Annotated in this window: 60 protein-coding genes and 1 pseudogene (2 of these 61 running past the window's edge); 32 read left to right on the forward strand and 29 right to left on the reverse strand. The window is 69.6% G+C overall.

The window, feature by feature from the left end:
- On the forward strand, window positions 1-1,055 hold the 3' portion of the coding sequence (locus ABZX12_RS24180; RefSeq protein WP_355696496.1) for a hypothetical protein. It extends 298 nt beyond the left edge of the window; the window shows 1,055 of its 1,353 coding nt (coding positions 299-1,353); its start codon lies off the left edge, out of view; the stop codon is at window positions 1,053-1,055.
- Here the strand turns inward: ABZX12_RS24180 and ABZX12_RS24185 are convergent, their stop codons facing one another.
- Window positions 1,056-1,538 (reverse strand): SCP2 sterol-binding domain-containing protein, encoded by a 483-nt coding sequence (locus ABZX12_RS24185; protein WP_355696498.1) that lies wholly within the window; start codon window positions 1,536-1,538, stop codon window positions 1,056-1,058.
- Between the two features lie 230 nt (window positions 1,539-1,768).
- Here ABZX12_RS24185 and ABZX12_RS24190 point away from each other — a divergent pair, with 230 nt between their 5' ends.
- The 3 genes from ABZX12_RS24190 (at window position 1,769) to ABZX12_RS24200 (ending at window position 5,958) form a co-directional block, all read left to right on the forward strand.
- Complete coding sequence (locus tag ABZX12_RS24190; RefSeq protein ID WP_355696500.1) at window positions 1,769-2,395, forward strand: TetR/AcrR family transcriptional regulator; 627 nt, start codon at window positions 1,769-1,771, stop codon at window positions 2,393-2,395.
- 129 nt (window positions 2,396-2,524) lie between these two features.
- The gene (locus ABZX12_RS24195; protein WP_355696502.1) at window positions 2,525-5,152 is read left to right on the forward strand and encodes a phosphoenolpyruvate carboxylase; all 2,628 of its coding nucleotides are present in this window, start codon (window positions 2,525-2,527) and stop codon (window positions 5,150-5,152) included.
- Window positions 5,152-5,958: a biotin--[acetyl-CoA-carboxylase] ligase gene (locus ABZX12_RS24200; RefSeq protein ID WP_355696504.1), complete on the forward strand. Its 807-nt coding sequence runs from the start codon at window positions 5,152-5,154 to the stop codon at window positions 5,956-5,958. Before ABZX12_RS24195 ends, ABZX12_RS24200 begins: the two co-directional genes overlap by 1 nt.
- A 22-nt stretch (window positions 5,959-5,980) precedes the next feature.
- On the opposite strand, the gene ABZX12_RS24205 is transcribed toward ABZX12_RS24200, so the two are convergent.
- The 3 genes from ABZX12_RS24205 to ABZX12_RS24215 form a co-directional block, all read right to left on the reverse strand.
- The gene (locus ABZX12_RS24205; protein ID WP_355696506.1) at window positions 5,981-6,514 is read right to left on the reverse strand and encodes an MOSC domain-containing protein; all 534 of its coding nucleotides are present in this window, start codon (window positions 6,512-6,514) and stop codon (window positions 5,981-5,983) included.
- Complete coding sequence (locus ABZX12_RS24210) at window positions 6,511-7,413, reverse strand: helix-turn-helix transcriptional regulator (protein WP_355696508.1); 903 nt, start codon at window positions 7,411-7,413, stop codon at window positions 6,511-6,513. Before ABZX12_RS24210 ends, ABZX12_RS24205 begins: the two co-directional genes overlap by 4 nt.
- 165 nt (window positions 7,414-7,578) lie before the next feature.
- Window positions 7,579-8,973, reverse strand: coding sequence for an OFA family MFS transporter (locus ABZX12_RS24215; RefSeq protein WP_355696510.1), 1,395 nt, complete (start codon window positions 8,971-8,973; stop codon window positions 7,579-7,581).
- 165 nt (window positions 8,974-9,138) lie between these two features.
- Between ABZX12_RS24215 and ABZX12_RS24220 the strand changes: the two genes are divergently transcribed.
- Window positions 9,139-9,756 carry a PH domain-containing protein gene (locus tag ABZX12_RS24220; RefSeq protein WP_355696512.1) on the forward strand — a complete coding sequence of 206 codons (618 nt, stop codon included), beginning with the start codon at window positions 9,139-9,141 and terminating at the stop codon, window positions 9,754-9,756.
- On the opposite strand, the gene ABZX12_RS24225 is transcribed toward ABZX12_RS24220, so the two are convergent.
- Window positions 9,753-10,964 (reverse strand): GNAT family N-acetyltransferase, encoded by a 1,212-nt coding sequence (locus ABZX12_RS24225; RefSeq protein WP_355696514.1) that lies wholly within the window; start codon window positions 10,962-10,964, stop codon window positions 9,753-9,755. The genes ABZX12_RS24220 and ABZX12_RS24225 overlap by 4 nt on opposite strands.
- 76 nt (window positions 10,965-11,040) lie before the next feature.
- Here ABZX12_RS24225 and ABZX12_RS24230 point away from each other — a divergent pair, with 76 nt between their 5' ends.
- Complete coding sequence (locus ABZX12_RS24230) at window positions 11,041-11,976, forward strand: hypothetical protein (protein WP_355696515.1); 936 nt, start codon at window positions 11,041-11,043, stop codon at window positions 11,974-11,976.
- A gap of 1 nt (window position 11,977) precedes the next feature.
- On the opposite strand, the gene ABZX12_RS24235 is transcribed toward ABZX12_RS24230, so the two are convergent.
- On the reverse strand, window positions 11,978-12,538 hold the full coding sequence (locus ABZX12_RS24235; protein WP_355696517.1) for a GtrA family protein: 561 nt from the start codon (window positions 12,536-12,538) through the stop codon (window positions 11,978-11,980).
- Window positions 12,539-12,692: 154 nt separating this feature from the next.
- Between ABZX12_RS24235 and ABZX12_RS24240 the strand changes: the two genes are divergently transcribed.
- The 3 genes from ABZX12_RS24240 to ABZX12_RS24250 all read left to right on the forward strand — a co-directional run bounded on the left by ABZX12_RS24240 (window position 12,693) and on the right by ABZX12_RS24250 (window position 15,684).
- Window positions 12,693-13,865, forward strand: a complete 1,173-nt coding sequence (locus ABZX12_RS24240; protein WP_355696519.1) for a 5-(carboxyamino)imidazole ribonucleotide synthase — start codon at window positions 12,693-12,695, stop codon at window positions 13,863-13,865.
- 12 nt (window positions 13,866-13,877) lie between these two features.
- Window positions 13,878-14,387, forward strand: coding sequence for a 5-(carboxyamino)imidazole ribonucleotide mutase (purE, locus tag ABZX12_RS24245; protein WP_355696521.1), 510 nt, complete (start codon window positions 13,878-13,880; stop codon window positions 14,385-14,387).
- Window positions 14,388-14,463: 76 nt separating this feature from the next.
- Window positions 14,464-15,684 carry an MFS transporter gene (locus ABZX12_RS24250; protein WP_355696523.1) on the forward strand — a complete coding sequence of 407 codons (1,221 nt, stop codon included), beginning with the start codon at window positions 14,464-14,466 and terminating at the stop codon, window positions 15,682-15,684.
- Window positions 15,685-15,687: 3 nt separating this feature from the next.
- Here the strand turns inward: ABZX12_RS24250 and ABZX12_RS24255 are convergent, their stop codons facing one another.
- The gene (locus tag ABZX12_RS24255) at window positions 15,688-17,025 is read right to left on the reverse strand and encodes a UDP-glucose/GDP-mannose dehydrogenase family protein (RefSeq protein ID WP_355696525.1); all 1,338 of its coding nucleotides are present in this window, start codon (window positions 17,023-17,025) and stop codon (window positions 15,688-15,690) included.
- A gap of 124 nt (window positions 17,026-17,149) precedes the next feature.
- On the opposite strand from ABZX12_RS24255, the gene ABZX12_RS24260 reads away from it, so the two are divergent.
- A complete protein-coding gene (locus ABZX12_RS24260) occupies window positions 17,150-18,313 on the forward strand; it encodes an acyl-CoA dehydrogenase family protein (protein WP_355696527.1) in 1,164 nt (387 codons plus the stop codon).
- On the opposite strand, the gene ABZX12_RS24265 is transcribed toward ABZX12_RS24260, so the two are convergent.
- Window positions 18,306-19,496 (reverse strand): FAD-dependent monooxygenase, encoded by a 1,191-nt coding sequence (locus ABZX12_RS24265; RefSeq protein ID WP_355696528.1) that lies wholly within the window; start codon window positions 19,494-19,496, stop codon window positions 18,306-18,308. The genes ABZX12_RS24260 and ABZX12_RS24265 overlap by 8 nt on opposite strands.
- 133 nt (window positions 19,497-19,629) lie before the next feature.
- A complete protein-coding gene (locus tag ABZX12_RS24270; protein WP_355696530.1) occupies window positions 19,630-20,580 on the reverse strand; it encodes an NADP-dependent oxidoreductase in 951 nt (316 codons plus the stop codon).
- A 110-nt stretch (window positions 20,581-20,690) separates the two neighbouring features.
- Here ABZX12_RS24270 and ABZX12_RS24275 point away from each other — a divergent pair, with 110 nt between their 5' ends.
- Window positions 20,691-21,224, forward strand: a complete 534-nt coding sequence (locus tag ABZX12_RS24275) for a MarR family transcriptional regulator (RefSeq protein ID WP_355696532.1) — start codon at window positions 20,691-20,693, stop codon at window positions 21,222-21,224.
- 200 nt (window positions 21,225-21,424) lie between these two features.
- Here ABZX12_RS24275 and ABZX12_RS24280 read toward each other — a convergent pair whose 3' ends face one another.
- Window positions 21,425-21,991, reverse strand: a complete 567-nt coding sequence (locus ABZX12_RS24280) for a TetR family transcriptional regulator (protein WP_355696534.1) — start codon at window positions 21,989-21,991, stop codon at window positions 21,425-21,427.
- A gap of 73 nt (window positions 21,992-22,064) precedes the next feature.
- Here ABZX12_RS24280 and ABZX12_RS24285 point away from each other — a divergent pair, with 73 nt between their 5' ends.
- Complete coding sequence (locus ABZX12_RS24285) at window positions 22,065-22,514, forward strand: pyridoxamine 5'-phosphate oxidase family protein (protein ID WP_355696536.1); 450 nt, start codon at window positions 22,065-22,067, stop codon at window positions 22,512-22,514.
- A gap of 252 nt (window positions 22,515-22,766) precedes the next feature.
- Here ABZX12_RS24285 and ABZX12_RS24290 read toward each other — a convergent pair whose 3' ends face one another.
- From ABZX12_RS24290 to ABZX12_RS24325, 8 genes are all read right to left on the reverse strand, one after another.
- A complete protein-coding gene (locus tag ABZX12_RS24290; RefSeq protein WP_355696537.1) occupies window positions 22,767-23,204 on the reverse strand; it encodes an SMI1/KNR4 family protein in 438 nt (145 codons plus the stop codon).
- Window positions 23,201-23,479 (reverse strand): hypothetical protein, encoded by a 279-nt coding sequence (locus ABZX12_RS24295; protein WP_355696539.1) that lies wholly within the window; start codon window positions 23,477-23,479, stop codon window positions 23,201-23,203. The genes ABZX12_RS24290 and ABZX12_RS24295 overlap by 4 nt, the downstream gene beginning before the upstream one ends.
- 16 nt (window positions 23,480-23,495) lie before the next feature.
- Complete coding sequence (locus ABZX12_RS24300; RefSeq protein ID WP_355696541.1) at window positions 23,496-23,948, reverse strand: hypothetical protein; 453 nt, start codon at window positions 23,946-23,948, stop codon at window positions 23,496-23,498.
- Window positions 23,949-24,072: 124 nt separating this feature from the next.
- The gene (locus ABZX12_RS24305; RefSeq protein ID WP_355696543.1) at window positions 24,073-24,735 is read right to left on the reverse strand and encodes a hypothetical protein; all 663 of its coding nucleotides are present in this window, start codon (window positions 24,733-24,735) and stop codon (window positions 24,073-24,075) included.
- 90 nt (window positions 24,736-24,825) lie between these two features.
- On the reverse strand, window positions 24,826-25,458 hold the full coding sequence (locus ABZX12_RS24310; RefSeq protein WP_355696545.1) for a hypothetical protein: 633 nt from the start codon (window positions 25,456-25,458) through the stop codon (window positions 24,826-24,828).
- 122 nt (window positions 25,459-25,580) lie between these two features.
- Window positions 25,581-26,252: a DsbA family protein gene (locus ABZX12_RS24315; protein ID WP_355696547.1), complete on the reverse strand. Its 672-nt coding sequence runs from the start codon at window positions 26,250-26,252 to the stop codon at window positions 25,581-25,583.
- The gene (locus ABZX12_RS24320) at window positions 26,249-26,728 is read right to left on the reverse strand and encodes a pyridoxamine 5'-phosphate oxidase (RefSeq protein ID WP_355696549.1); all 480 of its coding nucleotides are present in this window, start codon (window positions 26,726-26,728) and stop codon (window positions 26,249-26,251) included. The genes ABZX12_RS24315 and ABZX12_RS24320 overlap by 4 nt, the downstream gene beginning before the upstream one ends.
- Before the next feature lie 32 nt (window positions 26,729-26,760).
- The gene (locus tag ABZX12_RS24325; protein WP_355696551.1) at window positions 26,761-27,555 is read right to left on the reverse strand and encodes a phytanoyl-CoA dioxygenase family protein; all 795 of its coding nucleotides are present in this window, start codon (window positions 27,553-27,555) and stop codon (window positions 26,761-26,763) included.
- 71 nt (window positions 27,556-27,626) lie between these two features.
- On the opposite strand from ABZX12_RS24325, the gene ABZX12_RS24330 reads away from it, so the two are divergent.
- A complete protein-coding gene (locus ABZX12_RS24330; protein ID WP_355696553.1) occupies window positions 27,627-28,457 on the forward strand; it encodes an AraC family transcriptional regulator in 831 nt (276 codons plus the stop codon).
- On the opposite strand, the gene ABZX12_RS24335 is transcribed toward ABZX12_RS24330, so the two are convergent.
- Genes ABZX12_RS24335 through ABZX12_RS24345 form a run of 3 tightly spaced genes read right to left on the reverse strand, consistent with a single transcriptional unit; the run spans window position 28,435 to window position 30,652 of the window.
- Window positions 28,435-28,827, reverse strand: a complete 393-nt coding sequence (locus ABZX12_RS24335; protein ID WP_355696555.1) for an MAPEG family protein — start codon at window positions 28,825-28,827, stop codon at window positions 28,435-28,437. The genes ABZX12_RS24330 and ABZX12_RS24335 overlap by 23 nt on opposite strands.
- Window positions 28,824-29,783, reverse strand: a complete 960-nt coding sequence (locus tag ABZX12_RS24340; protein WP_355696557.1) for a hypothetical protein — start codon at window positions 29,781-29,783, stop codon at window positions 28,824-28,826. Before ABZX12_RS24340 ends, ABZX12_RS24335 begins: the two co-directional genes overlap by 4 nt.
- Window positions 29,780-30,652: a glutamate-cysteine ligase family protein gene (locus tag ABZX12_RS24345; protein ID WP_355696559.1), complete on the reverse strand. Its 873-nt coding sequence runs from the start codon at window positions 30,650-30,652 to the stop codon at window positions 29,780-29,782. Before ABZX12_RS24345 ends, ABZX12_RS24340 begins: the two co-directional genes overlap by 4 nt.
- A 58-nt stretch (window positions 30,653-30,710) precedes the next feature.
- Here ABZX12_RS24345 and ABZX12_RS24350 point away from each other — a divergent pair, with 58 nt between their 5' ends.
- Window positions 30,711-31,211 carry a MarR family winged helix-turn-helix transcriptional regulator gene (locus ABZX12_RS24350; protein ID WP_355696560.1) on the forward strand — a complete coding sequence of 167 codons (501 nt, stop codon included), beginning with the start codon at window positions 30,711-30,713 and terminating at the stop codon, window positions 31,209-31,211.
- Here the strand turns inward: ABZX12_RS24350 and ABZX12_RS24355 are convergent.
- The gene (locus ABZX12_RS24355) at window positions 31,175-31,756 is read right to left on the reverse strand and encodes a winged helix-turn-helix domain-containing protein (RefSeq protein ID WP_355696562.1); all 582 of its coding nucleotides are present in this window, start codon (window positions 31,754-31,756) and stop codon (window positions 31,175-31,177) included. The genes ABZX12_RS24350 and ABZX12_RS24355 overlap by 37 nt on opposite strands.
- 25 nt (window positions 31,757-31,781) lie before the next feature.
- Here ABZX12_RS24355 and ABZX12_RS24360 point away from each other — a divergent pair, with 25 nt between their 5' ends.
- The gene (locus ABZX12_RS24360) at window positions 31,782-32,381 is read left to right on the forward strand and encodes a dienelactone hydrolase family protein (RefSeq protein ID WP_355696564.1); all 600 of its coding nucleotides are present in this window, start codon (window positions 31,782-31,784) and stop codon (window positions 32,379-32,381) included.
- Window positions 32,382-32,539: 158 nt separating this feature from the next.
- Here ABZX12_RS24360 and ABZX12_RS24365 read toward each other — a convergent pair whose 3' ends face one another.
- Window positions 32,540-33,316: a nucleoside-diphosphate sugar epimerase gene (locus ABZX12_RS24365; protein WP_355696566.1), complete on the reverse strand. Its 777-nt coding sequence runs from the start codon at window positions 33,314-33,316 to the stop codon at window positions 32,540-32,542.
- Window positions 33,317-33,369: 53 nt separating this feature from the next.
- Here ABZX12_RS24365 and ABZX12_RS24370 point away from each other — a divergent pair, with 53 nt between their 5' ends.
- Complete coding sequence (locus tag ABZX12_RS24370) at window positions 33,370-33,717, forward strand: extradiol dioxygenase (RefSeq protein WP_355696567.1); 348 nt, start codon at window positions 33,370-33,372, stop codon at window positions 33,715-33,717.
- Window positions 33,707-34,831: an epoxide hydrolase family protein gene (locus ABZX12_RS24375; protein ID WP_355696569.1), complete on the forward strand. Its 1,125-nt coding sequence runs from the start codon at window positions 33,707-33,709 to the stop codon at window positions 34,829-34,831. The genes ABZX12_RS24370 and ABZX12_RS24375 overlap by 11 nt, the downstream gene beginning before the upstream one ends.
- A gap of 78 nt (window positions 34,832-34,909) precedes the next feature.
- Here the strand turns inward: ABZX12_RS24375 and ABZX12_RS24380 are convergent.
- Window positions 34,910-35,233: pseudogene (locus ABZX12_RS24380) on the reverse strand (GNAT family N-acetyltransferase); the annotation flags it as partial.
- A gap of 127 nt (window positions 35,234-35,360) precedes the next feature.
- Between ABZX12_RS24380 and ABZX12_RS24385 the strand changes: the two are divergent.
- Complete coding sequence (locus ABZX12_RS24385; RefSeq protein ID WP_355696570.1) at window positions 35,361-35,852, forward strand: helix-turn-helix domain-containing protein; 492 nt, start codon at window positions 35,361-35,363, stop codon at window positions 35,850-35,852.
- Between the two features lie 161 nt (window positions 35,853-36,013).
- On the opposite strand, the gene ABZX12_RS24390 is transcribed toward ABZX12_RS24385, so the two are convergent.
- Window positions 36,014-36,892, reverse strand: coding sequence for a helix-turn-helix transcriptional regulator (locus tag ABZX12_RS24390; protein ID WP_355696572.1), 879 nt, complete (start codon window positions 36,890-36,892; stop codon window positions 36,014-36,016).
- Window positions 36,893-37,048: 156 nt separating this feature from the next.
- Here ABZX12_RS24390 and ABZX12_RS24395 point away from each other — a divergent pair, with 156 nt between their 5' ends.
- Entirely contained in the window at window positions 37,049-37,879 is an 831-nt protein-coding gene (locus ABZX12_RS24395; RefSeq protein WP_355696574.1) for an SAM-dependent methyltransferase, read from the forward strand.
- A gap of 52 nt (window positions 37,880-37,931) precedes the next feature.
- Here the strand turns inward: ABZX12_RS24395 and ABZX12_RS24400 are convergent, their stop codons facing one another.
- Together ABZX12_RS24400 and ABZX12_RS24405 are read right to left on the reverse strand one after the other, a co-directional pair.
- Window positions 37,932-39,011, reverse strand: a complete 1,080-nt coding sequence (locus ABZX12_RS24400; protein ID WP_355696575.1) for a ricin-type beta-trefoil lectin domain protein — start codon at window positions 39,009-39,011, stop codon at window positions 37,932-37,934.
- A gap of 106 nt (window positions 39,012-39,117) precedes the next feature.
- Window positions 39,118-39,672 (reverse strand): XRE family transcriptional regulator, encoded by a 555-nt coding sequence (locus ABZX12_RS24405; protein ID WP_355696576.1) that lies wholly within the window; start codon window positions 39,670-39,672, stop codon window positions 39,118-39,120.
- 66 nt (window positions 39,673-39,738) lie between these two features.
- Between ABZX12_RS24405 and ABZX12_RS24410 the strand changes: the two genes are divergently transcribed.
- The 7 genes from ABZX12_RS24410 to ABZX12_RS24440 all read left to right on the forward strand — a co-directional run bounded on the left by ABZX12_RS24410 (window position 39,739) and on the right by ABZX12_RS24440 (window position 44,926).
- Complete coding sequence (locus ABZX12_RS24410) at window positions 39,739-40,425, forward strand: AzlC family ABC transporter permease (RefSeq protein WP_355696578.1); 687 nt, start codon at window positions 39,739-39,741, stop codon at window positions 40,423-40,425.
- Entirely contained in the window at window positions 40,422-40,745 is a 324-nt protein-coding gene (locus ABZX12_RS24415; protein WP_355696580.1) for an AzlD domain-containing protein, read from the forward strand. The genes ABZX12_RS24410 and ABZX12_RS24415 overlap by 4 nt, the downstream gene beginning before the upstream one ends.
- A gap of 58 nt (window positions 40,746-40,803) precedes the next feature.
- Window positions 40,804-41,487, forward strand: a complete 684-nt coding sequence (locus tag ABZX12_RS24420) for a hypothetical protein (protein WP_355696581.1) — start codon at window positions 40,804-40,806, stop codon at window positions 41,485-41,487.
- A 5-nt stretch (window positions 41,488-41,492) separates the two neighbouring features.
- Window positions 41,493-42,194: a tyrosine-protein phosphatase gene (locus ABZX12_RS24425; RefSeq protein WP_355696583.1), complete on the forward strand. Its 702-nt coding sequence runs from the start codon at window positions 41,493-41,495 to the stop codon at window positions 42,192-42,194.
- A 42-nt stretch (window positions 42,195-42,236) separates the two neighbouring features.
- Window positions 42,237-43,136 (forward strand): ABC transporter permease, encoded by a 900-nt coding sequence (locus ABZX12_RS24430; RefSeq protein ID WP_355696584.1) that lies wholly within the window; start codon window positions 42,237-42,239, stop codon window positions 43,134-43,136.
- The gene (locus ABZX12_RS24435; protein ID WP_355696586.1) at window positions 43,123-43,893 is read left to right on the forward strand and encodes an ABC transporter ATP-binding protein; all 771 of its coding nucleotides are present in this window, start codon (window positions 43,123-43,125) and stop codon (window positions 43,891-43,893) included. Before ABZX12_RS24430 ends, ABZX12_RS24435 begins: the two co-directional genes overlap by 14 nt.
- An 85-nt stretch (window positions 43,894-43,978) precedes the next feature.
- Window positions 43,979-44,926, forward strand: coding sequence for a type IV toxin-antitoxin system AbiEi family antitoxin domain-containing protein (locus ABZX12_RS24440; protein ID WP_355696588.1), 948 nt, complete (start codon window positions 43,979-43,981; stop codon window positions 44,924-44,926).
- Between the two features lie 86 nt (window positions 44,927-45,012).
- On the opposite strand, the gene ABZX12_RS24445 is transcribed toward ABZX12_RS24440, so the two are convergent.
- On the reverse strand, window positions 45,013-46,011 hold the full coding sequence (locus tag ABZX12_RS24445) for a glycosyltransferase family 2 protein (protein ID WP_355697185.1): 999 nt from the start codon (window positions 46,009-46,011) through the stop codon (window positions 45,013-45,015).
- Between the two features lie 12 nt (window positions 46,012-46,023).
- Entirely contained in the window at window positions 46,024-47,511 is a 1,488-nt protein-coding gene (locus ABZX12_RS24450; protein ID WP_355696590.1) for an LCP family protein, read from the reverse strand.
- Between the two features lie 260 nt (window positions 47,512-47,771).
- Here ABZX12_RS24450 and ABZX12_RS24455 point away from each other — a divergent pair, with 260 nt between their 5' ends.
- The 6 genes from ABZX12_RS24455 to ABZX12_RS24480 all read left to right on the forward strand — a co-directional run.
- Complete coding sequence (locus ABZX12_RS24455) at window positions 47,772-48,605, forward strand: serine protease (protein ID WP_355696592.1); 834 nt, start codon at window positions 47,772-47,774, stop codon at window positions 48,603-48,605.
- Window positions 48,606-48,761: 156 nt separating this feature from the next.
- On the forward strand, window positions 48,762-50,777 hold the full coding sequence (locus ABZX12_RS24460; RefSeq protein ID WP_355696594.1) for a spermidine synthase: 2,016 nt from the start codon (window positions 48,762-48,764) through the stop codon (window positions 50,775-50,777).
- On the forward strand, window positions 50,770-51,402 hold the full coding sequence (locus ABZX12_RS24465; RefSeq protein WP_355696596.1) for a class I SAM-dependent methyltransferase: 633 nt from the start codon (window positions 50,770-50,772) through the stop codon (window positions 51,400-51,402). Before ABZX12_RS24460 ends, ABZX12_RS24465 begins: the two co-directional genes overlap by 8 nt.
- Window positions 51,403-51,464: 62 nt before the next feature.
- Window positions 51,465-52,418, forward strand: a complete 954-nt coding sequence (gene galE, locus ABZX12_RS24470; protein WP_355696598.1) for a UDP-glucose 4-epimerase GalE — start codon at window positions 51,465-51,467, stop codon at window positions 52,416-52,418.
- Window positions 52,419-52,504: 86 nt separating this feature from the next.
- Window positions 52,505-52,924, forward strand: a complete 420-nt coding sequence (locus ABZX12_RS24475) for a cyclic nucleotide-binding domain-containing protein (protein WP_355696600.1) — start codon at window positions 52,505-52,507, stop codon at window positions 52,922-52,924.
- A 31-nt stretch (window positions 52,925-52,955) separates the two neighbouring features.
- A protein-coding gene (locus ABZX12_RS24480) for an adenylate/guanylate cyclase domain-containing protein (RefSeq protein ID WP_355696602.1) crosses the window boundary here: on the forward strand, window positions 52,956-53,978 show its 5' end (the start). 2,190 nt of this gene lie beyond the right edge of the window; only the first 1,023 of its 3,213 coding nucleotides appear in the window; it begins with the start codon at window positions 52,956-52,958; its stop codon lies beyond the right edge, outside the window.

Genomic DNA, 53,978 nt, shown 5'->3' on the forward strand with positions numbered 1-53,978 from the left:
ACGCCAGGGCGCGGGACCGGCTGGCCGCCGCCGTCAGCCGTGCGTACGCCGCCAACGCGACACCGCGGCTGGTCGCGGACCTGTTCACGGACGGACGGCCGGACGACCTCGGGCGGTTCGCGCTGCCGCAGCTCGAAGGGGACGTCGCGGCGGCCCGGGCGATGGCGATCGCGATCGGCGCCCGGACCGCGACCCGGGAGGAGGACGTCCTGCGGAAACTCGTTGCCGAGGGCCACGGCGGGGCGGCGTACGCGGCCGCGGGAATGCTGCTGGACGACCGGCTCGACTACCAGCGGCTGCCGGCTGAGCAGCAGCCGGGGATCCGCCGGCACCTTGCCCGGAGCATCGAAGCCGGCTTCGCCACCCGGGACATCAGGGAGGCCAAGCAGCGGGAGTTCACCGAGGAGCTGGAGAACCGGCGCGAGGACGTCACGGGCGGCGCGGAGACGATCGACGACGCCAGCAAGATGGCCACCGAGGAACTCGGCAAGCTGAACGGGTTCCTGGCGGACATCGACTACTGGCAGCGCTCCGTTGAACCGCAGCTCGACGAGGTCCGCGGGATCGTCGCCGAGCACCTCGTGTCCCGGGTGGAGCACCATGCCGGGATCCAGACCGATCTCAGTGCCGCCCAGGTGACGTCACCCGCTGCGGCGACGACCGCCGCGGCGCAGACGATGGTGACGGCCTCGTCCATCCCGGCCGCGAGCCGTCCGGAGGCGGCCGCTGCCACCGCCACCATGCTGAGCGAGGGCTTCGACGAACTCCCCGCGCTGGTCGCCGGCTGGCAGGCTGACGGCGCGAACGTGAGCCGCCGGGCAGAGCTGTACGGCGCCACCCTCGGCGACCGGACCCTGACAGCTGTCCGCGCCTTCGAGCAGCAGCCGCCCAACCCCAACGGCACGGCCCTGAACCGCGAGCAGGCCGGCCCGGCGGCGTTCGCGGCCGATCCGGCGATCCCGCCGCTGCGCCGCATCCACGCCGGCGAGACGCGCCGCGCCGACGAAGGCGCCGCCCGGCCGCGGACCGGAGGACCCGACGGCCTGACGAGATGATCAAGCCGGGCCGGCGCTGAAGAGCTTGGGCAGGCGGGCGGCCTGGGCGAGATCGCCGCGGACCGTGAGGCGTTGCTTGAGGACGGCCACGACCGGGTCCTCGTTGCCGGTGACGATCCGCAGCAGCGTGGTGGGGTCGGTGCGGATCGAGATGTCCGGGGGAGTGGGGCCCGGCGGCACCAGCTTGCACCGGCCGTCGTGGACGCGGGTCCGGTACTCGTCGACCGCGTCCGGACGACCGGCCCCGCCCGCGCCGGTGATCTGCCAGCTGATCACAGCGTCGAACCCGGCGGCCCGGGCGGGTCGGAGGTACTCCGGCATCCGGCGAAAGATCTCGCGCAACGCGATCTCTCGTACTCCCCCGATGAGTCGATGCCGAAGCTCCCGCTCCGACGTCCGGTCGACCAGCCGGGCGAGCTCGCTCGCGTCCAGGGCGGTGACGCCCTCGGACTCGAGCCAGCCGGCACTGCCTCGCTCGGTCATCGACCACCCCCGCGGCAGTTCGAAGGAACACTCGCCGGACATCCTTCGGCGCTTGCGGCGCCCATGCACGCACATCGCGGCACTTGGACCAGCGCCCACGATGCTCCGCATCGAGGCCACTGACCAAGCACCCCGATGCACGCACCTGGGCACCGCAATCACTCGAAGCCTGTCCGGCGAGTGTTCCTACCAGACCGTAGGAATTTCCTACGATGAGGTAGGTTTGTCAAGTGGTCGAGGATGCTGAGAAACGCCGGCGCGCGCGGCACCTCGGTCCTGAGCGCCGCCGGCCGATGATTCTGGACGCCGCGCTCGAGGTCTTCAACGCCAAGGGGTACGCCGGCACGACGATGCAGTCCGTGGCGGACGCGGCCGGCGTCACGAAGCCGGTCGTCTACGACTCGTTCGCGAACCGCGACGAGCTGCTGCTCGCCCTGCTGGCCCGCGAGGAGCAGCACCTGGTCATCTCGATCGTGTCCGCGCTCCCGGCCGACCCGACCGTCGGCACCCCCGAGGAGCACGTCCTGGAGGGACTGACCGCCTTCCTGACCGCGGTGCAGAAGAATCCGCAGTCCTGGCGGATCGTGTTCGGTGCGCAGTACGGCGCCGCGCCGGTCGTCTCGGAGCGGGTCCGCGGCGCCCGGGCGTTCCTGGTCGAGAGCTTGCGGCTGACCCTGCTGCAGTCGTTGCCCGGCGTCACGGATCCGGACGCGAACCTCCCGGTCCTGGCCGAGCTGCTCGCCTCGATGACCGAGGCGTGCGCGCGGATGCTCGTGATCGACGGCACCACCCGCAGCCCCGCCGAGCTGGCCCGGACCGTCTCCCAGGTCGTCGGCGGCGGATTCGGCGGCGTCTGACCGACCTGTCCGGCGTACATGGCGTACATGGCGTACATACTGTGAAGTAGCTGAACAACCGGTCACGATCGGCTTCCAGTGGGCGGACTCGGCAGCGTGGACGGGCGTCCGCCGATAGGGTGGGCGAACGTGAGCGAGACCGGTAGTGAGACCCGTACCCGTGCGCGGTTCGAGGTGCCTGAGGAACTCAGGGCCGACGTCCGCCTGCTCGGCGAGATCCTCGGCAAGGTCCTGGTCGAGTACGCCGGTCAGCCGCTGCTCGACGACGTCGAGAAACTGCGCGAGCTGACCATCGCCGGCGACGGCGCCGCGGCCGAGGAGCTGGTCGCCTCTTGGCCGCACGAGCGCGCCGAGGACGTCGCCCGGGCGTTCACCTGCTACTTCCACCTGACGAACCTCAGCGAGGAGCTGCACCGGGCGCGGGTCCTGCGGGAGCGTGACCGGGCCGGCAGCGAGGCCGTCGTGTCGGAGCTGGCCCAGGCCGTCGAGCAGATCTCCCGCGACAGTGGCGAGCAGCAGGCCCGCGCACTGCTGAACGGCCTCGAGTTCCGCCCGGTGCTGACCGCGCACCCGACCGAGGCCCGGCGCCGCGCCGTCCTCGCGACGATCCGCCGGATCACGTCGTTGCTCGACGAGCGGCACGACCCGCGCGCCGGCGACAGCGACCTGGCCGAGAACCGTCGCCGCCTGGTCGAGCAGGTCGACGTCCTGTGGCGTACGTCGCAGCTGCGCACCAGCCGCCCGTCCCCGCTGGACGAGGTGCGGTCGGCGATGGCGGTGTTCGAGGAGACGCTGTTCACCGTCGTCGGCAACGTGTATCGGCGCCTCGACGACGCGCTGGCCGGTGACGCGGCCGGAACGCGGACGCCCGTGGTGGCGCCGTTCGTCCACCTCGGGTCGTGGATCGGCGGCGACCGCGACGGCAACCCGAACGTCACCGCAGCGATCACCCGCGAGGCGATGCAGATCCAGGCCGACCACGTGCTCCGCGCACTGGAGCAGGCCACCGAGGCGCTCGGCCGCGCGCTCACCCTGGACGCCGCGACCACACCGCCGTCGGCCCCGGTGCGCCGCATCCTGGAAGACGCGCGAGCGGTCAACCCGGACCTGATCACCGACATCGAGACCCGGTCGCCGGCCGAGCCGCACCGGCAGCTCCTGCTGCTGGCCGCGCGCCGGCTGGCCGCGACCCGGTCCCGCGACGCCGACTTCGGGTACCCGCGGGCCGCCGACTTCCTGCACGAGCTCAAGGTCCTGCAGGACTCGCTGGTGACCGCCGGCGCTCCGCGCCAGGCGTTCGGCGAGCTGCAGCAGCTGATCTGGCAGGTGAACACGTTCGGGTTCCACCTGGCCGAGCTGGAGATCCGCCAGCACTCCTCGGTGCACGCCAAGGCGCTGGAGGAGGTGCTCGGCGGCGGCGAGCTGTCCGACCAGACGGAGGAAGTGCTGGCGACGCTGCGGGTGATCGCGCAGATCCAGCAGCGCTTCGGCCCCGAGGCCTGCCGCCGGTACGTCGTGTCGTTCACGCGCAACGCGGGCGACCTGGCGGCCGTCTACGAGTTGGCCGACGCGGCGCTCGACGGGCGGCCGATCGAGCTCGACGTCGTACCGCTGTTCGAGACCGGAGAGGACCTGCAGAACTCGGTCGAGGTGCTCGACAACGCGATCCAGCTCACCCGGGTCCGGCACCGGCTCACCGCGAACGACCGGCGGTTCGAGGTGATGCTCGGGTATTCCGACTCGGCGAAGGACGTCGGCCCGGTGTCGGCGACGCTGGCGCTGTACGACGCGCAGGCCCGGATCACCGCGTGGGCGCAGCGCAACGCGATCCGGCTGACGCTGTTCCACGGCCGGGGCGGCGCACTGGGGCGGGGCGGCGGCCCGGCGAACCGCGCCGTCCTCGCGCAGGCTCCCGGATCGGTGGCCGGGCGGTTCAAGCTCACCGAGCAGGGCGAGGCGATCCCGGCCCGGTACGGGAACGCGGCGATCGCGCAGCGGCACATCGAGCAGGTGACGGCGGCGACGCTGCTGGCCTCGACCCCGGCCGTCGAGGAGCGGGCCGCGGTGGCGGCCGAGCGGTTCGCGGTGATGGAGAAGACGCTCGACGAGGCCGCGCGGACGGCGTACCACCGGCTGGTGAAGGCGGACGGGTTCGCGGAGTGGTTCAGCACCGTGACGCCGCTGGAGGAGCTGGGGCAGCTGCCGCTCGGGTCGCGCCCGGCGCGCCGTGGCGTCGCGGTGTCCTCGCTGGAGGACCTCCGGGCGATCCCGTGGGTCTTCGCGTGGTCCCAGGCCCGGGTGAACGCACCTGGCTGGTTCGGTCTCGGTACGGCGCTGGCCGCGGTCGGTGACGTCGACTTGCTGCGGGACGCGAACCAGAACTGGCCGCTGTTCCAGGTGATGCTGGAGAACGCGGAGATGTCGCTGGCCAAGACGGACCGGCGCATCCTCGGCCGCTACCTCGAGCTGGGCGACCGGCCCGAACTCACGCAGCAGATGCTCGACGAGCACGAGCTGACCACCGAGTGGGTGCTCAAGGTGCTCGGCCAGGAGCGTCTGCTGCAAGGGCGGCGCGTGCTGGGCCGAGCGGTCGAGCTGCGCAACCCGTACGTCGACGCGCTCAGCTACCTGCAGCTGCGGGCGTTGCGGACACTGCGTACCGACGACTCACTGGACGAGGAGCAGATCGTCCGCACCCGCCGGCTGCTGTTGCTGACCGTTTCGGGTGTCGCCGCCGGCCTGCAGAACACCGGCTGATGTTCAGCGACCTGGACCGGCCCCCGCTGGACGAGAAGTTCCTGCGGGGGCGGCTGGTGCGTCCCGGTGCACTGTGGACGCAGATCGACGTACTCGCGGAGACGCCGTCGACGAACGCTGTCGTGGCGGCTGCGGCCGCGGCCGGTCAGCCTGAGGGGCTGGTCGTCGCCGCGGAGTACCAGTCGTCGGGGCGCGGGCGGCTGGGGCGGACGTGGACCACTCCACCGCGGTCTGCGTTGCTGATGTCTGTCCTGCTACGTCCGACCACGGTCGATGCCGCGCGCTGGCCGTGGCTGGGGTTGCTGGTGCCGCTGGCTGTTGCCACCGCGGTGCGGGACGTGGCCGAGGTGCCGGCGCAGGTGAAGTGGCCCAACGACGTACTGGTCGAGGACCGCAAGCTCGCCGGGATCCTGCTGGAGCGGGTCGAGGGCCCTGCAGCGGTGGTTGGTATCGGCCTCAACGTGACGTTGCGGGAGTCCGAGAAGCCACATGAGGCAGCCACGTCGCTCGCCCTCGAGCAGGCGGCAACCACCGACCGAGTCACGGTCATGGCGGCCGTACTGCGCGAGCTCGCCTCCCGGTATCAGTCGTGGGTCGACGCCGACGGCGATCCAGCTGTCGTACTTCCGGAGTACCGGAAGCTGTCCGCGACCCTCGGGCAGGCGGTCCGGGTGGAGTTGCCCGACGGTACCTTCCTCGAAGGCACAGCCCGCGACCTGGCCGACGACGGCCGGCTCATCGTGGACTCGCCCGAGGGCCCGCGTCCCCTGGCAGCAGGCGACGTAACCCACGTACGCCGAGCCTGACCACCTGCGCCGGGCCGGGGTGCTAACTGCGGCGTGCTGCGTCGCCAATGGTTCGGGCGCCGTCAGGCCGGTGCACGATCTCGATCCGGTCGCCGGCGCACACTCGGCCCGGCTGGAGGACCTTCAGGTAGGCGCCGACTCGGCCTGTCTCGGCGAACCGGTGGTGGAAGCGTTTGATCTCCATCCGCCCCGACAGGTTGCCGCACGGTGTCCGTGGGGAGCGGACCTCGACCAGGATCCCGCCGATCGTCCACTGTTCCCCGATCAGCGCCCCGGTGATGTCGAGGCCCCGTGTGGTGAGGTTCTCGCCGAAGAGACCCGGCGGGATGTCCCGGTCCAGCTCGGACGCCCACCACTCGGCGTCCTCGGCGGCATACGCGTAGAGCGCCTTGTCCGGCCCGCCGTGGTAGCGCGTGTCGCACTGCCGGTCGCCGGCCAGTCCGAGCTCGCCGACCTCGACCGCACCATCCACCGGCCGCTTGTCGATCGCCGTCCACCGCGTCGGGCCGCGGATCAGCTCGTGCACGACGTTCACCGAGACCAGCCGCGCGCTCATCGGCTGATCCAGCGGATCGGATCGCCGCTGTCCAGGTCGTCGCACCCGGCGTCGTGCAACGCCCCGGCGACCAGCGTGCGCCGGTACGACGCGAACGTCAGCACGTGCGCGATCATCGCGCCGGCCGAGTACACCTCGACGGTCTCGCCCGGGCACACGATCAGCTCGTCCAGCCGGTTCGCCGTACACAGCTCGCCGACCTCGCCCGCGAACGCCGGCCCGGCCTCGTCCAGCCGGCGCCGCATGCTCTGCACGCTCTCGCCCTGCTCGACGGCGAAGTCGTACGGCGCGCCGGTCAGGTTCGCGTGCCACATCCCGAGCTGCCCGACCAGCCGCGACAGCAACGACCGCAGGGTCGGGTCGTCGTCGATTCCTTCGACCGAGATCTCGATCGGCCGGTCGAGCTGCTCGTCGGTCAGCGCAGCGGCCTGCCGCAGCATCTGCCCGAGCAGCCAGACGTGATGGTCAACCATCGTCCGGATCAGATCCATCGAACTCACCTCGTCCCTGGCCGGCACCCGCAACCCGTTGGGCGGGTGGAAATGAAGGCCACTGGGCGCGTCCAGGCGGATCCGGTCCGGCCGCCCGCGCCACTGCGCGGGAGGTACGCCGTACGCGCGGCTGAAAGCCCGGGTGAACGCCTCGTGAGACCCGTACCCGGCCTCGACGGCGACGTCCAGGACGGTCCCGCCGCCGGTCAGCAGGCGGTACGCCGCCCGCTCGAGCAGGATCCGCCGCCGCAACTGCGCCGGGCGCTCACCCGCCGCGGCCTCGACCAGCCGGTCCAGGTGCGACCGTGACAACCGCACTCTGGCCGCCAGTTGGACCGCCGTCGCCTCGTGCTCGTCCAGCGCGTCGGCGAGGACGTCGACGAAGGCGGCGAACACGTCAGTGGTCATGCCCACCATCGTGCCGCCGCCGAGGTCGTCGTACTTGATCGTTTTCGCTCTACCTGAGGTTCTACTCGGTGAAGATCTTCGCCGCCGTGATCAGGGTCTCGATCACGCCGTACCCGAGGAGCACAGCGACCAGGAGCCAGGAGATGACCAGGCGTGGGGTCTGGTTCATGACGTCGCCTCCAGCGTGGACTCGGACTTCTCGTGGAACCGTTCGGAGACGGAGCGGATCAGCAGGTTCGCGACGAACCCGACGGCCAGCACGCCGACCATCGTGAACAGCGCCGGCCGGTACGCCGCCGCGGTCAGCGTGCCCGGCTTGCCCTCGCGGTCCAGGAACCCGTTGATGATCAGCGGACCGGCGATCCCCGCCGCCGACCATGCGGTTAGCAGCCGGCCGTGGATCGCGCCGACCTGGTAGGTGCCGAACAGGTCCCGCAGGTACGCCGGAACCGTGGCGAACCCGCCGCCGTAGAACGAGATGATGACCGCGGCCAGCAGCACGAACACCACGGTGCTGCTGTCTCCGATGCTCGCCAGCAGCGTGTACGCGATGATCCCGACGCCGAGGTACATCGCGTAGATGGGCTTGCGGCCGATCACGTCGGACGTCGAGGACCAGCCGAAGCGGCCGGCCATGTTGAAGATCGACAGCAGACCGACGAAGCCCGCGGCGGCCGCGACGGCGACGCTCGACTTGCCGCCATCGCCGCGGAAGAAGTCCTGGATCATCGGGCTGGCCTGCTCGAGGATGCCGATCCCCGCGGTGACGTTGCAGAATAGGACGACCCACAGCAGCCAGAACTGCGGTGTCTTGATCGCGTTCGCCGCCGAGACGTTGCCGGTCGTGACGAGCGCCTTCTGCCGGACGGCCGACGAGTCGAAGCCCTCCGGCGCCCAGCCGTCGGCGGGGACGCGGATGGTGAAGACCCCGAACATCATGATCACGAAGTAGCCGAGGCCCAGCGTCAGGAACAGCCCGACGAGTGCGCCGCCGCCGGCCACCGACGTACTGACGTTGGGGTCGTAGCCGGCGTCGTACAGCCCGAGCAGTTGCCGGGACAGCGGGCTGGCCACCAGCGCGCCGCCGCCGAAGCCCATGATCGCCAGGCCGGTCGCGAGTCCCGGGCGGTCCGGGAACCACTTGATCAGGGTCGAGACCGGCGAGATGTACCCGATCCCGAGGCCGATACCGCCGATCACGCCGTACCCGAGGTAGACCAGCCAGAGCCGGCCGGTCCCGATGCCGAGGGCACCGACCAGGAACCCGGTCGCCCAGAAACAGGCGGCCACGAACATGGCTTTCCGTGGGCCGTTGCGCTCCACCCAGGTGCCGCCGACGGCGGCGGACAGGCCGAGCATCACGATCGCGATGCTGAACACCACGCCGACAGCGGTCTGGCTGCTGTCGAAGTGCTTCACCATCGAGGTCTTGTACACGCTGGTCGCGTACGCCTGGCCGATGCACAGGTGTACCGCGAGCGCGGCCGGCGGGATCAGCCAGCGGCTGTACCCCGGCGGTGCGACGGTGTGTTCCCGGTCGAGTATCGACAAGACTGCCATCACGGCTCCTTCTCGTCCCCCAGCTGATAACCCCTCGCGCATCCTGGCTCACTGTATGCATTTTGTGAAGTGTTAAACCTCTTTGCCGCCCGATCGTGCCCGCGGGAGTGCCCTCGATCGTGTCGGGAGGGGACAACCGAACCCGGGACCTGTGAGACTGGGCCCATGGCGATCTCGGCGAAGTTGTTGGGTGAGGACGAGTACGTCGTCGTCAGCACCCGGACGCACTGGAAGGCGCTGATCGGCCCGGTGTTCCTGCTGCTGGTCGTGGCGGCCCTCGGTGGGTTCCTGGCCGCGATCGTGCCGTCCGGCACGGTGCAGACGCCGGCCCGGATCGCGATCCTCGCGGTCGGCGTGGTGGTCCTCGCGACGTTCGCGCTGAAGCCGTTCCTGAACTGGTTCTTCTCGACGTACACGATCACCAACCGGCGGCTGATCACCCGGCACGGCATCCTCACCCGGACCGGCCGCGACATCCCGCTGATGCGGATCAACGACGTGTCCTACGAGCACGGCCTGGTCGACCGCCTGCTCGGCTGCGGCACGCTGCACATCGAATCCGCCGGCGAACGCGGTCAGGTCGTGCTCCCCGACGTACCGCACGTCGAGCACGTCCACCTGCAGATGTCCGACCTGCTGTTCGGCGGTCCCGAGGGCCGGCCCGGCGACGGCATCCTCGAGGACGAGCAGCCGCCGGAGCACATGCGCCGCCGCCCGCAGCCGCAGGAGCAGCAGCCGCGGACCGACGACGGCACGATCTTCAGCTCGGACGACGACCGCTAGAAGACTTCCAGGCTGACCGGTGCGACCGGCCAGCCGAAGGCTGCTGTCGCGCGGGCGAGGGCGCCTGGCGTGTGTTCGGTGACGCGGCCGGTGGCGGCGAACTCGCTGAGCGGGCGGCCGCCGAGGTAGGCGGCGCCGAGTTCGGTGATCGACAGGCTCAGGTCGGGCGCGTCGTCCGTACGGTCACAGCTGACGTCCGACCCGTCGGCGGTCACCCGGAACCGGCCGGTGTTCGACTCGGCGAGGTGGTCGGACACGTCCAGCACGACGTCGAGCGGTACGGCGTACCGACGCTGCCGGAGAGCCCGCGGTACGTCGGTCACGCGCAGCCACAGCGATTCGCCGATCCGGCGCTCGAGCGCGGACGGATAGCTGACGAGCTGCTGGAGCGGCTCGTCCACGGCGGCGTACTCGTAGGTGAGCTTGGCGCTCAGGTCCATCGTCAGCAGGTGCTGCCAGAGCGCCTTGTACGCCGGGAGCTCGGGTGCGACCAGCTCCTCGACGGACACCTCGTACGCCGGGCCGGTCGGTCCCCAGATCATCTTGCCCCGCCACAGCGCATACCCGTCGATGCTTCCGGTCTCGTCGCGGTGCGCCAGGATCCGGCGCTCGGTCCGCCCGCCCCGATCGTCCGGCTTGTCCTGGAGGCGGGCCTGCCAGCGCCGGTCGGACCGCCCGGACACCCCGGATCGTTGCGTCTGCAGCCTGCGCAGGATCGCCGGCAGTTCCTTGAGGGCCTCGTCCACGGTGAGGACACCGAACTCGCCCGGACGGATCCGGTCGTTGGGCGGACCAACACGGTGCAGGTCGACGGTGTACTCCACGCCCCACGCGGCCGCGGCGTACCCGAATCGCCCGTAGATCGCCGGCTCGCTCGCCCACAGTACGGCGATCGCCTCCGGCACTTCGCGCAACTGCCGCCCGATCAGCTGAGACATCACTCCGCGCCGACGGTGGGTGGGCTGCACGCCGACACCGGTCACGTGCGCAGCGTCCACCACCGCACCAGGCACCGACAACTCCCGCGTCAGGGCCCTGGTCGTCCCGATGATCTCGCCACCGTCGGTCGCGACCAGCGCCCGGTCCGGTTCGAACAGTTGCTGCCACAGCTCGTCCGGCTTCGGGTCGAACATCATCGCCCCACCGAACACCGCCTGCACCGCGCCGTACTCGCCGGCCTGCGCCGCCCGCACCTGGATCTCGCTCATCCCCGCATCTTCACATGCCGTATCGACAACCGCCGCCGATTTAGGACCATCAAGGTAGGTAGAAGGGGGTGGACCAATGATCAAGCCACTCGCAACAACCGCGGCGGCCCTGCTCGCCGCAGCAACCCTGGCGCCGGCCGGTACGGCGTCCGCCACATCGACCACATCGACCGCATCGACGGACAGCTGCGGTCTGTCGGCCTCGTCGGTCACCGCGGCAGGTGACCACAACAACATCGGCATCCTGTCCACCAGGCCGCCCACGGCGACCGGCCAGGTGCTCGGGCGTGCAGCGTTCGCGCCGGGCCGGGTGAAGGTGATGGCCTCGATGTCGGTGCTCATCGACCAGGGCCCTGACGGCTCTCAATACGCCGTGTACGGCTACGTCGTCATCGGCGACGCGCTCTACCAGGCGGGGTACGACGCGCACGGCGACGGGATCATCGACAACCCTCCGGCGGCCTTGCGGCGGATCGGTGGCGGCTGGGGGAACTTCACGACGGTGGAGGAAGCCGAGTACCAGGGGCCGACCCAGGGCGGCGTCTCGCGCTGGAACGTCTACGGCCTGCGCAGTGACGGCGTGCTCTTCCGGTGGAGCGTCAGCAGCAAGGGGGTCTGGCGCAGTACCGGGTCCGCGCCCGGCTTCAGTTCGGTGAAGTCGATGGCACTGGTCAGCAAGTCGGCGACCTACGACACCTTCGTCGCGAACACCCGCGGCGGTGCGCTCTACACGATCCACATTCCGACCAGCTCACCGATGAAGCCGGTGGTCAAACCGGTCCGCACCCGCACCTGGCAGGGATTCGAAGCCTTGCTCGCCATGAAGTGCGGCGTCTACGGCACGCTCCTGCTCGGCATCGACAAGGACACCGACTCGGGCTACCTGTACGCCGTCGGGCGCTTCACGGGGACCAGCACGGTGATCCAGTCGGTGGGCAAGGTCCCCGCAACCTTTGCCGACAACGTCTACGCCCGGCTGAAGGACCCGGGCGGGCCCTTGAACGGCGAGTGACTCAGCGAACGACGGGGAGGTCGCCGGTCGACTCCCCGTCGAGCTCGGCGGGGGAGTCCGGGGCCGGGGTGTGTTCGACCTCGTCGAGGGCGATCTCTTCCCTGAAGACGAACTTCCGGTACGACCAGAAGCGGAACAGGGTGCCGAGGCCAAGGCCGATGAAGTTCGCCGCGATGTTGTCGGACAGCCAGGTGTGGAGGTCCAGCACGTACCGCGAGAAGGCCAGACAGCCGGCCGCGATCAGCAGGCCGATCCCGTTCAGCACGAAGAACAGCACGTACTCCCGGTGCAGGCCGCTGCGCTCCCGGTGCCGCCAGGTCCAGTACCGGTTGCCGAAGTACGTCACGATCGTGGCGACCGTGGTCGAGATCAGCTTCGCGGTCAGCGGCTTGTGGTGCAGCATGCCCTCGCCCGAGTCCGCGAGGACCAGCGGGTTGTTGAACACCAGCCAGTTGTAGATCGGCAGGTCCACGACCAGCCCGAGGACACCGACCAGACCGAACTTGGCCACTTCGTGCACCAGGTGCTGGAACTGGTGGTAAAGCTTGGTGACGAGCTTCAACGGGGTTCGGAACCTTCTGTGATCACACCGCGACGGGAGGGCAGCTTCCCACGGTACCCGGCGACCGGTGCTACCCCGAAATCGCCCGCGCGCCCCCGAGTGTCAAACCTGGCCGCCGTCCGGCCTGTGATGTATGGACATTAGGCTCACCGCTGTGAAGTTCGATCGGAAGGACCTCCCCGCCGGTACGCCGGTGGTCGGCATGGTTGGTGGCGGGCAGCTGGCCCGGATGACCCAGGAGACGGCCGTCGCGCTCGGCATCCAGCTCCGGGTGCTCGCGGAGGGCACGACGGTGTCGGCGGCCCAGGCGGTCGCGGACGCGCCCGTCGGCGACTACCGCGACCCGGAGACGGTCCGCCGGTTCGCCGCCGAGGCGGACGTGGTGACGTTCGACCACGAGCACGTCCCGACCGACCTGCTGCACGCGCTCGAGGCGGACGGGGTCGCGGTCCGGCCCGGCCCGGACGCGCTCGTGCACGCCCAGGACAAGGCCGTGATGCGGGCCCGGCTCGACACCTTCGACGCGCCGTCGCCGGCGCACCAGGTGGTCGCGAGCGCCGCCGAGGTCGAGGACTTCGCCAAGCGGGTCGGCGGCTTCCCGGTCATCCTGAAGACCACCCGCGGCGGGTACGACGGCAAGGGCGTGTGGTTCGTCGACGGCCCGGACGACCCGCAGATCACGACCGCGTTCCGCAGCGGCGTACCGATCCTGGCCGAGGAGAAGGTGGACTTCGTCCGCGAACTGTCCGCGATCGTCGCGCGCTCGCCGCACGGGCAGGCGGTCGCGTACCCGATCGTCGAGTCGGTGCAGCGCGACGGCATCTGCGTCGAGGTGACCGCGCCCGCGCCCGGCCTGGCGCCCGAGCGCGCCGCCCAGGCGCAGCAGACCGCGCTCCGGATCGCCGGCGAGCTCGGCGTGGTCGGCATCCTCGCGGTCGAGATGTTCGAGGCCCGGGACGGGCGGCTGCTGGTCAACGAGCTCGCGATGCGCCCGCACAACACCGGCCACTGGTCGATCGACGGCGCGGTCACCTCGCAGTTCGAGAACCACCTGCGCGCGGTGCTCGACCTCCCGCTCGGATCACCCGCCGCGCGGGCGCCGTACACCGTGATGGTGAACGTGCTCGGCGGTGACGTCGAGGACATGCACCGCGGCCTCCTGCACTGCATGGCCCGCGACCCGGGGCTGAAGGTCCACTTCTACGGGAAGTCGGTGAAGCCGGGCCGCAAGGTCGGCCACGTCACGGCGTACGGCGACGATCTCGAACAGACCCGGGAACGCGCGCGGCACGCGGCGGCGTACCTGACCGGCACCATCGACGAGTAAGGACGAGCAAGGGTGAACGTGTCCGTTGGGATCGTGATGGGGTCGGACTCCGACTGGCCGACGATGAAGGCCGCGGCGGAGGTCTGCGCCGAGTTCGACGTGCCCTTTGAGGCAGATGTGGTCTCGGCGCACCGGATGCCGACCGAGATGATCGACTACGGACGGTCAGCGCACCAGCGGGGCCTCAAGGTCCTGATCGCCGGCGCCGGCGGGGCCGCGCACCTGCCCGGGATGCTCGCGTCGGTGACGCCGCTGCCGGTGATCGGCGTCCCGGTACCGCTGAAGTACCTCGACGGGATGGACTCGCTGCTGTCGATCGTGCAGATGCCGGCCGGGGTTCCGGTTGCGACGGTCTCGATCGGGAACGCTCGGAATGCAGGACTGCTGGCGGTCCGGATCCTGGCGGCTTCCGACGAACGGCTGCGGGAGCGGATGATCGGCTTCCAGGAGTCGCTCGCGGAGGTGGCCCGGGGGAAGGGCGGCACGGTGCGTGACGGGGCGGCAGAGTTGCGTAAAGGTTGAGGTCTGGACTGGTTTTCCACAGGTCGGGGGCGGGTAGTCGTGAGATCCCATTGGTTGTCGTCTAAGGTCGTCGATCGTGACTCCGCCCACTGACTCGGACACGCAGCGCATTCCGGTCCGCTACTGGATCTGGCTGTTCGGCGCTGCCGTGTCCCTCCTCGGCGATCTGACGATGTCGTTCGCCATCGGCTGGTCCGCCACCCGCCACGGCGGCAGCGTCGCCGGCCTCATCCTGCTGCTCGCCGCCGCCCCGAGAGCGATCCTCCTGCTGATCGGCGGAGCCGTCGGCGACCGGTACGGCGCACCCCGCGTCCTGCTGGTCAGCTGCACCGCGATGTTCCTGGTCACCGCGGCCCTGGTCCCGGCGACCCGCGCCGTGGGCGAGCCGGTGTGGCTGCTGATGATCCTGGCCGTGGTGGTCGGCGTGATCGACGCGTTCTTCCTGCCCTCGTCACGCGCGATGCCGCGCCTGCTCGTGCCCGCACCCCAGGTCCCGCGCGCACTGGCGAGCTTCCAGGTCACGGGAGTCGTCTTCGCGGTCACCGGTACGGCGGTCGGCGGCGTCCTGGTGAACTGGGCCGGCCTCACCGCCGCAGCCGCCTTCGACGCGGTCACCTTCGGCATCATGATCCTGGTGCTGTACCTGTTGCGGGGCACCACCACCCCGCACGGGTCGCGCCGGAGCGGGATGTTCCGCTCCATCGTGGACGGCGTCCAGGCCGCGTTCGGGCGTCCGCTCACGCGGGCGCTGCTGATCACGATGACCCTGGCGGCGGGTCTGCTGATGCCGATGGACGGGCTGCTGCTGCCGTTGCTGGCCCGCGATCACCACTGGGACGCGCAGACGGCGGCCATCCTGATCGCGACCCGGAGCATCGGCGTCGGCATCGTGTCGGTCCGCATCCTCGTGCGCGGCGCCTTCCAGCGTCCCGGGATCGTCGCGATGCTCGGCCTGTTGTTCGCCGCGTTCGGCTTCGCGGGCCTGTCCGTGTTCGACACCTTGCCGCTGGCCATCGCCGCGGCCGTGGTCAGCGGCATCGGCGTCGGCACCTTCACCGGGCACATCCTGCCGCTGCTGATGAACTCGGTGGAGAGCGAGTACCAGTCGCGGCTGCAGTCGGTCGTCGTGCTCTGCCAGAGCCTGGCCCTGGTCGTGATGAACCCGGTCCTCGGCACCCTCGCCGATGTCCAGGGGATCCAGATCACCGGTGTCTGCCTCGCCATCGGCGTCGCGATCACGCTGATCGGCTTGGTCGCGCTCAGCCGTCCGGTGATCCGGGACGCCCGGGTGTCCTGACCGCTACGGCCTGCCCGGGGCCCGGTAGGTCCAGCCGGCCGCGCGCCAGGCGGCGGCGTCGAGGTTGAGACGGGCGTCGACGACGACCGGGGTGCTGACGACCTGGCTCAGGGCGACCGGGTCGAGCTCGCGGAACTCGGGCCACTCGGTCAGGTGCAGGACGGCGTGGGCGTCGCGGCACGCCTCGATCGCGGTCGGGGCGTAGCGCAGCGTCGGGCGGACCTTGCGGGCGTTCTCCATCGCCTCCGGGTCGTAGACCGTGACGTTCGCGCCGTGCAGCTGGATCCGGCCGGCCACGTCGAGCGCGGGCGAGTCGCGGACGTCGTCCGTACCGGCCTTGAAGGCGGCGCCCAGGACGGTGACGTTCTTGCCGATCCATTCGCCGCCGAGGGCGTCGTGGGTGACGTCGACGATCCGGCCGCGGCGGTGGTGGTTGATGTCGTCGACCTCGCGCAGCAGCGTGATGACCTCTTCGACGCCGAGCTCGCCGGCGCGGTGCATGAACGCCCGCAGGTCCTTCGGCAGGCAGCCGCCGCCGTACCCCGGGCCGGCGTTCAGCATGCCGCGGCCGATCCGCTTGTCGTACCCGAGCGCGTCGGCCAGCTGGGTGACGTCGGCGCCGGTCGCGTCGGCCATCTCGGCGAGCGCGTTGATGAACGAGATCTTCGTGGCCAGGAACGCGTTCGCGCCGCCCTTGACCAGCTCCGCGGTCGGCAGGTTGCACACGACCACCGGCGAGCCCTCCGCGATCGGTGTCGCGAACACCTCGCGCAGCCGCGCCTCGGCCGCCGCGGACTGGACGCCGAACACCAGCCGGTCCGGATGCAGGGTGTCGTCGACGCCGTGCGCCTCGCGGAGGAACTCCGGCTGCCAGGCGACCTCCACCGCCGCACCGGCCGGGGACTCGCTGTGGAAGCGCTGCTCGAGGACCTTCGACGTACCGACCGGGACCGTGGAGCGGCCGACCACGAGCGTCGGCCTGGTCAGCAGCGGCGCCAGCATGTCGACGACCGAGTGCAGCTGGGACAGGTCGGCGGCCTCGCTGCCCTCCAGTTGCGGGGTGCCGGCGCAGATGAAGTGCACGTCGGCCCAGTCCGCGATCTCGCGGTAGTCACTGGTGAACCGCAGCCGGCCGGAGTCCACGTGCTTCTTCAGCAGCGGGTCCAGCCCGGGCTCGTAGAGCGGCGCCTTGCCGTCGTTCAGCAGCTTCAGGCGGTGCTCGTCGATCTCGACCCCGATCACGTCGAAACCGAACTCGGCCATCCCGGCGGACGTGTTGCAGCCGAGGTAGCCGGTGCCGATCACGGCGATCCGGAGCGGACGGGGCGTCGCTTCACTCATGTCGGGGACTCTACCCATCGTGGTTATCGGCCGGTGACCGGCTCATGTATGGCCTGTGCGTACTTGGTCACTTTCGGGGTACGACGTCCTGCCGGCGCGCGTTGTTCGTCGTACTGTGTGACTCGTGAGTAACTCATTCGAGCTGTACGCGCTGTCCGAGGAGCACCAGGCGATCCGCGAGGCCGTTCGCGACGTCTGCGACGCCAAGGTCGCCCCGCACGCCGGGGACGTGGACGAGCTGGCCGAGTTCCCGAAGGCGTCGTACGACGCGCTGAAGGCCTCGGACTTCCACGCGCCGCACATCCCGGAGCAGTACGGCGGTGCGGGCGCGGACGCGCTGGCCACGGTGATCGTGATCGAGGAGGTCGCCCGGGCGTGCGCCTCGACCTCGCTGATCCCGGCCGTCAACAAGCTCGGCTCGCTGCCGCTGCTGCTGTCCGCGTCCGAGGAGGTCAAGCAGCGCTACCTGCCGCCGGTCGCGGCCGGCGACTCGATGTTCTCGTACTGCCTGTCCGAGCCCGAGGCCGGCTCGGACGCCGCCTCGATGAAGACGCGCGCGGTTCTCGACGGCGACGAGTACGTGGTGAACGGCGTGAAGCGGTGGATCACGAACGCCGGTGTCAGCGACTTCTACACGGTGTTCGCGGTCACCGACCCGTCCGCGCGCTCCCGGGGCATCTCCGCGTTCGTCGTGGAGAAGTCCGACGAGGGCGTGTCCTTCGGCGCGCCGGAGAAGAAGCTCGGCATCAAGGGCTCACCGACGCGCGAGGTGTACTTCGACAACGTCCGGATCCCGGCCTCGCGGCTGATCGGGGAGCCCGGCACGGGCTTCAGCACCGCGATGGCGACGCTCGACCACACCCGGGTGACGATCGCCGCGCAGGCGCTCGGCATCGCGCAGGGCGCGCTCGACTACGCGCTCGGCTACGTGAAGGAGCGCAAGCAGTTCGGCAAGGCGATCGCGGAGTTCCAGGGCCTGCAGTTCATGCTCGCCGACATGGGCATGAAGATCGAGGCCGCCCGGCAGCTCACCTACGCCGCGGCCGCCCGCTCCGAACGCGGCGACAGCGACCTCACGTACTTCGGCGCCGCCGCCAAGTGCTTCGCCTCCGACGTAGCCATGGCCGTCACCACCGACGCCGTCCAACTCCTCGGCGGCTACGGCTACACCCACGACTACCCCGTCGAACGCATGATGCGCGACGCCAAGATCACCCAGATCTACGAAGGCACCAACCAGGTCCAGCGCATCGTCATGGCCCGCCAACTGCTGAAGGGCCTCAGCTGAGCCTGTCGTCCGGTACGGCGTCGTAGTCGTGAAGTTCAGGGCCGCCGACCGCGCGTTCCACCAGCGCGGTGATGGCATCCATGTCGGGCTCCGGGCTCGGCTCGCCCTCCGGGCCGGCGCCGGTGAGCATCTGGACGTGCATCCGGCCGATCTCCTGGTTGTCCTCGACGTACGCGCGCATCCGCCGCTCGTACCCGAGGAACCCGGCCGCCGGGTCCCAGCCGGCCGTGGCGAGCTCTCCGGCCAGCATGTACGCGCCGACCAGCGCCAGTCCGGTGCCCGCGCCGGACATCGGTGACGCGCAGTACGCCGCATCGCCGAGCAGCCCGACCCGCCCGCCGGACCAGCGGTCCATCACCACTTGGGCGACCTGGTCGAGGTAGAAGTCGGGCGTGTCGTCCAGGTGCGACAGGATGCGCGGGGTCAACCAGCCGACACCGGCCATCTGCTCGCGCAACAGCCGTTTCTGGGCCTCGATGTCGCGGTAGTCGACGTCGAAGCCGGGCGACGGGAACGAGAGCATGGCGATCGCGCGGGTGGCGTCGGGAACGGGCCGCAGGCCGGCGGAGCGGCCGGCCTCCTGGTAGTCGAGCATCCAGCGGTCCAGCCCGAATTCGTTGGGCACCGTGTAGAACGCCAGTACGAGACCCAGGTGCCGGACAAAGCGCTCGCGAGGCCCGAAGACCGTCCCGCGCAGCGCCGAGTGCAGCCCGTCGGCGCCGATCACCAGGGCGAAGCGCCGCCGGACGCCGCTCGCGAAGGTGACGTCGACTCCGTCCGGATCCTGGCTGAGCTCGGCGATCCGGTCGCCGAAGATGTACTCGACGCTGTCGCGCGTGTCGTCGTACAGCACCTGGGAGAAGTCGCCGCGGAGGATCTCGATCTCGGAGATGTACCCGTCGCCGTCGTTGTCCTCCGCGCGGAAGGTCTCCAGCACGTTCCCCTCCGCGTCCACCGTGTACGCGCCGGCGGTGTCGGTGCACGCCGCGCGCACCGCAGCGTCCAGCCCCATGCGCCGGATGACCTCCTTGGCCACCCCGCGGGCGTCCACGGCCTGCCCGCCCGGCCGTAGCCCGGGCGCCTGCTCCACGACGGTCACCTCTGCACCCCGCCGGCGCAACCAGTGCGCCAACGCCGGCCCCGCGATACTCGCCCCCGACACCAACACCTCGACGCTGGTCATCGTGCCCCCTGTTCATCCGGCTGAGGTTGAGCCGACCTCGCGACCGCCGCGTCCCAGCGGTCGCCGAACGGTCGGCCAAGGTGACGATATCCGCCGGTAGGACGACGTCCGGAACAGCGCACCGGTCGGCCTGTCAGCCGGCGACCTCGTCCGACGGGGGGACGGCCACGATCTTGCCGTGAATCTGTCCGGCCTCGGCCTGCTCGTGGATCGCGGGCAGCTCACTCAGCGGCACGCGGCGGGCGATCTCGACGTGCAGGTCGCCACTGTCGACGAGGCCGACGAGGTGCGAGAGCACGTCCGCGTCGGGGTGGACGAAGATCGTTGCCGCGCGCACGTTTCGCTTCTCGTCGCCGGGTGTCGGCACGGTCGGTGTCGTGGAGACGACCACGCCGCCGTCGCGAACCCGTGCGACCAGGGCGGCGAACCCGTCGGGTGTGATCGGGGCCAGGTTGAGCAGTACGTCGACGGGCTCGGTGACCGCACCGAGTACCGAGGTGACCGTGTGGTCGATGATCTCGTCCGCGCCGGCCGCCTTCACGATCTCGGTGCTGCGCGGGCTCGCGGTGGCGATGACGTGCGCGCCGGCGCGCTTGGCCAGCTGCACGGCGTACCCGCCCACCGGACCCCCGGCGCCGTTGATCAGCACCCGCTGACCGGCCTCGAGCTCGCCGGCCTCGAAGAGCGCCTGTGAGGCGGTGAGACCGACCGACGGCAGCCCGGCGGCATCGGCGAGCGGGATGCTCGCGGGAGCCTTCACCAGTGCGTCGGCCGGGGCGACGACGTACTGCGCGGCCGAGCCGTCGGCGTGCATCGGGATGAAGCCGACGACGGCGTCGCCCACGGTGAGACCGTCGACCCCGTCGCCGAGCGCGTCGACGGTGCCGGAGACGTCGTAGCCCGGGATGTGCGGCAGCATCACCGGGATGGGCAGGAATCCGCCGCGGATGCCTCCGTCGGCCGGGTTGTACGCCGACCCTGCGACCTGGATGCGTACCTCGCCCGCGCCGGGGACCGGCTGGTCGGCGTCTTCGTAGCGCAGAACCCCTGGGTCGCCCGTTGCGTGGAACCGTACTGCCTTCATGATGCTTCCCTTCCTATGTGCTTCGGATTCGAAGCAACTGGTGATGACGCTAGCATTGCTTCGAATTAGAAGCAAGTACTTCGAGTTAGAAGCACTGATAGGCTCGGCTCATGACCTCTTCGCCGCCTGCTCTGGACGCCACGCAGCTGAGCGCCTACTTCGCCCTGATCGAGGCGAGCAGCCTGCTGAAGCACGCCGTTGAGCAGCAGTTGCAGGAGGCTGGGAGGCTCAGCTACGTGCAGTTCCAGCTCCTGGCCACCCTCGGCGACTCCCCGGGTGGCAGCCGGCGGATGACCGATCTGGCCGACGGTGTCGTCTACAGCCGCAGCGGACTGACCTACCAGGCCCAGACACTCGAGACGCGGGGCCTCGTCACCCGGACGCCGTCCACCGACGACGAGCGCAGCATCACCGTCACCATCACCGAGGACGGACGCTCTGTGCTCGCCGGGGTCTTCCCCGGTCACGTCGCAGTGCTCGGTGACCTGCTGTTCGCCCCACTGTCCCGCGCCGACATCGAGACCCTCGCCGATATCCTCGGCCGCGCGCGCGACCACATGCGTCGGACGCCGCCACGGTCGGCACAGCAACGACGCCACAAGAAACCGTCCGGAACGGATCAGGCTCCTGGCCGGCGTGGCTGACCATGCGCGAGCCGATGGTTCTACGGCCGGTCGAACTGGCCGACATTGCGGAGTACGTGTCGTGGGGGCTCGATCGGCGGTTGTGTGAATCTGCCCGCGCCTTCGGGCGTCTGTGCGGATCCTGCAGTCGCTCGGGATGACCGAGGCCGGGCGCGGGGAGGACGAGGAGTTCCTCGGGGTTGCGAGCTACTACCGGCGGTTCACTCGGTTGCGATGGCGGTGACCAGGATCGTGGCGCGCTTGGTCAGCTCGGTGCGGTTGGTTGCGCCGGCGTGGATCTGCATCGCGACCCCGTCCAGCACGGACGTGATCAGCCGGGCGCGCATCCGGATCTCACGGCCGGACAGTCCTGGCCTGACGCGCTGAATGAGGACATCGAGCTCGCGGTAGAAGGCCTCGTAGATCTCGCGGTTGAGGCGGCGGAAGCGGGCGTGGTGGTACGCGAGCAGTGACATCGTGCCGAACACGGCGCCCGCCCCGGTGGTCCAGTTCCGGACCAGGGCACGTGCGGATTCGGACAGGCCGTCGATCGTGGTGGCCCGTCGTACGGCGGCGAGGTCGTGCTCGAACTCGGCCCGGATCACGGCCTCGAGCAGGTCGTCGCGGGTCGCGAAGTAGTACTGCAGGTTTCCGAGCTTCATCTCCGCCTTCGCCGCGACCCGGCGCAGGACGAAGTGGTCGAACCCTTCGTCGACCAGCAGTTCCCGCGCGACGGCCACTACGGCGTCCCGCCGCGCCGCGCCACGGTCGCTCAACGAGCTGGTCACGCCACGCACCTTACCGCCGTCTAGGTCGTTGACCTACAATTAGGTCAACGACCTAGATCTGGAAGGTATTCGAATGGCAGACCGTATGACCCGGGCCGAGCGCGAGGCCTTTCTCACCGACGTGCGTGTCGGAGTCCTCGCCGTCACCTCGGACGATCCGCGGCGCGCGCCGGTCAGCGCTCCCGTGTGGTACGACTACTCGCCGGAGACCGGCGTGACCGTGATCATGAACGCCAAGTCCCGCAAGGGCGTCGCGATCGAGGCGGCCCGGCGGTTCGTCCTCGTCGTCCAGTCGGAGGCGACGCCGTACCGCTATGTGACCGTGGAAGGCCCGGTCACCGAGATCCGAAAGCCCGACACCGCGAACGACCTGCTCCCGCTCGCGATCCGGTACCTCGGCGACGACTTCGGCACCACGTACACGAAGGAGTGGGAGGAGGCCGGCGGTCCGGAGACCGACCTCGTGTACGTGATGCGGCCGCAGCAGTGGAACACGGCGGACTTCACCCGCGACTTCGCCTGAGCAGTCGCGTCAGCCGTCGGCGTACTACGGTGTGCGTCGAGCGGCGAGGCGTGGGAGGTTCACGGGGTGGCGGATGTGACGGAGCTGCCCACCCCCGCTGACCTCCTGCGATTGAAGCACTCCGCCCCGCCAGAGAGGCCCCGTACGCCTGCGCGGCCGTGGTCAGGACTCTGACGAGGATCGGCAGGTCATGCTGAATCAGCGCCGTACACCAAGTAGCAGTGCCGGCCGGGGGCAGCAGTCACGCCAGCCTCAACCCGACTCGGAGTAGCGGAGGCCCTTCGCGGACAGGAACTCCAGGAAGTCGGCGGACTCCGGCTCCTGGTTCCTGTCATCGTGGAACCAGAAACTGACCTGGTCGCCACAGACACCGTCGCGCACCTCGAAACCCCACGAGTCCCCGGTCCCGACCGGCGCGATCACGACGAAATCCGGTACCTGCTCGAAGCGGTTCACGCGGACCAGGTCGCGGACCGGCACAAGGTCCAAGTACAGGAAAGTGCCGCCGCCGTACCGCATCATGAACTCGCGGTACTGCGCCGGCAGTACAGCGCCGAGTTCATCCTCCACCCGGCGAAGCTCCTGATCAGCCGCCGTCAGAAACTCGAACGGCTCGAAGTCGGGCGGAACACTCGCCGACCGTCGGCGGCGCACGAGATCCAAGCGCAGTTCGAACTCAGCCAGCTTCATCGATCGACCTCATTCACGCTGCCGTCTCCCGGGAGAGGATCGCCGCGGTGTAGCCGGACCGCAAAGCTGTCCAACGGAACGGTGACCTCGGCATCCGCCTGCAGCACGTTCGTCAGCGTCACCGCTCCAGCATCAACGTCGATCAGTACGTCGAACACGTTGACGCTGAGCTCGGCGCGCCCGCTCGTGCGACGGCTGATCTCGGCCAGCAGCAATTCGCGGACGTAGCCATTGAGCTCATCTGCGAAGAACCGCCCCTCGAGCGCACGCGTCATCTGTCACCACAACCGATCATCGAGTGACGTCGCCGGGCAAGAACGCCTTCCACCAGGGTGTTGCCAGCCACCGGTCGTACCTGGCCTGCTGCTCCTCAACTGTGCCGATCGTGCCCGCCGGTGCGTACGCCAGGAGAAACTCCTGATGCCGAAACCCGAGCAACGTCCGCCGGTCCAGAATGTCAACCACGTCCGAACCCGCCCATCGCCCGTGACGCATGTTGGCGTCGACCTGCGCCCCCGCACAGCACAGTTTGTAGCTCATCGGATCAATCTGCCGCCGGAGCTCCAGAAACGCCGTCCACAAGCCTTGCCCAGCCCCGATCCAACTCGCGCCACCAGACCCGGTCAAGATCAACGTCCACCATGAGTCAGGCCGCGAACGAAACTCCAAGGACCACGTCTCTTCGACCCCGTCAACCGCCACGACAACCTGCTCCACATCGCGGTAGTCACCCGTCTCGCTCATCCTGTCTCCTGCGTGCGATGTGCGACGATCTGCCCCAGGTCCCGCTTTGAACCAAGCACCAAGCCGTCGTGATGCTCAGAATCCGTGATCACACCCGAGTCTGACGACCAGTAGATCGGCAGCTTCAGTCCCAGAGGGTCAGGCGCTCCCAGGTGTGTTTGCTGATGAAGTCGCGGCGATTCTCGGCCCACTGGGACAGCGCCTCCACGACATCGCCGAGATCGACGCCCTGGACCTGGTAGTGCTGCTGCGGTGAGCCGTCGCGGTACTCGAGAGTGAGAGTTCCGTTGTCGTTCCGGGCTTGGGCGAAGACATGGTCCGGGCCGCTGTCAACGATCACGTAGTCGTCGACATTGCGCAGTTCTTGCGACAGGAAGTAGGCCCAGCGGTCGGGCAGGGCACCCGTCCCCTGCGAGGTGGTGACGGTCACCTCAGCGTCGTTGACCGGCGCCGTCGGCGCTTTCTGCGGGTCGAAGAAGACCAGGCCGTGCTCTCGAGCGAGTCGCTCCGCGACCACCCCGACCTCGTCGGCACGGCTGAAGCTGGCGGCGACGTACAGGATCGGCCCCGAGCAATTGTTGCTCGGACCGCCCGCTGCCCACGGAGTGTCCTCGCTCTCGTCGTCGGGGAAGTGGGACGCCAGAGCCTCGGAATACGCTTGGATCCTTGCGGTCGGAGCAACCAGGTCGGCTTCGAGGTACTGGGTGAACAGCTTGTCGAAGGTGGCCGCCGCACCGCGCTCGCCTGTGGAGGCCTCGCCCTCCCAGATCGCGAAGTCATAGCTCACGGCGCGAAGTATGCCAGTCCGACGTGGCCTGCACCTGCCGACTCTGGTCACCAGTTGAGTGGGACGAGTCGGGACCTGTGACAGAGCTCGTCATTCCGCGGTCAGTGCAGCCATGACGCGGGCGGCCATGCCACGTTCGAGATCGGCTGCCGGGTCCGTCCGCTGTCCCAGCGAGGTGAGCCGGTCGGCGACGTACGTCGAGGCCACCTCCGGTCCCTGGGTTCGGGCAAGCATGGTCGCGATGCGACAGAGCCCATCCGGTCCCATGCTGCAAGTGGAGCGTTCGGCGAGTGCCGTGAACTCCGAGGCGTCGTCGGCGATTCGGCGCAACCGAGGTTCAACCTGATGGACGAGGAGGTCCGCGAGTTCCTCAGCGTGCGTCACGGCGTTCCCTTCATTGAAGACGCGTTCGCCATCGAGGTAATCGTGCTCCGACAGCAGGTACCCGAGCGGCGTCACCCAAGTACGTCCCATGTACCTGGGCGTCCAGGAACCCGACAGCCGTTCGACAATCTCTTCGGTTGCGTCGTCGCGCAGGCCGACCATCATCGTCACACTCGCACTGCCGGGCGCATGGTGCTTGCAGGCAGCGCTCACAGCTATGACTGCGGTGATGCCCGGCCTGATTTCCTTGGTGAACCGTCCCGATGCCCTGGGGTTCCAGCCCCGTGCAGCCAGTGCCGGTTTCAAGGCCACCTCAGCCGTCTCCCGCCCGGATGTCATACGGTCCATTATCGGCTCTGCTACCTCGGATCTCACCGGCCGACGACCCCGGACGGTTCGCGCACGAGGCCTGTGACGTCTGGGAACACCTGGCCTGGGCGGCCTGGACCGCGTCGGCCTGACTACCTGGCCGCGGCCCGCAACAACTTCTCCGGCCACGCAGGGTCGATGACCTTGGCAATCGGATAGCCGGAGGCCCACGGCCCTTCCCAGTGCACCTCGATCCCGGGGTTGTGGACATCGCTGCCGTCCGGAAGGAAGAAGTGCGGACTGCCCTGGACGGCGTCGGTGATCGCCACGGCGTGGTCGTCCATCACCGTCGACCGGAACCCGCCGCTGTCGAGCGCCGCGGCCAGTTCGCCGGCGTCGACGGACTCGACCTCGGCCGCGATGTCGAGGATCGTCTGCCGGTGGCCGATCGGCCGCGAGTCGAACCAGAAGGCCCGGCGGACGGCGGCATCGAGGTCCTCGGAGGCCTGTAGGCCTTGGGCTTTGGCGGCATGGACGGCCTCGGCGGCGAGCAGCACCGTCGACGGGTACGTCCAGTCGGGCTGCGTCCACAGCCGGAACCCGATCTCGGGAGCGAGCTGCCCGAGCCCGACCGCCTCGCTGTCGGTGCCGGGCCGGGAGTGCGGACCGTTGAACAGTTCGAGCGCGAACGTGTGGTGGTCCAGCTGGACCACCGCGTCCATCCCGAGCTCGGCCCGGGTCGTCCGCAGCCTGTGGATCGCCACGTGCGCGAACGGGCACAGCAGATCCGACCACACCTGGATCGTCCCCGCGGCGACGTTCACTCGTCCTCCTCGTGGTCGGCGCCGGTCGGGTTGCTCGTGAAGTGCTCCGGCGTGATCAGCACCGCCGTACGCCGGTCCGCCACCATCTCCCGGTCGTACGCGTCCAGATCCGGATGGACGCCGCCCGCGGCGTGGTAGATGTCCCGCAGCAAGACACGCAACCGCTCCGCGTCGATACCCGCCAGCGGATCGTCCGGACCGGCCAGTTCGACCGCTCCGCGTACTCCGATCCACTCCCACTCGGCGCGGAACACCAGCGTCGCGCTCGGCGTCCGCCGCAGGTGCGCGAGCTTCGCGGTCCGCCCGCGCGCGACGAACGCGACGACCGGCTCGCCGGTCAGCGGGTGGTCGAGGACACCGGCGTTCACGACCGAGGCGGCCGGCTCGCCCGAGCGCCGTTGGGTGATCGCGACCGCCAGGAAGTGGTCCCGGCGGCCGAGTTCGTTGATGCGGGCCAGTCCCGCGGTGGTCTCCATACCGCCGACACTAACGGACCGTGGTCCGGTTATCAATCGCGAGGCCAGAGCAAGGGCTGGATCGCCGGGTCGGTGTAGTCCGGGTCGGGGTCGTGGCGGACGAGCGTGTCGTTCGGGTGGCTCCCGCCCGCCCGCCAGCGGTTGTCGGCCGGCTGGAGATGGATGGCCACCGAGCGGCGCGGCGCCACGCTCAGGTTGCCGGAGCTGCCGTGCACCGTCCGGCAGTGGTGGAAGCTGACCTGCCCGCGGCGCATCCGCGGTACGACGGGCGTCGGGTCGTACCCCTGCGCGACGATCGACGCCTCGAGCCCGGCCGTGTCCTGCGAGAAGAAGTCCAGCCCGGTCACGGACCACCGATGGCTGCCGGGCAGGAACGCCACCGCGCCGTTGACCTCGTCTACGTCGTGGAACCCGACCCACGCGGTGAGCATCTCGTCCGACGTGCACGACTGCCAGTACTGCCGGTCGGTGTGCCACCCGACCCGCCCCGCCGATCCGCCCGGCGGCTTGTACAGCAACTGGTCGTGCCACAACCGGATCCCGGCCGCACCCGACAGCGCGGCCGCCGTCGCCCCGATCGCCGGATGGTGGACCAGCGCGGCCAGTTCGTTCACCCGCAAGGACGAGTAGTCGTTCTTCCGCAGTACGTCGCCGTCCTCCGGCTGCCACCCCCGCGTCGCCGGTACGTCGGGCAGCGCGTGATCGTGGTCGCCGGCGTAGAACCGCTCCATCCCGCGCTCGGCCGCGTCCAGTACGGCGGAAGGCACGATCACCGGCGAGATCCAGTACCCGTGCTCACGGTAGAAGGCAATGTCGTCAGCATCCATGACGATCAACCTAGGAACCGATCGGCCCTGCCGGCGTTGCCGATGTTCAGGCAACTGGACACAATCCTCAGGTGTCCCTGTACCGACCCAGCGGGCTGCGCGCGGGCTTCCACGCCGACGGATTCGCGCGCGGCAGCGGTCTGCTGCACGCGGGCGAGCAGTGGGTGCCCGAGCAGTTCCTGATCGAGCCTCACGAGCATCCGGTCTGGGAGATCTACCTGCAGCAGCACGGCACCACGCACTGGGTCGCGGGCGGCGAAAGCTACGCGCTGCGGCCGGGACACCTGTTCGCCGTACCGCCCCAGGTCACGCATCACCTTGCGGGCCGGTCGGGGAACCACCACTTCTACTTCGCGGCGGTGGATCTGGATGTCGTGGCGGAACGTCACCCAGGCCTCGAGCGGCCGCATGGCGTTGTCCATCGCGAAGCCGGCGACGTCGCGTACGCGTTCGCGCAACTGGTCCGGGAGCTCACCACACGCTACGAGTACGCCGAGACCGGGCTCACGCTGGCCGTCGATCATCTGGTCCTCGCGGTCTCGCGGTCCCTGGCGCCGGCCGCTGGACCGCAGCTCGCGATGCACCCCGCCGTACGAACGGTGAAACGCCTGCTGGACCAGGAGTTCCACGAGCGCTGGACACTCAAGGAGCTGGCCGACCGTGCCGGGCTCGCCCCGGCGTACCTGGCCGAGCTGTTCACCGGCGAGCTCGGCCAGCCGCCGCACCGCTACCTCAACGAGCGCCGTATCGACCGGGCCCGGCAGCTCCTCGAATCCAGTGACGTCACCATCACCGCGCTCGCGCTGAGCCTCGGCTTCAGTTCCAGCCAGCACTTCGCGCGCGTGTTCCGTCAGCTGACCGGCGCCACGCCGACCTCGGTCAGACCGTCACGATCGCGGTGACGCCGAGCGCGACCCCGACCAGATAGGTGCCCAGGGCACCGATGTCGCGGAGCGGGCCGTGGGACGCGAGCGAGGCGGAGCGCAGCATGCCCAGCGCGTGCGTGAACCGGACAATGACGGCCGCGATCGCGAGGACGTCGATCAGCCGGCTGTCGGACAACGCCGAACAGACCAGCAACAGGACGATCATGGTCGGGATGTACTCGGCCGCGTTGCCGTGCGCGCGGACCGCGATCAGCAGCGGGTCGGCCGGATCGGTCGGCTGCTGGTTGCCGCCGCCCCGCAGTGCACGGTTCCGGGTGACGTTGGCGCCGAGCAGGAACAACAGGATGCCGAGCAGGGCGATACAGACGACAGTGGTCGTGCTCATACGAGTGCTCCTTCGAACAGACTGCTGACGATGGTGTGACTGAGCCGGGTCCCGAGCAGGGCGTCGGTCTTGTGCATGCCGCCGGGACAGGTGACGTTGACCTCGATCAGCCGGCCGTCGATCACGTCGAGACCGGCGATCACCAGGCCGTTGTCCCGCAGTACCGGCCCGAGCGCGTCGACGATCGCGCGGTCGTGCTCGTCGATATCCGCAGCGGCGACCGGCGGGCCGATCCGGAAGTCGTCGACGGCCGGGCGCCGCAGGACCGCGCCGGCGATCTCGCCGTCCAGCAGGAACAGCCGCTTGTTGCCCTCCGCAACGGCCGGCAGGTACTGCTGGGCGATCACGTGCCGCCGGCCGCCGTCGGTCGCCGACTCCAGCAACGCGGCGGCGCTCCGGTCGTCGCGCACCAGCCAGACGCCGATCCCCGCGAACCCGTCCACCGGCTTCACGACCGCCGTGCCGACGCCGCTCACGAACGACCGCAGGGCGCGCGGATCGGCGCCGACGTACGTCGGCGGGCACAGCTCGGGGAACTGCAGCGCGACGAGCTTCTCGTGCAGCGCCCGGATCCCCGCCGGCCGGTTGACGACCCGCGTCCCGGCACGTTCGACGAGGTCCAGCAGGTACGTCGTGTGCAGGTACCGCGCGTCGACGGGCGGATCGATCCGGAGATGCACCACCTCGAATGATGCGACGTCGACGACCGCGGCGCCCAGCTCGTCGAACCAGGTCGCGTCCACGATCCACCGGTGATCGCCGCCGGCCAGCCGCGGCCGCAGCCGGATCCGTCGCGCTCGGGCGCAGACCCGGCCCTCGACGACCGCGAGCTCCTCCGGTCCGCAGCACCAGACGTCGAGCCCCAGGTCCTGGGTCGCGCTCATCAGCCCGATGCCGGCGTCGATGTCACTGTGCAGCCCGGCCAGCGGGTCGGTCACGAACAGCACGCCGGTCATGCCGCCGCCTCCTGATCCAGATCGCCGGCCGCTGCCGCGCTCCACAGTCCGGCCGGCAGCCGGCGCAGCACGTCGCGGCGGCGTGCGTCGTCGTACATGAGGTCCTGCAGGACTGCGATCGCCCGCTCGACGTCCCCGGGGGGCAGGGCATCCAGGAAGCGCACCTCGAGATACGTTCCGCGCGGCCGGACCGGCGGGAACAGCGTGCTCAGATGCCCGGCCGGTCCGTCGACGAAGACCGTGGCACCTGCGGCGAAGGCCGTGTACGACGCGACCGGATCGCCGTGCAGCAACCGGTCGTCGAAGGCGGTCCGCGCCGGATCGACCTCGAGCCAGGTGGCCAGCCGGTCGCTGCGGTTGAAGCGCGCGGCGAGGAACGGCCCGGCCAGGTTGAGTACCCGCCACTGCTCGATCCCCGCCTGCCCCGGCCACCAATCCAGGCAGATCTGCGTGGACGCGGTCCGGCGCATCATCCGCCGGCCGGCCGGTCCGATGCGGTCGAAGTGCCGCTGCATCGCCAGGTAGCGCGGCGACGTCAACTGCAGCGGCACATCCGGCCGCGGGTCGACCGGGACAGCTCGCACAGTGATTCCGCCGAGCCGGCGTTCGAGATCGGCGGTCAGCACGCGCAGGTCGTGGACCGGTTCGCGCGACGGCGGGAGGCTGAGCTCCAGCTGCCCGCCGGGCTCGAATCCGACGTACGGCGCGGCGGCCGACCCCTCCGCGGCCCGCCGTACCTCCTCGATCGGGACCACGCCGCCGTCCGCCGCGGCCACGACGTACTCCTGCTCGATCGCGACCCGGGTCGACCGCCGGCGCCCCCGCCCGAACAGCCCGGCCACCACGGGGTGCAGCTCTCTGGCCTCCATCGGCCCTCCCTGATACCGTAAGGATTCCTGTCGAAATATTGGAAGGTATCCTTACGACATGTCAAGGCCTCAGCTGCGGCGGCCCGCCCACAAGCCGCTGATCGCGCTGGTCGAGCGCGCGAACCGCGCGCTCCAGACCGACCTGGTGCGGCAGGCCCACGCCCGCGGGCACACCGAGGTGAAGATGACCCACAACTCGGTGTTCGCGACGTTGCACACAGGGCCCGGGCGGGCGGCGGACATGGCCGCGCGGGCCGGGATCACCCGGCAGTCGATGGGTGAGGTGATCCGCGACATGGTCGCGCTCGACCTGCTGACGATGCTGCCCGATCCGAACGACGGCCGGGCCAAGGTCGTCACCTACTCCGACCACGGGTGGGAGGTGGCGGGTGACGGCTTCAGCTACCTGGCGGACCTCGAGGAGCTGTTCGCCGAGGAGTTCGGCGAGGATGAGTACGCGATCGCCCGCGACGTCCTGGGCCGCCTGGTCGACGTTCTCGACCGGGTCGCGGCCGAGGAGGCTCAGGCCTCGTCTTCGGCGGGAGGCAACGTCGGGTAGTCGACGATCGGGTAGAGACCGACCGTGAACCCGTACGTCGTGGCGCCGCCGCGGGGGAGTTGGTCGAAGCTGTGGATCAACGCGTCCACCTGCTGCCAGAACTCCGCGGCCCGCTCCTCGGGGATCCGGGCGTGCCGGATGAACGAGCGCATCTGGCCGGCGTCGTAGGCCGGCTTGGACTCCTCGGCCGCGACCTCGAAGTCGTTGAAGTCGTGCGGCAGTTGCCCGTCCTTGCCCTGCCGGCCGAGCCCGACGAAGAACATCCGCGCCGCCCGCCCGTAGAAGCGCTCCTCGATCGCTCGCACCCGCCGGGTCCTGACCACCCGCAGGACACCTGCGTCGGTCAGCACCTTGACATGGTGCGCGACCGTGCTCTTCGGCCGCCCGACCGCGGTGGCCAGTTCCGTCACGGTCGCCGCGCGCTCGTGCAGCAGTCCGAGGATCGTCGTCCGGAGCGGATCGCTGATCGCCCGGACCTGCTCCGCGGTGGTCAGCTCGAGCGTGTCCGCGAGCTCGTAGTCGGGCACCGGCCTGTTGATCGACATAGCTCGAATAGACTAGCATCGCCGATTGTTCGAGATATTTGGATCATTGGAGCTGATGATGGCCGAGGTCGTGCTGTACCACCACTCGCAGGGGCTGACCGACGGGGTGAAGGCGTTCGCCGAGGAGCTCCGGCAGGCGGGCCACACGGTCCACACGCCGGATCTCTACGAGGGCAACACCTATGCGACCCTCGACGAAGGCATGGACTACGCGCGGGCCACCGGGTTCGGAAAGATCGCGGAGCGCGGCGTCGAGGCGGCGCAGGACCTGCCGGCGAACGTCGTGTACGCCGGTTTCTCGCTCGGCGTCGTCCCCGCCCAGCAGTTGACGCAGACCCGGCCGGGCGCTGCCGGCGGCCTGTTCTACTACTCGTGCCTGCCGGCCGAGGAGTTCGGATCGTGGCCGGAGGGCGTGCCGGCGCAGGTGCACGCCATGGACGAGGACCCGTTCTTCGCCGAGGAGGGCGGCGACATCGACGCCGCCCGCGCCCTGGTCGCCGCCACCAGTTCCGTAGAACTGTTCCTCTACCCCGGCAAGGAACACCTGTTCGCCGACTCGTCCCTCCCCGGCTACGACGAGGCCGCCGCCAAGCTTCTCCTGGAGCGCACGCTCGCCTTCCTGTAGGCGCGGGAGGACAGTACGTATACGCCCACTGGGCCCGATCGGCCGCGGCTCTGAGCGTGGCGGCTTGGGCAGTGGACGTATACGTACTGTCGAGCTGCTCGCGGCCGACGTCCACCAGGGCCGTTTGCCCTGCCCTCGCGATCGTCGTCGAGGACTGATCAGCCGAACGCGCCGAGATTCCGGTCCGCCCAGGCGCGGAAGCTGCCCACGGGCCGGTCGGTGACGTCCTCGATGGTCGTCGTGACCAGATCGGACGCCGGACGGTTCTCGGCGCTGCCGATCAGCGCCTCGACGAGCGCCGGCGGGCGACCGTCCGCGAGCAGCTGCGCCCGCGCGTCGTCGTACGGCGTCGCCTCGAACCTCAGCTCGCGTCCGAGCGCGGCACCGAGGATCCGCACCTGATCGGCCCGGCTGAGCACCTCGGGTCCGGTCAGTGTGAAGGTGGTGCCGGGTCGTGGATCACGCAGTACGGCGGCGGCGACCGCGGCGATGTCGGCGGGATCGATCACCGCGGTGGCCGCGCTGTCCGGTCCGCGGACGACGTCACCGGTGCGGAGCTGACCCGCCCAGCCGAGCGCGTTGGACGCGAACGTGTCCGCCCGCAGGATCGTCCACTCCAGCCCCGACGCCTGCACTGCTGCCTCCAGATCAGCGTGCAGCCGGGTGATCGGATCGGTGCCGGCGCCGAACCGGACCGCCGACGACGACAGGTACACGACCCGCCGCGCCCGCTCCGCGATCCTCGCCAGAACCGCGGGCGCGCCGTCGGACGTGAGGAAGGGCCAGATCAGGAACACCGAGTCGACGCCGTCCAGGTCGAGCGACTCCGGCTTCGCGAGATCGGCGCCCGCTGCGCGATCCAGCGTCTTGGCGTCCGGTAGCAGCGTGGTCAGCTCACGCCCGACGTTCCCGCCGGCGCCCGTCACGAGGATCATGCTGGTGCCAACTCGGCACCGGAATGTCGGTATTCCCGGCTACCGTGCTGTAGATGATCAACGGAGCGCATGTGGTCATCTACAGCACGGACGCCGAGGCGGATCGTGCGTTCTTCCGCGACGTGCTGGAGTATCCGTCGGTCGACGCCGGACTGGGCTGGCTGATCTTCGAGCTGCCGCCGGCCGAGGTCGCGATGCACCCGGCGGAGGCCGCGTCGCACGAGCTGCTGCTGATGTGCGACGACCTCGAGCGGACGATGGCGGAGCTGTCCGTGCGCGGCGTGGAGTTCGTCCGGCCGGTGGAGCGGCAGCGGTGGGGTGTGCTGACGGCGTTCCGGCTGCCGGGCGGCGGCGAGGTCGGGCTGTACGAGCCGCTGCACGAGCGGGCCCATGATCTCTGAGTTCCGGATCGCGGTGCCCGAGGCGGACGTCGCGGATCTACGGGAGCGGCTGGCGCGGGTTCGTTGGCCACGCCAATTACCGTCGGAGGGCTGGGAGCGCGGGGTTCCGGTCGAGTACGTGCGGACCGTGGCCGAGCAGTGGGCGGCGTACGACTGGCGGGCCTGGGAGGCACGGCTCAACGAGTATCCGCAGTACACGACCGAGATCGACGGGCAGTCGGTCCACTTCCTGCACGCGCGGTCGCCGCAGCCCGATGCCTTGCCGTTGATCGTGACGCACGGGTGGCCCGGGTCGGTCGCGGAGTTCGTGGACGTGCTGGGGCCGTTGACCGACCCGGCGGCGTACGGCGGGGATCCGCGCGACGCGTTCCACGTCGTCGCGCCGTCCGTGCCCGGGCACGGATTCTCGGTCCCGGTGACGTCTGGGTGGAACCACACCCGGATCGCCCACGCCTGGGCGGAGCTCATGCGCCGGCTGGGCTACGAGCGGTACGGCGCACAGGGCGGCGACACCGGATCGGTCGTGTCACCCCTGGTCGGGCAGCTGGATCCGGCGCACGTGGTCGGCGTCCACATCAACGGGGGACTGGCGTTCCCGCCACTCGAACCCGGTGATCGCGAGCAGCTGGACGAGGTCGAGCGCGACCGCCTCGCCGCCGCCGAGCGGTTGCGCGCGGTCGGCACCGGGTACGCCGACCTGCAGGGCACGCGGCCGCAGACCGTGTCGTTCGGGCTGAGCGACTCGCCGGTCGGGCAGCTGGCCTGGATCCTGGAGAAGTTCTGGGAGTGGACCGATCCGGCCCGCGAGCTCCCCGAGGACGCGGTGGACCTCGACCACCTGCTCACGGACGTGTCGATCTACTGGTTCACCAACACCAGTGCCACGTCCGCCAACCTGTACTACGAGAACCGGTCGGCCGCGGACGACGTACGCCCAGGTGTGCCGACCGGTGTCGCCGTCTTTCCCACCGACCCCGCGATCCGCCGGGTCCTAGACCGCCGGCACCACATCGTCCACTGGTCGGAGTTCGCCCGGGGCGGCCATTTCGCCGCCCTCGAGGCGCCCGACCTCCTGGTCGACGACATCCGGGCGTTCTTCCGGCTGGTTCGGTAGCCGGGCCGGGGCGACGAAGTTCACCAGCGCGCCGTCGCGCTCGGCGGTGACGTCCGGCCAGCGGCGGCGGATCATCCGGATCGTGCGGTCGTTGGCGGCACTCACGACGAACAGGAAACGGGTGGCGCCGGCGGCGATCGCGTCGGCGGCGGCGATCGACAGCATCCGGATGCCGAGGCCCCGGCGCTGGTCGTTCTCGGCGATCACGGCCGCGAGCTCGGCGGTCGACCCGCCGGGCGCCCAGGCCCACATCGCGTGGCCGACGATCGCGCCGGCCCGGGTCGCGACGAACGCTGCGCCGGTCGGGCAGAGCATCCGCAGCAGCAACGATTGGCGCGGCGGCGAACCGATCGCGGTCTGGAACCGGAAGTAGCGGCTGAGGTCCGTCAGCCCGGACAGCATCCTCGCCAGCTCGTCCGCGTCGGGTTCGCCGGCGCGGCGGACGAGTGGCGGTCTCGCCTGAGTCTGATTCACGGATTCAGCCTTGCTCCACTTGGCTGAGTCTGTCAAGTGGACTTATCATCGAGGTATGAGCATGGTGGTCGGCGAACAGTTGCCCGAGGCGATGAACTGGTCCACGGAGAACTGCACGATCTCCCGGACGATGGACATCCTCGGCGACAAGTGGACCTTTCACGTCCTGCGCGAGGTCTTCGTCGGGGTCCGCCGGTTCGAGGACATCCGCGCGCGGGCCGGGATCCCGCGGCAGGTGCTGACCGAGCGGCTCGCCGCGCTGATCGAGCGCGGCCTGATCCGCCGCCATCCGTACCGCCTGCCCGGTCAACGGGAGCGCTCGGAGTACCGGCTGACCCAGGCAGGACTCGATCTCTATCCGGTGCTCGTCGCGATGATCCAGTGGGCCGACCAGTATCTGCCGCTCGACGCCGGCCCGCCGATCGAGCCCCGCCACCGCGGCGACTGCGGCGAGCGCGTCACGGTGGTCATGCAGTGCGAGGCCGGCCACGAGCCGGGCCCGCGCGAGGTCGCCTTCCGGCCGGGCCCCGGCGCACAACCGCGCTAGGGCATGTCTGATAATCCAGCGCCTACTGCGGGGCACTCGGCACGGCAGCTCGCCGCACGTGAGCAAAGGCCACGATGCGCCGCATCGAGACCTTCGCTCCCGCACGCCGAGCTACCGCACCGAGCACCTCCTCGCGACGGCGCTGGATTATCAGACATGCCCTAGCCGTCGAGGTCCGCGATCGCCCGGCGGAGGATGGATTCGGTCTCGCGGGGCTGGGCCGCGGTGATCGACAGTGCGTCCATGGTGACGACGTACGTGTCGAGTTCCTCGCGCTTGTCGAGGTAGACCGCACTGGTCAGGTGCTCGATGTAGACGATGTCGGGAAGGTCGGCGTCGTTGAAGCGGAGCAGCGTGAACGCGCCGCCGGTCGCCGTGTACCCGCCCTTGTCGAACGGGATGATCTGCAGCGTCACGTTGTGCCGGCGCGCGGCTTCGATCAGGTGCTCCAACTGGGCCTTGAGAATCGCACGGCTGCCGATCGGGCGGCGCAGCACCGCCTCGTCGATGACGGCCCACAGCCGGGCAGGCCGTTGCCTCGTCAGCACTTCCTGGCGGCTCATCCGCAACGAAACGAGGCGCTCCCGCTCGGCTCGTGACAACGACTGGTCCTGACGGCCGAGCTGTGCGACGGCGCGCGCGTAGTCCGGTGTCTGCAGCAGTCCGGGGACGAACTGCAACTCGAACGTACGGATCAGGTCGGCCGCCATCTCCAGGCCGAGGTAGGAGTGGAACCACTGCGGCGTCAGGTCGTCGTACCGTTGCCACCAGCCCGGGTTGTTCGCGTCGCGGGCCAGTGTCAGCAGCCGCTCGCGTTCCTCGGGGTCGTCGAGCTTGTAGAGCGTCAGCAGGTCGTCGACGTCGCGCACCTTGAACCCGACCCGGCCGAGTTCCAGGCGGCTGATCTTGGACTCCGAGCCGCGGATCGCCCAGCCCGCGTCGGTGCGGCTGACGCCCGCGCTCTCACGGAGCCGGCGCAGGTGCACGCCGAGCATGATGCGCAGGGCGGTCGGGCCGCCGTACGCGCCCGGCTCGGTCACCCTCTCGCCTCCCCGCCGTGTGTCCGTTACCAACAGCTGATCATTTCACAACAGAACGCGATCCCGCACCGGGCCTGCACGGTGTGTTCATGGCGCCCTACGGTCAGTAGAGTCGGACGCACAGACTCCCCGATCACCCTCTGCGAGGTTCTACTGATGGTCGACGCCACCAAGGCACCCAGTTCGATCCCGGTCGGCGTGGACACCACCCGGGCCAGCATCGCCCGGGTGTACGACGCCTTCCTGGGCGGCAAGGACAACTTCGAAGTCGACCGCGAGGTACTGCGCGGAGTCCAGGCCGCCGCGCCGCAGGCCCAGGACCTGGCCTGGTCGAACCGGAACTTCCTGATCCGCGCCTGCCGATTCCTGGCCGGCCAGGCGGGGATCACGCAGTACCTCGACTGCGGGTCCGGCCTGCCGACCGCCGAGAACACCCATCAGGTCGTGCAGCGGATCCAGCCCGAGGCCAAGGTGCTCTACATCGACAACGACCCGGTGGTGCTTGCGCACGGCCGGGCGCTGCTGGAGGAGAACGAGAACACCCTGTTCGTGAGCGCCGACATCTTCGACCCGGACGAGGTGCTGAGCAGGCCCGAGGTCCGGGACTTCCTGGACTTCAGCCAGCCGATCGCCGTGATGCAGGCCGGCACGCTGCACCACTACATCGGCACCGAAGGTGCGCAGATCATGCAGAAGTACGTCGACGCGGTGGTGCCCGGGTCGTACACGGTGATTTCGCACTTCTTCGACCCTGAGACTCCGGAGCACACCGAGGTCGCCCAGCAGATGGAGGAGAAGTTCATCCACAGCCCGATGGGCAGCGGCAGGTTCCGCACCCGCGCGGAACTGATGGAATTCTTCCCCGGCCAGGAGTTGGTCGACCCGGGCCTGGTGCTCTGCGACGACTGGTGGCCGGACGGCCCGCGGATCAAGCCGCTGAACCAGGTCGAGGAGTGCATCGTCGGCGCGGTCGGCCGAAAGATCTAGCAGCGGTACTTCGCGACGCCCGGGATCGCTGTCCCGGGCGTCGCGGTGGGTTTCAGAACGTCCAGCGCTGCGCGGCCGAGTTGTTGCAGGTGGCAACTGTTACGGCGCTGCCGAGGGTGGCCGGCGCGGTGAGGCAGCGGCCGCCGCTGCGGATCGTGCCGTCGCCGGGCAGTGTCCACTGCTGGTTCGTGCCGCCGTGGCAGCTGTAGAGGATCACCGAACCGGCCTGCGTGGCGCTCGCGTCGAGACAGCTGAACAGGGCGTGGAACGTGCTGTTCTGCGCATGCACCCAGTTCTGGTTGTTCCCGCCGGTGCAGCTGTACAGCAGGATCGTCGTCCCGTCGGAGCCGGAGACGTCCAGGCAGCCGCCGCTGCCGCGGATGTCGCCCGATGCCGAGTTGCCGATGCCATTCTCCTGTGCGGCGGTCGAGCCGTTCAGGGTGACCTGGCTGCCGGCGGCGCAACCGCTGCTCTCCGACGTACCGGTGAAGTGGGCGGTGAGACTGCCGCTCGTCGGTGCGCTCATCGTCAGCTTCGAGTACGGCTCGTCGTCGCAGGTCGCCTGGTCGTTGTTCCAGTCGAAGTACTCGGTCCAGCTGACCATGCCCGACGTACTGATCGTGTTCCCGGCTCCCGTCTGCAGGCTGCCGAGTTTGAACGACGTACCGGCGGTCAGGTCGCGGACCGTGACGCCGTACCAGCCGCTGCCTTCGCTCGCGACGGCGAACGCGTAAGTGTGGCCGGCGGTGGGGGCTTGGTCGAGGCGGCAACTGCCGCCGGTGCCGTCCTCCTGGAAGCGGATGCAGTACGTGCCGGCGTCCCCGGCCTTCCAGTCGGTGGAGTTCCAGAGCGAGTACAGGAACATGCCGCCGCCGTCGCGGTGGGTCTGCATGCCGGTGTACCCGCCGACGTCGCCGCCGGTGAAGCCGAACTGGTTGGACCAGTAGACGTTCGCGCGACCAGGGGAGGCGTTGATCGTCATCCGGAACTCGGCCTGGGTGAGTGACGGGGTGTCGAACGTGTAGTTGACGTAGGTGCCGGGTGTGACGCCGACGGCGGCGGCCTGCGAGGCCGGAACCAGGGCGGCCGCGAGGCCGAGCAGGGCGCACACGAGCACGGACTTGAGTCTCATCGGGGGTGTTACCTCCAAGCGAAGTGGGGCGGACTTCGACCAGAGAGCTCTCTGAGCTGATGATGCGCAGAACTGCACACGAATGTCCAGAGGTGAGCAGTTAACGTTACACGTGCTCGGAAACGAGCGTGGCCGCTGTGCCTTCCTCGAGGGCCTGGAAGATGTGCGGGAGGTCGCCCGGGTAGGCGATGTAGTCGCCGGGGCCGAGTTCGACCGGATCGTCGAGCGGGCCGACGAGGGCGCGGCCGGAGCCGAGGACGACGTGTTCGACGACGCCGGGCATGTGCGGCTCGGACTTCCGGCCGGGGCCCGGCGAGGCGACGATGCGGTAGATGTCGCGGCGCGCGTTCGGCGGGCTGGACGCGACCAGTGTGGCGCTGTAGTCGGCCTGGTCGGAGTAGATTGCCGGGCCCTCGCCGGCGCGGATGATCTGTACCCGCGGGCGCGGCGGGTCGAGCAGTGCGGCGAACGGGGTGTCGAGCGCGACGGCCAGCGCCCACAGGGTTTCGACGCTCGGATTGCCGGTACCGGACTCGAGTTGCGACAGCGTGGACTTGGCGACGCCGGCGCGTTTCGCGACCTCGGTCAGCGACAGGCCGGCCCGGGCCCGATGCCGGCGGAGGGAGGCGGCGATGACGTCCAGGGGTGCGCGGGAGTCCATTGTTCGCTCCATCGGTCTACTTGTTCGGCTTGACGAACGCGTGGCGAGGTGTTCATCATAATGCCCATGCGTTCGATCTGGCGAACACTCGATCCGGGACTCGCCCGCGACATCGGCCTGGTCTGCCTGGCCGACGGCGTCGTCGGGCTGTCGTACGGCGCGATCAGCGTCGGCGGCGGGCTGCCGTTGTGGGTGCCGATCCTGTTGTCGGTCGTGGTCTTCGCGGGCGCGTCGCAGTTCCTGTTCGTCGGGATCGTCGCAGCCGGCGGGAGTCCGATCGCGGCGATGGTCGCGGGTCTGCTGGTGAACAGCCGGCACGTCGCCTTCGGGCTGGCGGTCAGTGACGTGATCGGCGGCGGGTGGCGGCGCTGGCTCGGCAGTCACGTGATGACCGACGAGAACGTCGCGTTCGCGATGGGCCAGGACGACCTGAAGCACAAGCGGGCGGCGTACTGGGCGGGCGGCCTGGGGATCTTCGTCTGCTGGAACATCGGCGTCGTCGCCGGCGGCCTCGCCGGCTCGGTGATCACCGACACCGACGTGTTCGGTCTGGATGCGGCGTTCCCGGCCGTGTTGCTGGCGCTGGTGCTGCCCGCGCTGCGCGATCGGTCGACGCGAACGGCGGCCCTCGTCGGTGTCGTGATCGCGTTGGCGGCAACGCCGTTCCTTCCAGCCGGTCTGCCGGTTCTGTTCGCCCTGGTGGGCCTGTTGTTCTACCGCGCCCAGAAGCCGGCCGTGGAGGTCTCCCGATGAACAACACACCGCTGCTGCTGATCGGCATCGGAGTACTTGCCGTAGGCACCTTTTCGTTGCGGTTCGCCGGGCCGGCATTGCGGAGCCGGTTCGAGGTGCCGGAGCGGGCGCAGCAACTGCTCGCAGCGGCCGCGATCATCCTGCTCACCGCGCTGGTGGCCACCTCCGCCCTGACCGACGGCCACGGTCCGGCAGGCGTCGCGCGCCCGGCCGGCGTACTGGTGGGCGGTGTGCTGGCCTGGCGCCGAGCACCGTTCGTCCTCGTCGTGGTCGCAGCCGCGGCCACCGCCGCCGGTCTCCGCCTGCTCGGCGTCCCTTGAGCCGAGTGCGACAACCTGACGCTCACCCGTCAGCCCTCGTAGCAGCTACCGTGCGGGTATGACGATGTATCCGCCGGCACCCGAGGCGCCCAAGAAGTCGGTTCTGCCGAAGCTCGCGGTCGCGTGTTTCGTCATCGGCTCGATCGTGGTCGGGTTCTTCGTCTGGCGGATCGTCGTCACCGCGCCGCGGACACCGCAGCCGATCGAGAACGGTGTCGTCCACCTGACGAAACCAGGACTGACGATCTACGCGTCGATCCCCGTGCTGACCCCGCCGTGCGAGGTCCAGGACGCGAACGGCAACGACGTACCGATCAAGCCGCCGAGCGGGTCGGAGACGATCACGATCAACGGCGAGAGCTGGTACGTCGTCGCCCGGTCGACGCAGACCGTGCCGGCCGGGGACTACAGCATCTCGTGCACCGACGACGAGACCAGCGCGACGTACGCGGCCGGGCCGCGGTCGTCGGTGGTCGCGTTCGTGCTCTCGATCCTCGGCACCGTCTTCTCGTTCCTGATCTTCATCGGGCTCGGTATCACGCTGCTCACCGTCGGCGCGGTCAAGGCCGCGCGGCGCAGACGCCCGGCCAACACCTTCCCCGGGCAACCCGGTGCCCCAGGCAACTACCCGCCGATGCCGCCGTCGCGGCAGCACACCTTCCCGCCGCCACCGCCGTACCGCCCGGGTCCCGATCCGGACCGCCCGCAGGACCGCCCCGGCGACCGGCCGCAGGACAGGTGACCGCGATGGATCTCGACTGGCCCGGGTGCCGCAACGTCCGCGACGTGGGTGGCCTGCCGACCGGCGACGGGCGGGCGGTGCGCGAGGGCGTGCTGATCCGCGCGGACAGCCTGCAGTACCTGACCGCAGACGGCGTCGAGGCCGTCCGGCGGTCCGGCGTGAGCAGGATCCTCGACCTGCGCGGCGACGGCGAGGTCGCGATCGCGCCGACGCCGTTCACCGGTACGGCGCTGGCGGTGCGGCAACGGCTGGCCGACCCGGCGGACCCGGACCACGGGCAACCGACCATCGTCGAGGCGTGCACGTGGATGCTGGACCAGCGGCCGGAGCTGTTCGCGGCCGCGGTGAAGGCGATCGCGGACGAGCCGGACGGTGCGGTGGTCGTGCACTGCCACGGCGGCAAGGACCGCACCGGCATGGTCGTCGCGCTCGCGTTGAGCGTGGCCGGCGTCCCCCAGGAGGAGATCGTCGCCGACTACTACCTCACCCAGTCGCGGCTCGCGGACTGGCTGGCCGAGCAGCTCGCCGCGGAACCGGACGCGTCCAGGCACCCGGAGATGATCGAGTTCCGCGACACCCGCGCCGAGTCGATCGTCGCGATCCTGCGGCATCTGGACGACCGGTACGGCGGACCGGAGGCATACCTGCGGCACGGTGGTTTGACCGCGGCCGACCTGGACAAGCTGAGAGCCCGCTTGGTGGCCTGACCTGAGTCACCGAGACGTCACCCACCGCAGTACATTGGCGCAATGCCGACCGCCGCAGACCCAACCGGGCAGACCGGGCTGACCGACGCAGCGGCGCTGGCTCGACGTTATGGGCTCTCCCGGAGTTCGGTGCGGCCGCCGTTCGGGGAGTACCTGCAGGAGTTGTGGAGCCGGCGCCAGTTCGTCGTCAGCTACGCCGCCGCCCGCACCTACGCGATGTACGCCGGAGCGCGCCTCGGATCGATCTGGCAGGTGCTGACCCCGCTGCTGAACGCGGCGGTGTACTACCTCGCCTTCGGTGTGCTGCTCGGCACGAAGAACGGGATCGACAACTACGTCGCCTTCCTGCTCAGCGGGATCTTCGTGTTCACGTTCACGCAGCGCTGCATGACCGAAGGGTCGCGCTCGCTCGCCCTGAACCTGTCCCTGATCCGCACCCTGCACTTCCCGCGCGCGACGCTGCCGCTGGCCTACGTGCTGAACGAGCTGAACCAGATGCTGGTCTCGCTCGGCATCCTGTTCGTGGTCGTCGGCTTCACCGACGGCCCGGCGTGGCGCTGGCTGCTCGTCGTCCCGGCGATGCTGCTGCAGGTGATGTTCAACGTCGGGATCACGCTGGTCTTCGCGCGGATCGGGACGTTCGTCTCCGACATCACCCAGCTGCTGCCGTTCATCACCCGGACCTGGCTGTACGCGTCCGGGATCTTCTTCTCGCTGCCGGCCAAGCTGGACGAGGTCGACGCTCCGGCCTGGGTGATCAAGGTACTCGCGCTCAACCCGATCTCGGCGTACATCGACATCGTCCGGCGCGCGTTGCTGTCCGAACACGAAGCGAACCAGCTGCCGCACGCGTGGACGATCGCGATCGTCTGGTCGTTCGTGATGCTCGCGGCCGGTTTCCTGTACTTCTGGCAGGCGGAGGACCGTTATGGCCGAGGCTGATCCGGGGGCTGAACCGACGGTCATCGCCGACCGCCTCGACATCATCTACAAGGTGATCGCCGGCCAGGGCGGCAAGGGGACCGCGGCAACCGCGCTGCGCCGGATCGTCAAGCGCCAGGACCGGCCGACGATCCGCGAGGTGCACGCGGTCAAGAGCGTCAGCTTCACCGCGTACAAGGGCGACGCGATCGGCGTGATCGGGCGCAACGGCTCCGGGAAGTCGACGATGCTGCGCGCGATCGCCGGCCTGCTGCCGCCCGCCTCCGGGGCCGTCTACACCGGCGGCCGGCCGTCGCTGCTCGGCGTCAACGCGGCGATGATGAACGACCTCACCGGCGACCGCAACGTCGTCCTCGGCTGCCTGGCGATGGGCATGTCCGGGGACGAGATCCGGCGCCGGTACGCCGAGATCGTCGACTTCTCCGGGATCGGCGACTTCATCGACCTGCCGATGTCGACGTACTCCTCCGGGATGGCCGCCCGGCTGAAGTTCGCGATCGCCTCGGCGAAGACGCACGACATCCTGCTCGTCGACGAGGCGCTGGCGACCGGCGACGCCGAGTTCCGGGTCCGGTCGGAGCGCAGGATCAAGGAGCTCCGCGACCAGGCCGGCACGGTGTTCCTGGTCAGCCACAGCCTCGACGTGGTGCAGGAGACCTGCAACCGCGCCCTCTGGCTGGACGCGGGCGTGCTGAAGCTCGACGGACCGGTCGACGAGGTCGTCGCGGCCTACATCAAGTCCACCAGACCAGGCTGAGCCTGCAACATGACTGGATATCCAGTTATCCACAGATGTGCGGTCAGGTGATCTGAGCGGTACCGGGTCGGTGGATGCTTGGTGGGTGAACGAGCGACTCAGACAGATCGCGCAGCGACAAGGTGGCGTCTTCAGCCGTCGCCAGGCCCTGGCCAGTGGATGTACGCACGAACAGATCGTGCGTCGCCTGAAGGGCGGCAGCTGGGAGCAGATCCGACGCGGTCAGTACGCCGAGACGCTGGACCTGACTGCTCTGCCGCCGTGGGAACGCACCCGCCTGCTGCATCTGCGGCAGGTGCACGCAGTGGTGAACGCGATGCGCCCCGGCTCGATCGCGGTCAGCCATCAGTCGGCGATGGTCCTGCACGGTCTGCCGATCTGGGGCCTGGACCTCAATCGCGTGCATGTCACCCGGGTGGACGGACGTTCCGGTGGCGTCGTCGCCGGAGTACAGCATCACCTCGGAGTGCTGACCGACGCTGACCTGAGTGTCGTTGACGGTCTGCTCGTGACCAGCGTCGCACGCGCGACCCTCGAATCTGCCTGCGCGACGTCGTTCGAGGTAGCGGTGGTCGGCGTCGACGCGGCGCTTCGCGCCGGCCACCTCGGGGAGCACGAGATGCAGAGACTTCAGTCCGTGATGGCGTTCTGGCCCGGATCATCGGTAGCCAGGCAAGCGCTGCGGTTCGGGAACGGACTGTCCGAGTCGGTCGGAGAGTCTCGGCTCCGGGTCTTGATGTACGAGCGGGGGTTGCCCCGACCTCGGCTGCAGACCGAATTCCACGACCGTTTCGGGTTCATCGCCCGGGTCGACTTCGACTTCGAGGGCTACGAGACGGTGACCGAGTTCGACGGCGCGTTGAAGTACGGCGGCGGCTCACCGGAGGTTCTGATCCGGGAGAAGCAGCGGGAGGACCGGCTCCGCGCCATCGGCCTCACCGTGATCCGCACCGATTGGTCCGACTTGGACCGCCCCGCCGATCTGGCCGCCGACATGCTCCGGACGCTGAACCGCCACCGCCGCACAGCCTGACTTGCTCGTAGATATCCACTCGCGTTGGGGGTTCTGCTCTCACATATCAGTAGAGAACCCTCAAGAGGAGAGGATATCCAGCGCGGTTAGACCGCTTTGGGGCGTTCGCGGAGGCCGATCAGGAAGCCGAGGCCCCAGGAGACGTGCATGGTCGCGCAGACCAGGGGCATCCAGAACAGCGCCTTCCAGGGCAGGTAGCGGCCCTCCATCGCGGAGCCGAAGATGAGCAGCAGGGCGTAGCCCAGCGGGGCCAGGAAGCCGATGTCGAGCCAGCTGATCCCGGTGGCCAGGCCGATGATGCCGAGGATGGTGCCGACGGCCAGGCCGATGACCGCGACCGGCGGCGCCAGGTAGCGCTTGCTGGCGGTCTCCGGGTGCCGGCGGATCACCTCGCGGCGCCACTGGCCGGTGTGGAAGAACTGCTTGGCCACCGCGGACAGCGAGGAGCGCGGCCGGTACGTGACGGACAGGTCCGGGGTGAACCAGATCAGGCCGCCGGTCTTGCGGATCCGGTAGTTCAGCTCCCAGTCCTGGGCGCGGTGCATGGTCTCGTCGAAGCCGCCGACCCGCTCCAGCGCGGCCCGCCGGAACACGCCGAGGTACACGGTGTCGGCCGGGCCGGCCTTGCCGCCCTGGTGGAACGTGGACGCGCCCAGGCCCAGCCGGGAGCGGTACGCGCAGGCGACCGCCATCTCGGTCGGGGTCCGGCCCTCCGCGGCCATCACGCCGCCGACGTTGTCCGCGCCGCTCTCCTCCAGCACCTCGACCGCGCGGGTGATGTACCCGTCGGTGAGCGCGCCGTGCCCGTCGACCCGGACCAGGATGTCGTGCTTGGCGTGCGCGATCCCGACGTTCAGCGCGGCCGGTGTCTTGCCGCTCGGGTTCGGCACGATGCTGATCCGGTGGTCCTTCTCGGCCAGCTTGTCCGCGATCTCCTGGGTCCGGTCCTTGCTCGGGCCGATCGCGAGGACGACCTCCAGGTCACCGGGGTAGTCCTGGTCGAGTACGCGGCCGACCGCCTCCTCGAGGTGGCGTTCCTCGTTCAGCACGGGCATCACGACGGACACGGGTGGCCAGTGGGACAGCGGCATATCAGGTCAGGCCTTACAGATCGATGCGACGTCGTCGACGCCGGTGGCGGGTGTGGTCGGAGAGCTTGTCGGCTTCTTGGTGGTGCTCGTGCTCGGCTTCTTCGTCGTGGTACTGCTGGTCGGCTTGCTGCTACTCGGAGTGCTCGAAGTCTTACCGTCTCCTCCCGAGCCCTCCTTGTCCAGCGATTCGGACTTCGCGATCGCCTCCGCGACCTTGGTCCTGATCAGCGCGAAGTCCGGGTCGCCGGTGTGGATCAACGGCGGGACCGCGGAGAAGCTTGACACCGGCAGCTTCTTCGCGTCCAGCGCGAGATCCGTGAAGGTGCCCAGCTCGCCCGCCGGGATGCTCGTCTTGACCACCTGTTTGCTGGCCGACGCGATGCCCTGGAACTTGGTCAGCACGGTCGACGGCGACAGTTGGTTCAGCATCGCGGACATCACGCACTTCTGCCGCGCCATCCGCTCGTAGTCCGACGACTCGGCCCGGGACCGGGCGAACCAGAGCGCGTGGTACCCGTCCAGGTGCTGGTTCTTGCCGGCCTCGATGTAGCCCTTGATCGGCGAGCTGCCGCCGCCGATCGGAACCCGCTTGCCGATGTCCAGCGTGATCCCGCCGACCGCGTTCAGCAGGTCGCGGAAGCCGGCCAGGTCGATCAGCACGTAGTAGTTGATCTTCAGCCCGGTGACCGCCTCGACGGCCTGGGTGGTCGCGGTCTCACCGGGGTTCGGGTCGCCGGGGAACAGGTTCTTGTGACCGGCGGCGTAGGTGTAGACCGCGTTCAGCAGGCACTCGGCGCCGCAGTTCTTCCAGTGGAAGCCGTCCGGGAACTGCTTGGCCATCGCCGTACCGGCCGGGAACGGGACCTTGGCCAGGTTCCGCGGCAGGCCGATCAGGACCGTCCGGCCGGTGTCCGCGTCGATGCTGGCCACTGTCATGCTGTCCGGCCGGGTGCCGATCCGGTCCGCGCCGGAGTCGCCGCCCATCAGCAGCACGTTGTAGCGGCCCTTCTCGGCCTTCGACTTCTGCCCGTTGCCGAACACGCTGGCGACGAAGTCGCGCTGGGTGTTCACGATCACGCTGGCGTAGATCAGGGCGCCGACCACGACGAAGATCAGCACGCCGTCGAGGATGCTGGCGACCAGCCGGTGGTTGCGCTCCAGCGTCAGCGGCTGCGCGATCCGGTACGCGTCGACGAACAGCGCGGCCCAGCCGATCGCGAGCAGGATCAGCAGCACCTGGACGATCCGCAGCGTGCCCGGGCGGGCCAGGATGTTGATCGTGCCGGACCGCCAGATCAGGCCGAGCACGATGAAGAAGACCACGATCGCGACCAGGCCGGCGACCACCCGCCAGGCCCAGCGGCCGGCCTTGCGGCTGCCCGCCACGATCTGGGCCGACCCGGGCAGCACCAGGGTCATGAACAGCAAGGCCAGCGCACGCTTGAACCGCACCGGTTCGCGGAGATTGCGCAGGTCTGGCTTCTCCTGCGGCATGACGTCCTTCCCCCTGAAAATCCAACGCAGTCCTCCGGGCGGGCACTGCCGACCGTACCTTGTCGTTCCTCGTCATTCCGTATGACGTGCCGGGGCAGGCGATGGTTCGAGACCGGGCGGATCCGGAGACGAAGAGTAGCAGTCCTGACACGGAGCGCAGGAAAACCCCTGATCTCACCCTGCTTCACACGGCTGTGATGGTCGGCGGCGGTGGGATGCGTTACGAAGTCTCCAAGCCCAAACAGTGAGGAAACCGCCCCATGAAACTGTTCCGTACGCTTCTGGCTGCCACCGCGGTCGCGAGCACCACCCTTCTCGGCACGAGCTCCGCCCACGCCGCGGCGCCCGGCGCCGACTTCACCGGGATCGCAGCACTCAGCAACTGCTCCGCCTCCCTCGTCCGGTACGCCGAGTCGGTCTCCACCGACAAGGCCCTGGTACTGACCAACGGGCACTGCTACGAGGGTGGCTTCCTTCAGCCCGGCCAGGTCCTGGTGAACAAGACGTCGACGCGCTCGATCACGCTGCTCAAGCCGGACTCGAGCCGGGCCGGGACGATCCGCGCCGAGAAGATCCTGTTCGGCACGATGACCAAGACCGACATGATCGTGTACCAGGTCAACGAGACCTACGCCTCGATCAAGACCCGCCTGAACGTGACTCCGCTGACGCTGGCCAAGCAGGGCCCCGCGGACGGCGCCGGCATGGCGGTCGTGTCCGGCTACTGGAAGCGGATCTACACCTGCTCGGTGCAGGCGACGATCCCGCAGCTCCGCGAGGGCGACTGGACCTGGCAGAACTCGATCAAGTACCAGCAGCCGGGCTGCGAGACCATCGGCGGTACGTCGGGATCGCCCGTGGTCAGCACCTCGACCGGCGAGGTCATCGGGGTCAACAACACCGGTAACGAGGACGGCGAGCAGTGCACGCTCAACAACCCGTGCGAGGTGGACGCCGACGGCAACGTCACGGTCGACCAGGGCGCGGCGTACGGCCAGCAGACCTGGTGGCTCTACACCTGCCTGACCGCGAACCGGACCATCGACCTGAACAAGACGGGCTGCGAACTCCCCAAGCCGGCCCGCCGCCACTGACACACGGTGACGATGCCCGCGGGGTGACGCAGACCACTTCGATATCCGGTAACGTCGCCCCGCATGGCAGTCGACTCCGCTACTGATCAAGTCGTCACAACCGGTTGGCCGAGCCCGTTCGGAGTTCGGACCCGGTTGGTCGCGTCCAGTGCGCTGATGCTGTTCGTCGAGCTCGCGCTGATCCGCTGGACCGGCTCGAACGTCGTCCATCTCAGCTACTTCTCGAACTTCGTGCTGCTCGGCTCGTTCCTCGGGATCGGGATCGGCGTGCTCCGCTCCGGGCGGGCCAAACGGCTGCCGTACTACTCGCCGATCATGCTGGGCCTGCTCGTCCTGGTGATCGCCTGGAAGCCGGTCACCGTCGATCGCGGCAGCTCGTCGAGCGTCATCTACTTCACCAGCCTGAACACCACCGGCCCGCCGGTCTGGGTGATCCTGCCGGTCATCTTCGTCGCGGCCGCCGTGGTGCTGGCCGGCCCGGCCGAGCTGGTCGGCCGCTGCTTCGCGGAGCTGCCGCGCCTGACGGCCTACCGGTTCGACCTGGTCGGCAGCCTGGTCGGGATCGTGACGTTCACGGCGCTGTCGTTCCTGGGCGCGCCGCCGATCTGGTGGGGACTGATCGTCACGCTGGTGTTCGCCGCGCTGATGATCCCGCGGTCCGCCGCGTTCTCCGGCCGCCGCGCGGTCGCGACCGGTGTCAGTGCCGCGCTCGTGCTGTCGCCGCTGATCGTGATGCTCGGCGTGCTGTTCCACGAGTCGACCAAGCCCGACAACAGCTGGTCGCCGTACTACAAGGTGCAGACGAAGCAGTACACCTGGGAGGGTGTGCCGCTGCTGACCATCACGGTGAACGGCGTTCCGCACCAGCAGGCGATCCCGGCCGACGCGCGGCTGCAGTGGGAGCCGCAGTACGGGCTGCCGTACGAGCGGGCGAACGCCGGCAAGCAGCCGAAGAACGTGCTCATCATCGGCGCCGGTTCCGGCTCGGACGTGGCAATCGCCCTGAAGAAGGGCGCGCAGCACGTCGACGCGGTCGAGATCGACCCGCGGATCCGCGACCTCGGCAAGGCGCTGCACCCGGACCGTCCGTACCAGGACCCGCGGGTGAGCTCGCACATCGACGACGGGCGCGCGTTCCTGTCCCGGACGGACAAGAAGTACGACCTGATCCTGCTGGCGCTGCCGGACTCGCTGACGCTGGTGAACGGCGCGAGCTCGCTGCGGCTGGAGAGCTACCTGTTCACCCAGCAGGCGTTCGAGTCCGCGAAGGAGCACCTGAACCCGGGCGGCGCGTTCGCGATGTACAACTACTACCGCGAGACCTGGCTGATCGATCGGCTGGCGTCGACGGCCGAGCAGGCGTTCGGCCACAAGCCGTGTGTCGACAAGATCGGCGACGGCCTGCAGCAGGCGGTGGTGACGGTCGGTCTGACCGAGCAGGACCAGACGTGTGCCGCCGAGTGGCCGGGGGCGACCGCGCAGACGCCGCCGCCCGCGACCGACAACCGTCCGTTCCTGTACCTGTTCACGGACCGGATCCCGTCGCTGTACCTGGTGACGCTCGGGCTGATCCTGGTCGCCGGCCTGGTCGGTGTCGGGATCGCCGGCGGCGGTGCGTCGTACAAGCGGATGCGCCCGTACGCCGACCTGTTCCTGCTCGGCGCCGGGTTCATGTTGCTGGAAACCAAGAGCATCACCGGCTTCGCGCTGCTGTTCGGTACGACGTGGGTCGTGAACGCGATCGTCTTCGCCGGGGTGCTGGTGGCGGTGCTCGCGGCGGTCGAAGTGACCAGGCGGTTCAAGACACCACCGATCAAGGTGATGTTCGCGATCCTGTTCGGCGGCCTCGCGTTGTCGTGGGTGTTCCCGGACAGCTGGCTGTTGTCGATGCCGGTCGGGCTCCGGGCGCTGGTCGCCGTACTGATCGCGTTCACGCCGATCTTCGCGGCGAACGTGATCTTCGCGAAGCGGTTCACCGACACCGCCGACGGGACGGCGTCGTTCGGCGCGAACCTGCTCGGCGCGATGCTCGGCGGCTGCCTGGAGTACGCCGCGCTGATCATCGGCTTCCACGGCCTGCTGATCATCGCCGCGCTGCTCTACGTCGGAGCGTTCCTGCTGACCCCCAAACTGGCACCGAAACTGGCACCGAAACTGGGAACCCGTGAGTGAGCTCGCCGACTACTACCGCGAGCGGGCCCAGGAGTACGACGCGGTGTACGACAAGCCGGAACGGCAGGAGGACCTCGCCCGCCTGCGGGCCCTCCTGCCGCCGCTGGTCGCCGGCCGGTCGGTGCTGGAAGTTGCCGCCGGCACCGGTTACTGGACGACGGCGCTCGCGACCACCGCGCGGTCGGTGGTCGCGACCGACCTGAACGACGAGACGCTCGCCGTCGCCCGGACCCGGTCCTACGGCCCGGCCGAGGTCCGTTTCGAGACCGCGGACGCGTACGACCTCGGCGCCGTCGAGGGCCGCTTCGACGCGGTCTTCGCGGGCTTCTTCTGGTCCCACGTGCCGCGGGCCGACGTACGGCGCTGGGTCCGGGGGCTGCTGGACCGGGTCGAGCCGGGCGGCGTGGTGATCCTCGCCGACAACCGGTACGTGGAGGGCAGCAACTATCCGATCACCCGGACGACGGCCGGCGGCGACACGTACCAGACCCGGCAACTGTCGGACGGGCGCACCTTCGAGGTGCTGAAGAACTTCCCGACCCGGGAGGAGCTCGCGACCGAGGTTGCGCCGGCCGAGGCGGAGTGGACCGAGCTGACCTACTTCTGGCTGGCAACCGTCTGCTGATCTGGTACGGGTTCGGCCCGTTTCCGGCGTTCCGGGTGCGGCCTGGTGGCAGGATCTGAGACATGACGTGGCTCGTGACTGGTGGTGCTGGGTACATCGGGGCGCATGTGGTGCGCGCGTTCCGCAACGACGGGATCGACGTGGTCGTGATCGACGACCTGTCGAGCGGGAAGGCGGAGTTCGTCCCGGACGGCGTGCCGTTCGTGCGGGCGAACCTGCTCGACGCGACGGCTGTCCGGACGGCGCTCGAGGGTGTCGACGGCGTCGTGCACCTGGCCGGCTTCAAGTACGCCGGAGTCTCGGTCGAGCGCCCGCTGCACACCTACACGCAGAACGTGACCGCGATGGTGTCGCTGCTCGAGGCGATGGCGGAGACGTCGGTGCGCAACATCGTGTTCTCGTCCAGCGCCGGCGTGTACGGCACCCCGAAGGACGAGGTCGTCACCGAGGACACCGAGCCCGACCCGCAGTCGCCGTACGGCGAGTCGAAGCTGATCGGTGAGTGGCTGCTCCGCGACCAGGCCGCCGCGACCGAGCTGCACCACACCTCGCTGCGCTACTTCAACGTCGTGGGCTCCGGCGACCCGACGGTGTACGACGCGTCGCCGTACAACCTGTTCCCGATCGTGTGCGACCTGCTCACCCAGGGGAAGGTGCCGCAGATCTACGGCACCGACCACCCGACGCCGGACGGTACGTCGGTGAAGGACTACGTGCACGTCGCCGACCTGGCCCGCGCGCACGTAGCCGCCGCCCGCGCGCTCGAGTCCGGCAAGACCCTCGAACCGGTCTACAACCTCGGTAGCGGCACCGGCACATCGGTCCGCGAGATCATGGACGCCGCCCGCCGGGTCACCGGCATCGACTTCACCCCGACCGAGGGCCCGCGCCGCCCGGGTGACCCGTCCCGCGTCGTCGCGAACGGCGACCTGGCCGCCCGCGACCTGGCCTGGCAGAACACGTACACGGTCGACGACATGTTCGCCACCGCCTGGGAAGCCTGGCCGAAAAGCTGAGTGGTGAGCGATCCCCGGCGGTTGTAGCCTGTGGCGCAGTTCACAGTTGCTGCCCGGACATCGGGCACGATCGAGGGGTGCGATCCATGAGTCACGAGAGCCTGCCGCAGTTCCTGGCGAAGATCGATCTCTTCGAGGGGCTGTCCAAGGACACGCTGTCCGACCTGATCGAGCGTGGCACCACGCTGAAGGTTCCGGCCGGCAGCCGGGTGATCGAGCAGGGTGCGCACGACGCCGGCCTGCAGGTGGTGCTCGAGGGCTCGGCCGCCGTCGAGGTCAACGGCGTCGTCCGTGAGCCGCTGGGAGTCGGGGACTACTTCGGCGAGATCTCGCTGATCGACGGCCTGCCGCGGTCCGCGACCGTGGTGGCCGGGCCGGACGGCCTGAGCACGTTCGCCCTGTCCGCGCTGGCGTTCGAGCCGGTCGTGAAGGAGAACCCGGAGGTCGCCCAGGCGTTGCTCAAAGCCCTGACCGCCCGGATCCGCGACCTCGAGTCCGAGAGCTGAACCGATCCGGCCGGAACCGCGTGGGGGCGCGATGAGCGAGGAACGCAAGGTCGTCACGGTGCTGTTCTGCGATCTCGTGGGCTTCACCACCGCGTCCGAGTCCGCCGACCCCGAGGACGTCCGGCGCTGGCTGGCGCCGTACCACTCGACCCTGCGACAGACGGTCGAGCGGTACGGCGGAACCGTCGAGAAGTTCGCCGGGGACGCCATCCTGGCCGTCTTCGGCGCACCGCGGTCCCGGGAGGACGACGCCGAACGGGCGGTCCGGGCCGGCCTGGCGATCCTCGACGCGGTGCGGACGCTGCCGGACGGGCCGCTGGAGGTGCGGATCGGCATCGAGACCGGTGAGGCGCTGGTCCAGCTGAGCGCGCGACCCGAGCTCGGCGAGCCGTTCGTCACCGGCATGGTGGTCAACCTCGCGGCCCGCCTGCAGTCCTCCGCGCCGATCGGCGCAGTCGTCGTCGGGCACGGTACGCACGAGGCGACGCACCGCGTCTTCGGCTACGACGCGCTGGAACCCGTTGCGGCCAAGGGAATCAGCCGTCCGGTCGAACGCTGGCGGGCCGGCCCACCGCGAGCACGCTTCGGGACCGACGTCATCCGCGATCTCACGACGCCGATGGTCGGCCGGCAGCGCGATCTGACCTTGCTGTGCACGGCGTTCGAGAAGGCCCTCGCGGAGCGGGTGCCGCAGTTCGTCACCCTGCTCGGCGAACCGGGCATCGGCAAGTCACGACTGACCGCGGAGTTCGGCGCCTGGCTGGACCGGCACGACGAGCTCGTCATCTGGCGCGAAGGCCGATCGCTGCCGTACGGCGAGACGCCGTTCGGGCCGATCGCCGAGATCTTCAAGGTGCAGGCCGGGATCCTGGACACCGACCCGCCCGTGCAGGCCGTGGCCAAGCTCGACGCGATCGTGCCCGACGGCGCGGACCGTGCCTGGCTGCGGGCCCGGGTCGGCCCCTTGGTCGGCGCCGACCAGTCGGCCCAGCCGGGGCCGGCGACCCAGGAGGAGTCGTTCGCGGCCTGGCGGCAACTGCTGGAGTCGTTCGCC

The sequence above is a fragment of the Kribbella sp. NPDC003505 genome (assembly GCF_040610875.1).
Classification (GTDB): domain Bacteria; phylum Actinomycetota; class Actinomycetes; order Propionibacteriales; family Kribbellaceae; genus Kribbella.

Coding starts and splice junctions, on each gene's coding strand:
- ABZX12_RS24185 (WP_355696498.1), bottom strand. CDS start 1,538: ATGACCGAGCGAGGCAGTGCCGGCTGGCTCGAGTCCGAGGGCGTCACC.
- ABZX12_RS24200 (WP_355696504.1), top strand. CDS start 5,152: ATGTTCAGCGACCTGGACCGGCCCCCGCTGGACGAGAAGTTCCTGCGG.
- ABZX12_RS24205 (WP_355696506.1), bottom strand. CDS start 6,514: ATGAGCGCGCGGCTGGTCTCGGTGAACGTCGTGCACGAGCTGATCCGC.
- ABZX12_RS24210 (WP_355696508.1), bottom strand. CDS start 7,413: ATGACCACTGACGTGTTCGCCGCCTTCGTCGACGTCCTCGCCGACGCG.
- ABZX12_RS24215 (WP_355696510.1), bottom strand. CDS start 8,973: ATGGCAGTCTTGTCGATACTCGACCGGGAACACACCGTCGCACCGCCG.
- ABZX12_RS24220 (WP_355696512.1), top strand. CDS start 9,139: ATGGCGATCTCGGCGAAGTTGTTGGGTGAGGACGAGTACGTCGTCGTC.
- ABZX12_RS24225 (WP_355696514.1), bottom strand. CDS start 10,964: ATGAGCGAGATCCAGGTGCGGGCGGCGCAGGCCGGCGAGTACGGCGCG.
- ABZX12_RS24230 (WP_355696515.1), top strand. CDS start 11,041: ATGATCAAGCCACTCGCAACAACCGCGGCGGCCCTGCTCGCCGCAGCA.
- ABZX12_RS24255 (WP_355696525.1), bottom strand. CDS start 17,025: ATGAGTGAAGCGACGCCCCGTCCGCTCCGGATCGCCGTGATCGGCACC.
- ABZX12_RS24265 (WP_355696528.1), bottom strand. CDS start 19,496: ATGACCAGCGTCGAGGTGTTGGTGTCGGGGGCGAGTATCGCGGGGCCG.
- ABZX12_RS24270 (WP_355696530.1), bottom strand. CDS start 20,580: ATGAAGGCAGTACGGTTCCACGCAACGGGCGACCCAGGGGTTCTGCGC.
- ABZX12_RS24275 (WP_355696532.1), top strand. CDS start 20,691: ATGACCTCTTCGCCGCCTGCTCTGGACGCCACGCAGCTGAGCGCCTAC.
- ABZX12_RS24285 (WP_355696536.1), top strand. CDS start 22,065: ATGGCAGACCGTATGACCCGGGCCGAGCGCGAGGCCTTTCTCACCGAC.
- ABZX12_RS24290 (WP_355696537.1), bottom strand. CDS start 23,204: ATGAAGCTGGCTGAGTTCGAACTGCGCTTGGATCTCGTGCGCCGCCGA.
- ABZX12_RS24295 (WP_355696539.1), bottom strand. CDS start 23,479: ATGACGCGTGCGCTCGAGGGGCGGTTCTTCGCAGATGAGCTCAATGGC.
- ABZX12_RS24300 (WP_355696541.1), bottom strand. CDS start 23,948: ATGAGCGAGACGGGTGACTACCGCGATGTGGAGCAGGTTGTCGTGGCG.
- ABZX12_RS24310 (WP_355696545.1), bottom strand. CDS start 25,458: ATGACATCCGGGCGGGAGACGGCTGAGGTGGCCTTGAAACCGGCACTG.
- ABZX12_RS24320 (WP_355696549.1), bottom strand. CDS start 26,728: ATGGAGACCACCGCGGGACTGGCCCGCATCAACGAACTCGGCCGCCGG.
- ABZX12_RS24325 (WP_355696551.1), bottom strand. CDS start 27,555: ATGGATGCTGACGACATTGCCTTCTACCGTGAGCACGGGTACTGGATC.
- ABZX12_RS24335 (WP_355696555.1), bottom strand. CDS start 28,827: ATGAGCACGACCACTGTCGTCTGTATCGCCCTGCTCGGCATCCTGTTG.
- ABZX12_RS24340 (WP_355696557.1), bottom strand. CDS start 29,783: ATGACCGGCGTGCTGTTCGTGACCGACCCGCTGGCCGGGCTGCACAGT.
- ABZX12_RS24345 (WP_355696559.1), bottom strand. CDS start 30,652: ATGGAGGCCAGAGAGCTGCACCCCGTGGTGGCCGGGCTGTTCGGGCGG.
- ABZX12_RS24350 (WP_355696560.1), top strand. CDS start 30,711: ATGTCAAGGCCTCAGCTGCGGCGGCCCGCCCACAAGCCGCTGATCGCG.
- ABZX12_RS24355 (WP_355696562.1), bottom strand. CDS start 31,756: ATGTCGATCAACAGGCCGGTGCCCGACTACGAGCTCGCGGACACGCTC.
- ABZX12_RS24365 (WP_355696566.1), bottom strand. CDS start 33,316: ATGATCCTCGTGACGGGCGCCGGCGGGAACGTCGGGCGTGAGCTGACC.
- ABZX12_RS24370 (WP_355696567.1), top strand. CDS start 33,370: ATGATCAACGGAGCGCATGTGGTCATCTACAGCACGGACGCCGAGGCG.
- ABZX12_RS24375 (WP_355696569.1), top strand. CDS start 33,707: ATGATCTCTGAGTTCCGGATCGCGGTGCCCGAGGCGGACGTCGCGGAT.
- ABZX12_RS24385 (WP_355696570.1), top strand. CDS start 35,361: ATGAGCATGGTGGTCGGCGAACAGTTGCCCGAGGCGATGAACTGGTCC.
- ABZX12_RS24395 (WP_355696574.1), top strand. CDS start 37,049: ATGGTCGACGCCACCAAGGCACCCAGTTCGATCCCGGTCGGCGTGGAC.
- ABZX12_RS24400 (WP_355696575.1), bottom strand. CDS start 39,011: ATGAGACTCAAGTCCGTGCTCGTGTGCGCCCTGCTCGGCCTCGCGGCC.
- ABZX12_RS24405 (WP_355696576.1), bottom strand. CDS start 39,672: ATGGACTCCCGCGCACCCCTGGACGTCATCGCCGCCTCCCTCCGCCGG.
- ABZX12_RS24410 (WP_355696578.1), top strand. CDS start 39,739: ATGCGTTCGATCTGGCGAACACTCGATCCGGGACTCGCCCGCGACATC.
- ABZX12_RS24415 (WP_355696580.1), top strand. CDS start 40,422: ATGAACAACACACCGCTGCTGCTGATCGGCATCGGAGTACTTGCCGTA.
- ABZX12_RS24420 (WP_355696581.1), top strand. CDS start 40,804: ATGACGATGTATCCGCCGGCACCCGAGGCGCCCAAGAAGTCGGTTCTG.
- ABZX12_RS24425 (WP_355696583.1), top strand. CDS start 41,493: ATGGATCTCGACTGGCCCGGGTGCCGCAACGTCCGCGACGTGGGTGGC.
- ABZX12_RS24430 (WP_355696584.1), top strand. CDS start 42,237: ATGCCGACCGCCGCAGACCCAACCGGGCAGACCGGGCTGACCGACGCA.
- ABZX12_RS24435 (WP_355696586.1), top strand. CDS start 43,123: ATGGCCGAGGCTGATCCGGGGGCTGAACCGACGGTCATCGCCGACCGC.
- ABZX12_RS24450 (WP_355696590.1), bottom strand. CDS start 47,511: ATGCCGCAGGAGAAGCCAGACCTGCGCAATCTCCGCGAACCGGTGCGG.
- ABZX12_RS24455 (WP_355696592.1), top strand. CDS start 47,772: ATGAAACTGTTCCGTACGCTTCTGGCTGCCACCGCGGTCGCGAGCACC.
- ABZX12_RS24460 (WP_355696594.1), top strand. CDS start 48,762: ATGCTGTTCGTCGAGCTCGCGCTGATCCGCTGGACCGGCTCGAACGTC.
- galE (WP_355696598.1), top strand. CDS start 51,465: ATGACGTGGCTCGTGACTGGTGGTGCTGGGTACATCGGGGCGCATGTG.
- ABZX12_RS24475 (WP_355696600.1), top strand. CDS start 52,505: ATGAGTCACGAGAGCCTGCCGCAGTTCCTGGCGAAGATCGATCTCTTC.